Raw genomic sequence first — 54,443 nt, 5'->3', positions numbered from 1 at the left:
CCGACGCGTCCGACGCGGTCGTCGAGTTGACGCTCGGCGACGCAATGGACTTCCTCACCCGCAAGGACTACACCGACAACTGGCTGTCGGAGACCCGGGAGCAGTTCTGCGGCCTGGAGTACGCCGACTGGAAGGCGCTGCTCGCCGACGTCGGCTTCGAGGTCGACCCGGCGAGCGGCCCGACCCGCAACGACTGGATCGTCACCAACCGTCTCGCTCCGGTCGCCGGGCTGTCCACCCCGGAGGGCCGACCACTGGACTGGCCGGTCACCCACGTCTTCCTGGTCGCCCGTCGCCCGGTCAACACCTGACGGGTGGTAGCAGGGGTCCCCTGTTACCGCTTTTTGTCGTGCAGGGATCCCCTGCTACCACCCACCACCCCGGGCGGCCTCCTCACCGTACGGAGCGACGAACACCTTGTCGGCGGTCCCGCCGCTCTGCGCGTCCAGCGCGCGGGTCACCTCGTCCACGCCGTAGAACGCCGGGCGCAGCCGGTCCAGGCCGAGGGTCGGCAGCAGGCCCACCGCGCGGTGGTGGGTGTACGGGTTGATCACCGCCCCGACGATGGTCAACTCCCGGGCGAAGATCTCGTTCGGGCGGATCCGTGCCTCGTCCTGCGGCCGGGCGACCCCGAAGACCAGGATCCGCCCGCCCCGGCTCGCCATCTCCAGCGCCGATTCGAGGATCCGGGCCGAGCCGACCGCGTCGACCACGTACGGGAAGCCGAGGCCGTCGGTGTGGGCGCGGGCCGCCTCGGCGCTGCCCGGCTCGCCCGGGTCAAGGGCCACGTCGGCACCCATCCGCAGCGCCAGGTCCCGCCGGTCCGGGCGGGGGTCCATCACCACGATCGGGGCGAGGCCGCGCGACCGGGCCAGCGCCACCATCATCGCCCCGGCCGGACCGGCCCCGTAGATCAGCACGGGCAGGCCGGAGCGGGGGTCGAGCTGGTCCATGCCGTGCACGCAGCAGGCCAACGGCTCGGTGAGCGCCCCGATCCAGGGCGGGGTGTCCGGCGGCAGCCGGTACGCGATCCGGGCGGGCAGCACCATCCGTCCGGTCATGCCGCCGTCGAGGCGCACCCCGTAGCCCCGTTTGGTGTCGCAGAGGTGCTCCTGGCCGAGGCGGCAGTAGACGCAGGTGGTGCAGTAGTCGTGCGGCTCGACGGTGACCAGGTCACCGGCGGTGAGCCGGTCGACGCCCGGTCCGACCTCCGTGACCCGGCCGCAGACCTCGTGTCCGAGCACCACCGGGTAGGCCGCCGGGAAGCTGCCGCCGACGATGTGGCTGTCGGTGCCGCAGACCCCGACGGCCAGCGGGGCGACGGCCACCTCGCCCGGACCGGGGGGACGGGTCGGCACCCGCTCGGCGCGGACGTCCCCGGGGCCGTGGCAGCGTACGGCGAGGACGGTGTCAGCAGGCGGCACGCAGCAGCTCCGTGAGTCGTCGGATGTGCGCCCGCGCCGCCTCACCGGCGGCGTCCGGGTCACCGGAGCCGAGCGCCTCGAAGATGGCCTGGTGTTCGGCGACGGCCTGGACCATGCCGCCGGTGAGGCTGGTCGACCGCATCGCGATCATGACCCGGCCCTGGACGCCGTCGAGCATCCGGATCAGCACCGGGCTCTGCGCGGCCTGCCGGATCTCCCGGTGGAACGCCGCGTCGAGTTCGATGTGCCGGGCGAAGTCGCCGGCCTCGGCGACCTCCCGGTGCTCGGTGAGCAGGGCGAGCAGGCGGCGGCGCAGCGCCGGGGTGTAGCGTTCGGCGGCCAGCCGGGCGACCGCCCACTCCAGCGCCTCGCGGGCCTCGTAGAGGCTGACCAGTTCCTCGCCCTCGATCCGGGCGACGACCGCGCCCCGGTTCATCTCCTCCCGGGCCAGGTCGTCCTGGACCAGCCGGATCACCGCGTCCCGGACCGGGCTGCGGCTGACCCGGAACTCCTCGGCCAGGGCCGGGACGCTGAGCCGGGCCCCGGGGCGCAGCTCCCCGGAGATGATCCGGTCCCGCAGGGTGCGGTAGATCAGCTCACCCACCCGCTCGCCGGTCTGGAGGTCGGCGTCCGGCGGGAGCACCGGCAGCGTCAGGGCAGACGACCCCGAGGGGACTTGTGGCGTCACTGGCGACCTCACTCGTGTGGCTGGGGCCCGTCGGGCACCGCAGCGAGGAAGGCGGCGGCGAATCGTCGGTAGTTCGCGGCGACCGTCGCCACCGCCCGGGGACGGGCCAGGTCCCCGGCGAGCAGCCCGCGCAGTGCGTCCCACCAGATGCTACGTCCGATAGCGAAGCCGGTGAATCCAGCGCCGGCCGCGTCGGTCAGCCACCCCTCGACCTGCGGAGCGGGGGCGTTCGCACCGAGCAGGATGCACTCACCGCCGGTCTCGGCGGCGATCCGGGCGGCGGTGCGGTAGTGCTCCGGCGCGGCGAGGTGCTCCAGCTTCCAGACGTCCACCGGCATGTCGCCGAGGATCTCGGTCATCGCACGGTGCACCAGGGCGGGACGCAGTTCCCGGTCGAACCGTCCACTGTCGCCGCCGACCGCGTCGAGCTGGGCGGGGGTGGGGGGCACGAGCAGTTCGAACAGGAACCGGCCACCAGCGTCGCGGGTGGCGGCGGCGACCTCGGCCAGTCGTTCCCGCTGCACCCGGTTGCCGTCGGCGTCACCCTCCACGTTGTACCGGACCAGCACCTTCGGCAGGTCGGGGCGGTGGTGCTCCAGGTAGGACCTCAGGTCCGCCGGTTCGGTCTCGTAGATCTCGCAGCCGCCCCTCTCCACCGGCATGCTGACGGTCACCCCGTGCGCGCGGGCCCGCTCGGGGACGCCCGGACCGAGGGTGTCGTCGACGAGGATGCCGGCGTGCGCTGCGAGGCGCGGCTCGTCGGCCAGCGCGGCGAGCAGTCCCTCGGCCACCATGTGCTTGCCGTCGCAGATGGCCGCGCGCTGGGCGGCGGTGGCGGTGCCGGTGTGGCCGTAGAGCGCCTTGGTGAGCCAGGGCCGCTGGTCCACGGCGAGGATGAGCAGGTGCCGCTGGTTCATCGGGCGTCCTCCGAGACGATGCAGGGCTTGAGGTAGTCACCGGCGACGAAGCGGGCGAACGCGTCGGGCAGGTCGGCCAGGGCCAGCGGGACGGTCAGCCGGTCCCGCAGGGCCGCGCCGGAGTCCCGCAGCAGGTCCCAGTTCGCCTCGACCTCGCTGGTGGGGAAGTAGAACGAGCGGATCGTGAACAGGTCGGTCCGCCGCCAGCGGGGCGTCGCCGGCATGGCGTACGGCTGGTCGGACTCGCCGAGCACGACCACCGCGCCGCCCGGGGCCACCACGCGCTGCGCGGTCTCCCGGGCCGCCGTGGCCCCGCTGACCTCGATCACCAGGTCGTACTGGTTCTCGGTCTCCAGGTCCTCGGCGGCCCGCGCGCCGAGCGCGACGGCGGTGGCCGACCGGCCCTCGTGCGGGTCGGCGACGTCGACCGCGCCGACGCCGAACGCGCCGGCCACGGAGATCACCCCGAGCCCCAGCGGACCGGCGCCGACGACCAGCGCCCGGTCCACCCCGTCGGGTTGGACGCGTTGCCACAGCCGCAGCGCGTGCGCGGCGGTGCCGACCGTGTCCAGACCCAGCACCGCCGTGGTCAGCGGGACGTCGTCGGGGACCGGAAGCAGGCACCGGGCGGGTACGTCGACGTGCTCGGCGAAGCCGCCGTCGCGCTGCCAGCCGATGAGCTGGGTCAACCGCAGGCACTGGTTGGTGCGCCCGGCGGCGCAGCGCCGGCAGGTGCCGCAGTACACCGGGATGTAGACGATGGCGCGGGTGCCGGTGGGCACGGTCACGCCGGTGCCGACGTCGACAACCGTGCCGCCGATCTCGTGGCCGGGCACCACCGGCGAGCCCGAGCGGAGCAACCGCTTGTCCGAGCCGCAGAGGGCACAGACGTCGACGCGCAGGCGCACCTCGCCCTCGGCGACCGGGCCGAGGGTGACCGTGTCGAAGTCGATCCGCCCGTCGCCCGGGAACCGGGCACGGACGCTCGTGGACGTCGTCACTTGACGGCACCTCCGGTGATTCCACGCACCAGCCACCGCTGCGCGAAGATCGTCAGCAGCAGGGCGGGCACTGAGATGAGCGTGCTGGCGGCCATCAACCCACCGAAGTCGTTGGAGCCCTGGCCGATGAAGTTGAACGCGATGACGGTCAGCGGCAGGGTCTGGTCGTTGGCCAGCGCCAGCGCGAACAGGAAGTAGTTCCAGGAGAAGACGAAGCTGAGCGTCAGCGCGACCGAGACGCCCGGCATGGCCAGCGGCAGGACGACGCTGCGGAACCGCTGCCAGGTGCTGGCCCCGTCGATGAGCGTCGACTCCTCGATGCTGATCGGGATGTCCTCGAAGAACGGGATCAGCAGCCAGATGCAGAGCGGCAGCGTGATGATCAGGTGCGCCACGATGAGCAGGGCGTAGTTGAGCCCGATGTTCGACGGCGCGTCGATGCGGATGGAGAGGACGAACAGCGGCAGGACGAAGAGCACGCCCGGCGCCATCCGGGCGAGCAGCGTGACGAAGCCCAGCGTGTTGAGCTGCCGCCGGACCACCACGTACGCGGCGGGGGCGCCCAGCACCAGGCCGAGCAGCGTGGACCCGCCGGCGACCACGAGACTGTTGACGATGTAGCGGCCGAACTCGAACCGCTCGAACAGGCTGGTGAAGTTCTCCAGCGTCAGCGGCGAGGTCACGTCGAACAGGGAACCGGTGATGTCGACGTTGCGCCGCAGGGACGACCAGAGCATGAACAGCACCGGACCGAAGAAGATCACGGCGAAGAAGGCGTACGCGGTGTAGACGCCGACCAGCCGCCTGCCGTTGCTCACTTCGCGGTCCTCCTTCGTACCAGGGTGAAGACACCGGCGATGAGTACGACCAGCACCAGCAGGGCGATCTGGAGGGTGGCGGCGAAGCTCGGCTCCTGGTCGACGAACGCCTCGTTGTAGCCGTACACGTTGAGGGTGTTCGTGGCGTCGACCGGACCGCCCTGGGTCATGATGTAGATGGTGTCGAAGAACCGGACGAGGTCGACGGTGCGCAGCAGCATCGCGACGATGAGCACCGGGCGCAGCAGCGGCAGTCCGATGTTCCATGCGGTACGCCAGCCGCTGGCGCCGTCGATCGACGCCGCCTCGAACGGTTCCTCGGGCAGTGACCGGATCCCGGCGGCGATGATCAGCGCCATGAACGGCGTCCACTGCCAGATGTCCACCAGGGCGATCGACCAGGGGGCGATCTCCGGGTCACCGAGCCAGACCACCGGGTCGATCCCGATCACGGCGAGCAGTTCGTTCGCCGCGCCCAGGCTCGGATCCATGATCAGCAGCCAGAGCAGGCCGACCGCCACGGAGGCGGTGATCGCCGGGATGAGCATCATCCCCTGGAAGATCCGCCGACCCGGGACGTCGAGGCTCATCACGTAGCCGAGCGCGAGTCCCAGCAGGGTCTCCACGAACAGGCAGACCACGAAGAGGAAGAGCGTGACCTTCAGCGAGTTGTAGAAGGCCGGGTCGGCGAACATCCGGGCGTAGTTGTCGAAGCCGAGGAAGCCGGCGTTCGTGCCGTCGGACTGCCGGTCGGTCACCGACAGCCAGACCGTGTAGCCGATCGGCAGCAGGACCAGCAGGGCGGTGACCACCGCCGCCGGCACCACGAAGGGCCAGATCCCCCGGGCCGTCGGGTGTACGGAGGTCCGCCTGCGGCGGCCCCCCGCCCCCCGCCCGGCCGGAGCGGGGCGGGGGACGGAAGAGCGTGTCGTCATCGTGTCGGTGCTCATGGGATACCTACCCGGTGTTCTTCGCCAGGAGCGGGGTCAGGCCGGTCTGGATCTCCTTGGCCGCGTCCTCGGCGCTGGCCCGGCCGAGGATCACCTTGCCCACCGCGTCGCCGATGACCTTGCGCATCTCGGCGGCGGCGACGCCGACCGGGCCGACCTCGGTCTCACCGCCGGTCTGCGCCTTGGTCAGCGCGGCGTTCCACTGCTTGAGGGTCTCGGTGTTCAGGGTGGCGGTGTAGGCCGGGTCCTGGCTGACCGAGGTACGCGGCGGGGCGATGCCCGCCTTGGTCAGCTCCAGCTGGGTCTCGGCGCTGGTGGCCCACTGGACGAACTTCCACGCGGCGTCCTTGTTCTTCGAGAACGAGGAGATCGCCAGGCCCCAGGAGAGCACGGTGGTCTTCGAGCCGGCGGCTCCGGCGGGGAAGTCGAGGACCCCGATGTTCTCGGCGACCTTGGAGGTCTTCGGGTCGACGATGCTGCTCAGCTCGTTGCTGGACTCCAGTTCCATGGCCGCGTCACCGGCGGCGAACAGGGCCGAGGACTGGGTGAAGGTGTTGTTGACCACGCCGGGCGGGCCGTACTCGCGGGCCAGGGTGGCGTAGCGGTCGATCGCGGCGACCGCCTTCGGGTCGTCGAAGTTCGGCGTCCCGTCGTCCTTGGTCCACTTCACGCCCTCGGAGTGCAGGAACGGCCCGAAGGTGAACGGCAGCGCGGCGGACTGTCCGCGCAGCGCGATCGGGGTCACGTCGCCGCCGGACTTCTGCTTGATCTGCTGGGCGGCGGTGGTCAGCTCGTCGAGGGTGGTCGGCGGCTTGACGCCGTACTGCTGGAACAGGTCGGTGCGGTAGTAGAGCACCACGCCCTCGACGTTGATCGGCGCCGCGATCATCTTGTCGTCGACGGTCATCCCGGCGCGGACCGCCTCCGGGAAGTCGTCGACCTTGTACTCCGCCGCGCCGCCGGCCCGCTCGTCGAGCGGCTCGTAGTAGTTGGCCTTGGCGAACTGCGGGCCCTCCCGGGACGGCAGCGTCATGAACACGTCCATGGACGAGCTGCGGGACTGGAGGTTGAGCTGCACCTTGTCCCGCATCTGCTGCTCGGCGAAGGTCTGCACCTTCACCGTGACGCCGGACTCCTGCTCGAACTCGTCGATCAACGGCTCGATGGCCCGCTGCCAGGGGTGGTTGGACATGATCAGGTTGATCTCGTTGGCGGAGCCGGCGGAATCCGAACCGCAGCCGGCGGTGAGCCCGCCGATCAGGGCCAGGGCGAGCGCCGTGCTCAGGTACCTGTGCCGCATGGTGTGCCTTTCCGATTCGAGGGATGTCACTCGGTGACGAGGGGGGCGAGCCATCGGTGGAAGTCGTCGAGTCCGGCCGGGTCGGTGGTGCGCCACTGCGGCGGTACGGGTCGGGTCCGGCCGGCGACGTCGGCCAGCGGAACCGGGTCGTACCCGACGGCGTACGGGTCGGTGCCGGCACGGTGCAGACCGACCATGAGGCCGGTGGCCCTCTCGGCGAGCAGCCGCGCCGCGCACCGGCCGGCCTCCGCCGCCTCCCGGCGGTCCACCCCGCTGGCCAGGGCACCGGCCGAACGCTGGACCATGCCGAGGACCTCGCCCCGGGCGACGACCCCCAGTTCGGCGGTGACCAGCTCGGCCAGCCGGCGGGACACGCCGCCGGTCAGGATGCGGGTGTGGTTGACCGCGTCGAAGGGCTCGTCGGTCAGCTCACCGGCGGCTCCCTCGCTGGTCACCACGAACGCCCGGCCGTGCGCGTCCAGGGTGTCGGCGATCCGGTGCAGGAACTCCGCCCGGTCGAACGGCACCTCGGGGAGCAGGACCAGGTGCGGCGCGTGCGCGGGGTCGTCCCGGTGCCAGGTCGCGGCCAGCGCCAGCCAGCCCACCGACCGGCCCAGGGTCTCCACTATGCGCACCGGCTCGATCGACCGCATGGCCGCGTGGTCCCGGGCCAGGTCCGGTACGACCGTGGTCAGGTACCGCGCGGCGGAGCCGAACCCCGGGCAGTGGTCGACGCCGACCAGGTCGTTGTCGACCGTCTTCGGGATGCCGACCGTGCACAGCGGCAACCCGGCCCGCCCGGCCCGTTCGGTGAGCGCCCGCAGCAGGGCCATGGTGCCGTTGCCGCCGATCAGCGCGACCCCGTCGACGCGGTGTGCGGCGAGCGTGGCCACCGCCGCGTCGAGGTCGTCGTCGGTGACCGCCCGGCGGCCGGCGCCGAGCCAGGAGCCGCCGCGGTGGGTCCACTCCGGCGGCACGTCGGCGAGGGTGACCGGGGTGAACCGGCCGTCGACGAGCCCGTCCGGGCCGCCGCGCAGGGCGAGCACGTCGTGCCCGCGAGCGCCGTCGAGGAAGCCGCGCAGGCTGGCGTTGACGACGCTGGTCGGGGCCCCGGTCTGGCCGATGAGCAGGCGCATGGCGGTCAGGCCCCCGCCGGGCGGGACGCGACGCTCAGGAAGGTCTGGAACGCCTCCAGTCCGGGTCGGCCGCCCTCGTAGCCGAGGCCCGAGTCGCCGAGCCCGCCGAACGGGATCCACGGCGTGTTCGGGGTGCCGGTGTTGACGCCGACGATGCCGGCGCGCAGCCGGCCGGCGACCGCGTGCGCCGCGTCCAGGTCGGTGCCGCAGACGTAGCCGGCGAGTCCGTACCCGGTGGCGTGGTGCAGCGCCAGCGCCGCGTCGAGGTCGTCGTAGACGTGCACCGGGGCGACCGGCCCGAAGATCTCGCTGGTCATGGCGAGGCTGTCCACGGGCGCGTCGAGCAGGACGGTCGGGGTGGCGTAGTGCCCGACGGTCGGGGTCGGGGCGTCCGGGGTGACCGCGCGGGCACCCTTGCCGACGGCCTCGTCGACCAGCTCGGCCATCCGGGCCGGGTCGCCGGCCGGAGCCAGCGGCCCGAGGTCGGTGCCGGGGTCCCGGGGGTCACCGACGGTCAGCGCCCGGGTGGCCGCCACGAACGCCTCGGTGAAGTCGGCGGCCACCTCCCGGGCGACCAGGATCTGGTTGGCCGCGATGCAGGACTGGCCGTTGTTGCGGTACTTCGCCACCACCAGGGTCGCTGCGGCGGCCTCCGGGTCGGCGTCCGGCAGGACGACGAACGGCGCGCAGCCGCCCAACTCCAGGACGGTCCGCAGGAAACGCGGTGCCGCCTGGGCGGCCACCAGCCGGCCGACCCGGGTGGACCCGGTGAAGGAGACCGCCTGGACGGCCGGGTCCGACAGCCACGGGTCGACCACGTCGGCGGGGGTGCCGAGCACCGTGCCGAGCACCCCGGCGGGCAGGTGCCGCTCGCAGACGGCGGCGAGCACCAGCGAGGAGACCGGGGTCAGCTCGGATGGCTTGAACAGCACCGGGCAACCGGCGGCGAGCGCCGGGGCGATCTTCCGGGCCGGGATGGAGACCGGGAAGTTCCACGGGGTGAGCACGGCCGCGATCCCGACCGGTCGGGCGGCGATCCGGTGCTCGTGCTGCGGCACCACGGTCAGCCGCTGCTCCTCCTGCCGCTCGACCAGGTCGGCCATGACGCGGAAGTACGTCACGCTCAGCCCCAGCTCGGCGGTGGACTCGGCCAGCCGCTTGCCGGTCTCCCGGGTGATCAGCGCCGCCCACTCCGGCCGGGTGGCGAGCGCCTCGACGTCGTCGGCGATCGCCCGCAGCGCGGCGGCCCGCTGCGGCACCGGGGTCGCCGCCCAGGCCGGCAGCGCGGCGGTGGCGGCGGCGAGCGCCCCGGAGGCCTCGGCGGCACCGCCGGTGACGACCTCGGTGAAGGCCGCCCCGGTGGCGGGGTCGACCACCGGCAGCACCGGACCGGACGCACCGGTGGTCGCGCCGATGCGCACCCCGCTCCGGGCGGCCAGCACCTCGTCGACGATGGAAAAGTCGGTCACAGCTGCTCCTCGTACGGGTCGAGCTGGTCCGGATCGAGGTCGATCCCGAGACCGGGGCGGTTCGGCACGACGACCGTGCCGTGGTCGGTCAGGAAGGCGTCGGCGGCCCGGCGCAGCGGGTTGGAACGGACGTCCCACTCGACGAGGGACGTCGCCGGGCTGCTCGCGGCCACCTGCACGGTCGCGGCGGTGGCGACCGCGCCGTTGTAGAGGTGCGGGTTGACGGTCCTCCCCGCCGCTTCGGCGGCCCGCAGCACGTTCAGGTACTCGCTGATGCCGCCGACCTTGGTGAGGTCCGGTTGGAGGATCGCGACCCCGTCGCCGGCCAGGTACGGGGTGAAGGCCGCCGCGCCGTAGAGGTTCTCGCCGGTGGCCAGCGGCATGCCGGTGCGGGCGGCGAGTTCGTCCAGTTCCGCCGGCCGGTCACCGGCGAGGGGCTCCTCGACCCAGGCGACGCCGAGGTCGGCCAGGGCCGGCACCGTCCGCAGCGCCTCCGGCAGCGACCACGCCTGGTTGGCGTCGGCGAAGATCTGCGTGGCGTCGCCGAGGACCCGCCGGGCGGTGCGGACGTTGGCGAGGTCCCGGTCGCGGCCGAAACCGACCTTGACCTTCACGGCGGTCAGGCCGAGCGCCGCGCAGTGCTCAGCGGTCTCCGCGACGCCCTCGGGGCCGAGGCTCGAACCGTAGACGGGCAGCTCGGTACGGGGGTGGTCGGCGAGCAGCGAGGCCAGGCTCCGCCCGGCGTGCCGGGCGGCCAGGTCCCAGAGCGCGATGTCGACCGCGCTCACCGCCTGGTGGATCGGGCCGGGGGCACCCCACTGGCGGCCCAGCGGGCCGAGCTTCCCCATCAGGGCGTGGTGCGCCTCCTCGGGGCTGCCGGGTCGGGTGCCGACCAGCAGCGGCGCCACGCCCTCGTCGATCGTCCAGACCCGCTCCCGCCAGGCCCAGGACGGGTAGTTGGCCCAGCTCTCGCCGACGCCGACCGAGCCGTCGGCGAGGACCACCTCCACCAGGACCATCACCCGGTGGCTGAGCGGGGCGAAGGACATCGCGATCAGCTCGTCGGGGCGGGCGCGGAACACCCGGCAGCGCACGTCGGCGACGGGGGCGTCGGGCAGGCGCACGGCCGGCCGGGGCAGCGCGCCCCGGTCCTCCGGCCCGGCGACGGCCGTGCCGGTCACGCCCTCGGCCGTCGCCCGGTCCACGAGGTGGTGCAGATCTCCGCTGGAGCCCATGAGTCCCCTCTCACACCTGTGAACAACTGCATGCAGTTCTAGCCGTCGTTCATCGAGCGGTCAAGAGCTGGAAACAAACCCGGTCCACAACCGCCGGCACACGGCGGGAGAAAGCGGGACACCGCACACCAGACCGGAACGCGGTCCGGCCACGTCGGCACCTGCAATCCCGCGACCAGGCACGACGGCGCAACGCCGCAGGCCGGACAGGTGACGGCCCCGGCCACCGGTCGCGGCTACCGGCTACCGGTCGCGGACGAGCCGGAACCGGGAGGGAGGGGGGGTTGGAGCGGCGGGAGGCTAGGCCGAAACGACCCGGATGCCGTTGCGCCGCACCGCCGTGGCGACCGGCTCGGGCAACGGCGCGTCGACGACCAGGGTGTCGATCCGGTCGAGCCCGCAGACCTGCACCGGCGCGGCGGAGGTCAGCTTGCTGGCGTCCACCAGCAGGACGATCTCGTCGGCGATCTCCATCAGGGCGTGCTTGGCGCTGAGTTCGATCTCCGAGCGCACGTAGACCCCGCGCTCGTCGACCGCGCCGGCGCCGAGGAACAGCATCCGGATCCGCAACCGTCGGGTCAGGTCCCGGACCCCGAAGCCGACCAGGGCTTGGTTGTCGTGCAGCAGTTCGCCGCCGATGCCGATCACCCGGGCCCGGGGCCGCGACAGCATGTGCCCGAGCACGGGCACCGAGTGGGTGACCACGCACCCGTCGAACTCCGCCGGCAGGGCGTGCGCGACCTCGGCGGCCGTGGTGCCACTGTCGATGCCGATGGTGTCGCCGGGTCGCACCATGCGGGCGGCGGCGGCACCGATGGCCTGCTTGGCCCCGGCGTGGGTCTGCGCCCGGGAGGCGAACCCGGGGCCGGCGGCGCCACCCGGCGGCAGGCTCACCCCACCGTGGACGAGCGTGACCTCGTTGGCCTCGGCGAGCTGGCGCAGGTCCCGGCGGACGGTCATCTGCGAGACACCGAGCTGGGCGCTGAGTTCGGCCACCGACAGGAAGCCCGCCCGACGCAGCGCGGCCATGATCTGCGTACGACGCCGGGGGGCGCCCTCGTACCGAGCCGTCTCCACGCTCACGCCGGGCCTCCTGCCGATCGCCCACACGGGTTCGTCGGCAGTTTAGAGCACCCCAGCATCTGTTCGTTAGTTACCAACCAATGGTAGGTTCCCAACATCTTCTGGTAATCCTGGGGAGGGCTCCATGACCATCGCCACTGTGCCGCCGACCGTGTTGGCGCGCCCCTCCGGCGGCTACGCCATGCTCGCCGTCGACCAACGGGAGGCCCTGCGGGCGATGTTCGCCGCGACGCAGGACCAGCCGGTGACCGACGGGCAGATCACCGACTTCAAGGTCGCGGCGGCCCGCGCGCTGAGCCCGTACGCCTCGGCGATCCTGGTCGACAAGCAGTTCGCCTGGGACGCCGTCCTCGCCGCCGACGCCGTCGACCCCGGGTGCGCCCTGATCGCCGCCGCCGACCGCTTCACCGGCAGCGCCACCGAGTTCGTCGCCGACGTCGCCATCGACGACGACGTCGACCCTGCCACGGTACGCGCCCAGGGCGCCAAGGCCCTCAAGCTGCTCGTCCTCTGGCGGCCCGACGAGGACCCCGCCGGCCGGATCTCCCTAGTGACCGACTTCGTCCGGCGCTGCCGCGACAACGGGCTGGTCAGCATCATCGAGCCGGTGTCCCGTGGCCCCCGCGACGGCGGCTCCTTCGACCACGACGCCGGCATCTTCGCCGCCGCCCAGGAACTCGGTTCGCTCGGCGCCGACCTCTACAAGGCCGAGGTTCCCACCGCCGGCAAGGGCACCGACGAGGAGATCCACACCGGCTGCGCGAAGCTGACCGAGGCGATCACCGGACCGTGGGTGGTGCTGTCCTCCGGCGTGCCCGCCGAGCGCTTCCCCGACGCGGTACGCCTCGCCTGCCGGGCCGGGGCGTCGGGTTTCCTCGCCGGCCGGGCGGTCTGGGCCTCCGTCGTCGGCAGCCCGACCATGGCCGACGACCTGCGGACCATCTCGGTGGACCGGTTGCGCCGGCTGTGCGACGTGGTCGACGACGCGGTGTCCCGCTGACGCGGTGACCGGCCTCGGCGCTGTCCTCGCGGTGGCGGCGGTCGCCCTCGGGGCGGCCATGCAGCGCGCCACCGGGCTCGGCTTCGCGCTGGTCGCCGCGCCCTTCCTGGTCATCATCCTCGGCCCGTTCTCCGGCGTCGTACTGGCGAACCTGCTCTCCGCCGTGATCAACGTCGCCGTCCTGTGCACCACCCTGCGCGCCCTACGGGGCCGGCTGGCCGCCGAGATGATCGTCGGTGTCCTGGTCGCCGTCCCGCTGGGCGCCTGGGTGGTGACGGCGCTGCCCGGCCCGCTGCTGCTCATCGGCGTCGGCTCGATCACCGCGGCGTCCGTCGCCTGGGTCGCGCACGGCAACCCGGTGCCGATCCTGCGCCGCCGGGGCGGGCCGCTGCTGTCCGGCTTCACCTCCGGCTTCTTCAACACCACCGCGGGCACCGGCGGCCCACCCCTGGCCGTCTACGCGCTGAGCACCAACTGGGAACAGCGCAGCTTCGTCCCGACCGTGCAACTCGTCGGCCTGGTCACCAACGTGCTCTCGCTGGCCGCCAAGGGCCCGCCGCAGCTGTCCTGGCCGCTGCTGCTGGCCTGCGTCGCGGCGATGGCCGTCGGCCTCGCCGGTGGCCAGGTCCTGTCCCGCTGGCTGCCCGAGGACCGGGCCCGGCGGTGGGTCGTCGCCCTGGCACTGATCGGCAGCGTCATCGCCGCCGGGAAGGGAGTGACCGCGCTGTGGTAGTCGACACCGACGACGACCGCACCCCGTCCGGCCCGCCCCGCCGCTGGCCCGGCCGGGTCTTCGACCGGGGCGTCGACCCCGACCCCCGGTTCAGCCTCGCCAACGAACGCACCTTCCTGGCCTGGATCCGCACCTCGTTGGCGCTTTTCGCGGCCGGTGTCGCCCTGGAGGCGCTGACCCTGCCCATCGCGCCCGGACTACGCCGGGCGGCGGCCGTCGTGCTGATCCTGCTCGGCGCCGCCGCACCGGTCCAGGCGTTCCTCGGCTGGCTCCGCACCGAGGCGGCCCTGCGGCTCGGCCGGAGCCTGCCGCCGCCCACGCTGGCGGTGCCGCTCGGACTGGGCCTGGTCGTCGCGGGCGGGCTGATCCTGATCGGTCTCCTGGTGTGACCCGCCCGGAACGCGGCACGCCACGGCAGACCCCGCCGGACCCAGGTGGTGACCCGGGCCTCCAACTCGAACGCACCATGCTCGCCTGGCGGCGCACCGCGGCGGCGTTCCTGGTGGCCGCCGCGGTCAGCGCACGTCTGCTCGTACCGCTGCTCGGTGGCTGGTCCTATCCCGCCGTGCTGGTGCCGGCACTGGGCGCCTTCGCGGTCGGCGTCGCCGGACGCATGGTGCCGCTGCGGCACCCCCCGGCGTCCGCCAACCTGACGACGGTCCGACCCCGGCCCGGCTGGCTGGCCGCCGTCGCCGCCCTCACCTGCCTCCTCGGCCTGGCCGGCGCAGGCGCCACCCTGGCGTCCTGACCCCCCCCCCCCCCCGCCCACCACGGCGCACTGGACCGCCGGGTGAACGTTGCGGTGGTGCAACTACGATCCGGGAGTGGTTCGCGAGGGAGACGTGGGAGACGAGCAGCGGTTACGCCGCATCGAGGCGGTGACCGATGCGACGCTCTCCCGCCTCGACGCCGCCGACCTCTTCGACGAACTGCTGGACCGCGTCCGCGAACTGCTCCGGGTCGACACGGCCGCCATCCTCCTGCTCGACGTACGCGCCCAACAGCTCGTGGCCACCGCGGCCCGGGGCCTGGAGGAGGAGGTGCGGCAGGGCTTCCGGGTCTCGGTCGGCCGGGGGTTCGCCGGCAGGATCGCCCTCACCCGGCAACCGGTGGTGATCGAGGACGTCACTCCCGACCGGGTCGTCAATCCGGTCCTGCTGAACACCGGTGTGCGGTCCCTGCTCGGCGTGCCGATCACCTCCCGGGACGAACTCCTCGGCGTCCTGCACGTCGGCACCCTCACCCCGCGCCACTTCGCCGCCGACGACACCCGCCTGCTGGAACTGGTCGCCGACCGGATCCGGCTCGCCCTCCCCGCCCGCGCCAACAGCCTGGACCAGACCGCCGCGCTGGCGCTGCAACGCAGCCTGATCCCCACCGAACTGCCCAAGGTGCCGGGTCTCGAACTGGCCGGCCGGTACGTGCCGGGCCACGCCTCCGGCGTCGGCGGCGACTGGTACGACGTCTTCACCCTCCCCTCGGGCTGGCTGGGCATGGTCGTGGGTGACGTCTCCGGCCACGGACTGCAGTCCGCGGTGGTGATGGGACGGGTCCGCAGCGCCCTGCGGGCGTACGCCCTGGTCTGCGACGACCCGGCGGAGGCACTGACCCTGCTCGACCGGAAGGTGGTCCACTTCGAGGCCGGCAACCTGACCACGGCGCTGTACGTGATGATCTCCCCCGACGGCTCCACCCTGCACGTCTCCCTGGCCGGACACCCGCGCCCGATCCTGGCCGTACCGAACCAGCCGCACACCATGCTTCCCGTGCGCATCGATCCCCCGCTCGGCACCGGAGGTCAGCAACCGCGCCGGCACACCACCAGATTCGACTTCACACCCGGCTCGGTTCTGGTCTCCTACACCGACGGGCTGGTCGAACGGCGCGGCGAACTGTACGACACCGGCGTCGCCCGGCTGATGTCCGCCATCCCGCTGGCTCCCGTCGAGACCGTGTGTACGACCGTGATGGCGACCCTCGACGCCGAACACCTGGCCGACGACATCGCCCTGCTGGCCCTGCGGAGACTGCCCGACTAGACGCAGTTGTTGCTGGTGCGCCTGACCGTGTACTCGGTGTCGTCGTGCGTGATGCCGGACGGCGCCCCGTCGAAGTAGGCTTCGACCTTCTCCCAGCCCCGGCGCTGCTCGTAGTGCAGGTGCGGCGCACCGGAGTTGCCCGTGCTGCCCACCTTGCCGATCTGCTCGCCCTGCTCGACCCGTTGGCCGACCTCGACCATGGGCGGTTCGAGCAGATGGAGGTACTGCGTCTCCCACCGACCGCCGTGGTCGATCTTCACCCAGTAGCCGCCGCCCCGCCCGCGCGGACCGTCCGGGTCCTCCGGGGTACGGCCCCCCAGCGACCCGTTGACGCCGGCCACGGTGACCGTGCCACCGTAGGAGGCGAGCACCGGCCTCCCCCACGCCTGCCCCTCGATGGGGAACAGGTCGACGTCGTAATCGTCGTGTCCGGGGTAGGTGCCGAGCTGCCAGGTCTCGCCGCAGGCGACGGGAAGCTGGAAGAGCGGACGCGGCCCCGGCGGGCGGACGAGCGGCACGACGACCACGGCGACGGCGACCAGGGCCGAGACCCCGGCGACCGCCAGGACGACAAGGACGGCGCGGCTTCGGCGGGGTCGGTGGCTACGCGGTCGGGGCGGTTGGCCGGTGGTCACCGTTCCGAGCATGGCAGACGCCACCAAGCCACCGACTCGCGGCACCGGCGCATCCAGAGCCGGCACGCCGGGCCGACCACCTCCTTGATCGCATTGGATGACCCCCACCCATAGAGGCGGTCGGTGCGGAAAGACACGGGGCAGGCGGGTCGAGATCTCGTCCCGGAACTGCTCGATACGGGCGGCGACCCGCCACCTCGAACCCGCCACCCGCCCCGGCGATCAGGACGCGCTCCGCCCCGCGCAACGCGGCGAACAACGGTGGTGTGGCGAGCGAATGCCCGTCACCGTTCTGCCGGTCCTGCCCCACCCCGTCTGTCGTCATCTCTGAATGACCTCCGGAGGGAGGTCCGCGGGCCAGCGGCGGCCGTTCACTCAGGCCAGAAGGGCGGCTCTCATCTCCGCGCCCGGGTTGAACCCTCCGACCACCCGGTTGCCGGCCGGGTCGAGGACGTCGACGGTGTTGTTGCGCCGCATCAGTTCCCGCACCGGCGGCGGCAGCGGGGGTGGATCGTCCATGGCCGCGCGGATGTCCCGGGCGGCCATGATCAGCCGGTACGCCAGGGTGGCGGCGTCGGTGTCCACCCGGACCCGGGCATACTCCCAGCCGACGATGGTGAGGTCGAGCACCTCGAACAGATGGGCCAGCAACGGTTTCGGATCAGTCGTCTGCACGAACCGGGGTGCCCCGGCACCGAGAACCGTGACCGCCGCGGCCACCTGCACGTACGGGTGAAGACCGCCTGGCAGCTCGAACAGGGGCCACCGCAGCGCCGGCGCGGCTTCCCTCCACAACGGCCGGTAGTTCCGCCGGTCGACGATCAGTCGGCGGCCGGTGCGACGGTGCAGCTCGTAAGCCTGGGCGAGGAAGTCCGCCTGGGCCTCCTCGGCGACCTCGTGCAGGATCCGGGCCGCCACGGACAGGCCGTCGTCACCGTCCAGCAACCGCGTGACCGCGTCGACCTGGTCGGGAATCCGCATCTGCACCCGAGCGCCAAACCGGTGCCGGACGTCCTGGAGCAGCGCCTCCTGCCGGCCCGGGTCGTGCTGGACCTGCTTCCTACCCAGCACTCGCTGGAGCCACCGCATGTCGCCTCGTCTCAGCAGCCGCCTCGGAACGCAGCAATGCTAGCCGAGCCTTCCCACGCGACCGGCTTCCCTCGGTTCCCCGGGGTGTCCACGCCTGCGGTGTTCGGCGTCGCGCCCGGGCGTTTCTCGTCGCCGTCGCAGCGGCCCCTGGCCCGACAGGTAGGGCGGCAGCCGTCGAGGTCCCTGGCGCGTGCGGCATTGTGGAGGCAGCCTGTCCTCGATGGTAGGTCGACCGCCGTTCCCGTTGCCGAGGATGGCATGCCGGGAAGGAGCACGACGGTGAACGCGGAACGCGACAGGCGTGACCGGAACATCGGCGAGGATATCGACGCCTACGACCGTGCGGTGCGCCGGGCACACATCAGGCGCCACGTCCTGTTCTCGGTGACAGGATCGCTCGTGTTCACGCTCTTGGCCGGTGCCGTGGGACTGGTTCTGGACGGTGTCGACGCGATGGTCAAGCTGGCCAGCTACACCTTCCTGGCCACGACTCTCATCGGTGTCATCGACGTGGGCTACCGGCTCTACGCCTTGCGCGACGAGGACGTCTGACGACGTCCGCCCTGGCGTTCGTCCCTGGCTGAGACCGCAGCGGACCGGACCGCCCTGAGCGGTGGGGTGGACTGTCAGTGTCACGTACACCCTGTTGCCGGACGGTGATGCCCGCCAGACGCCAGAACGCAGGTCACGGGCCGAAACGGCGGCCACCAGTGCTGCTGCCAGGTCCAGCAGGGAGCAGTGATGGGAGGATGGCGACCGATGAAGATCGGCCCCTTGACCGAACCCGACCGGGAAGAGTGGGAAGGGTTGGCGCGCAGTTTCCACGCGCACTTCGCTGGCCGGCCGGGTCGGCCCGAGACCAAGGTCGACGACGACGGCTACGAACAGACATGGCGACGCCTACTCGACGGTGAGCAGATACGTGGCATCTCCGCCAGGCTTGACGACAAAATGGTCGGCATCGCGCATTACCTGTTCCACGCCAGCGTCTGGTCGGCCGGGAGATGCTATCTGGCGGACTTGTTCGTCAATCCGCAGGTACGACGGCGAGGTATCGCGACAGCCATGATCCATTGGGTGGCACGCGATGCCGAGGAACACGGCGCCCCACGCCTCTACTGGAACACGGAGGTGGACGCCGACGCTCGCGCGCTGTACGACAACGTGGCCAACTACAGGGGCTATATCGTCTACAGCTACGCACGATCAGCGACTACCACCGCGACGTGAACCAGACGATTTCACCGGCCGCACACAGCTCGCTAGTCGCAGGGTCGACGCGCACCACGCCGGGTCCGAGGAGGGCATCGCCTCCAACATCCTGTCGGCCCGCCTCGAGCACCTGGTCGAGCTGGGCGATCCCGGTCTCGGACCGGCCGGTGTATGTCTGCTCCCGCTTCGGAGCTCCCCACACGGTCTGCTGAACCGATGTTGAACAGCGGTGCGAGGTGCAGATCCATCTCGATCGGTCGTCGCAGGAAGGCGTGGATCGTCGATGACGAGTTGCGGAAGCTGATCCAGCCGATGTTGCCGCCATGGCCGCGTTCACCCGGCCTGCGGCCGGTTCCGGACCGGCTGTGCCCGCAGGGCATCCTGTTCGTGCTGCATACCAGGGCAGGACTCACGGCGTCAAAGGTCTGGGCGGGCAGTACCGACCGTCTGCGACAGCGGCTCCGGCTTACCAGGAGCCGTTACCGAATTGGCTGCTACAAGCCTCCACCAGCGCTTTTCGGGCCTTCGCGATCGCGAGATCCGCGTCGGCCGCCGCGACGCTGCCTGGCTCAGTGCCCTCCGCCTGGTCGACGGCAGCCACCAGCGCATCACCGGCAGCCCGGGTATCAGCGTTCGTGGAGTTTGCAGCGGCGTCGCCGATTGCAGCGTTTTCCAGCCGCGTCGGCTCGGACGGGTTGAGCAGACTGCTCTCAAGCATCTTCCGGCACGCCCACCGGCCGTTCTCATCGGTGGGCGACGGGGCGGCAGCCGGCTCGGTGCCGCCGCAGGCGGTGAGGAGAACGACGAAAACCAAGGCCAAGGCTCGAGCTCGGATACGGCTCACAACAGCACCGTAGCAACTGCGCCGGTTCCGCGATGTCAGCCGGACGACACCACCGCGGTCGGGGGCCGGGTGTGGCCGTCCGGCGGACGCGTGTCCGGTACGCCGCGGTACCTCCGGTGGATCCGGACCAGTAGCCATATCTACCGCAGCGCCCCCGGTCGCGGGGCTGTCCTCCGTCGACTGATGCGCGACACTCGTCCGCCAACTGATCTGCGATACCTCAGCGCGCTGACCGCGGCGGATGAGCACCGTGGAGTCGGGCCGTCGGCGGTATCGCGAGCCCGACCTACGGGCCGGGATATTCGGCGTGCACCTCGCCGCCGAACAGCGGGCGACGGGGCCGCCGCTGGCCGGTACCGGCACTCCGCACACGGCGGTGACCAGCCAATTCACCAGCCCCATCGCCGCGTACTCGGCATCGTGGCCGACGTGGTACCCGACGAAGTCGCGCTCAGCGTCGGAGAGGTCGAACCGGGGTGATGTAGCCAACCCGAAATCGACGAGGTAGATCCGACCTCCATCGGAGCGCATATTGCCGAAGTGCCCGTCCATGTGCAGCAGCTCGCGGTTACGCAGGAACGCCACGACTTCGGACAGTTGCTGTTCGATCGCCTCTGCTCTGCCGACCGGATCTTCGTTCAGCCAGTCGAGGAGCGGATAGTGGACGTACTCGGAAAACTGCACGAGGCCGGAGGCCGCGCTGGCCAACTCCTCTAAGCGGCTACGCACGGCCGGAGCGCCGCCGAGCCGGGCGACAGCTGCGTCGATGTCGAGGTGCTCGGACGCTACCGGTGGACGGCCGGGCAGCACTCGCCAGTGGTGCAGCAGTGCAAACGAGTCCGTCTCACCGGCCAGGACTCCCTCGGTGACAATCAGGTTCGCTGCCAGCTCACGCCAAACGCCGAAACTTGGCCCGCCAATGCCGTACTGACAGTAGGACGGCAGGTTGAACATGTTCGCCGTGCTGTGCGGATGGGCCAACTCCCGGTCGGTGATCGGGATCCGCTTGACGAGAACTGGCACGCCGTCAATGTCGAGCACGACGCAGCCGCCGCCCACTCCCACAGTCATGGTCGGCACGACGTCGAGAAACGCCGCCAGCTCGGCGTCGCTGCGGGCGGCGAGCGAGGCGGAAACGCGGTCATGGCGGGCACGTCTCGCGGCCAACATCTCGCCCATGATGCCAGCCGGCTGTGACCGCTCCACCGCGACCGGTTCAAGCCTTCGGGAGGGAATCCCTTCGTTCCTAAGCCGGGCTCGGTACCCTCCGCCTGCTTCACGGCGGCCACCAGCTCATCACCGGCATCCCGGGTATCAGCGTTCGTGGACTGCGCAGCGGGCTGCCGATCGCAGCATTGTCGTGCGACGTGTCGGGCGGTTTCATCAGGTCGGCCTTGAGTTTTCGGCACGCCCACCGGTCATCCGCGCTGCTGGACGACGGGGCGGCAGCCGGCTCGGTGTTGTCGCTGCAGACGGTGAGGAAGACGACGAGGACCAAGGCCAGGGCTCGGGCTCGGGTACGGCTCACACCAGCACCGTGTCGACAGCGACGGATCGTCAGCCGGACGACACCAGAGGCTCGGCGGGAGAATGCTCACGGACCTCGCCGTTCACTGCGCGGCGCTACCTGCCGGCGTAGACATCTCCGAGGACCTCACGGATCCGCGGAGCGAGCTGAGCCGGGTGCACATGGTCGGCCGGCAGGCGCCCCACGCCCCTGTTCACCCGCGACTCGATCTCTGGTCCGGTGTATCCCGTTGGCAGCCGCAGGAACCACCGGAAGCCGGCCGGGCGGGCGGGGATACCCGCGTCGCCCAGGTACTCGTTGATGGAGTCGTCGATCATCTGCTGGTCCTCTGCCGAGCGCGCGACGGTCCTCTCCCGCGTTCCGTATCGGTCGATGCACACCTCGGTGTATCTGTGTGGCAAGCGGTCCGGGCATCGGACCATCCGGCCGACACCGCTGAACCATCCGATGATGGCACCCCAACCGTTCTCGGTCAGCTCGTAGTAGCCGTCGCCCGGTGGGTCGTCCAGGACAGGCACGTCGTCCCATCCAGGGGTGGCGGTGGCCTGATGGTCGTCGGACACGTGACTCCTCCCCGGCGAGGTGATGCAGAGGACGCCGGCTCCATCCGCAATCTTTCCAGTTCAGACGGCTCCCACAGGGAGAACTCGCACCTGGTGTGGCTGCCGCGCGACCCCCGAGTCGAGTCGTGGCACCTTCGGTTGACCAGAAACCGGTTGGGACCTTGCCCAATCAGCTTCTGCCCCTGCAGCAGAAATGTGGGCGATACTGCGATCGAACCAGTGGCCTCTTCGGTGTGAACTGTCGGCAGGCCGGTTGGATCGGGTGTCACGCGAGGTCATCCGGCCTGCTGCGGGTCGTCCGAGTCGGGCTCGGTCGGCTCGGTTGCGGTACTCCGTTGCTGTACTTTCTCGGCGGTGCGCAGGACGTTGCGGGCGGCGGTGGCCACCGGGCAGTCTGTCGGTCCGACAGACCGGGCAGCGCCCGCCGGGGCCGGGTCGGTGGTCGCGGAGGATCGCTCGGGCGGTGAGGACCAGCCGGTTGCGGATCTGCGCCAGGGAGAGGAACGGCGCGGTCACCACTCAGCCCCGAGGGTTGCGGCAAGGTAGGTGAGCGTCGTCGGAGCGGCGGGATCACGGGCAACCTGGGCGAGGACGTTTCGGCCGGCTGGCCGGCTGCGGATCTCGGCCGGCGCGATCCGGTCGGCCTCGATCAGGACCCGGCCGGCGTTGACCGGGTCGGCGGCGTGCAGGTACGCGCGGGCGACGTCGATCAGGTACGCGGCCCGGTGCTCGGCGGGCAACCATCGCCACCGGCCCTCAGAAGTCACCTTCTCGTATCGGGCCACAGCCTCCTCCGCGTCGCCCCGTTCCACCGCTACGGCAATCCGGGCAAGGTCCACCGCTGTCGGCCCGAACCCGGTCCGGTAGTGGTCGTGCCCGTCCCCTACCCGCGCCGCCATCTCGGCAGCTTCGTCGACCGACTCGACGGCAGAGCGGTCGTCCCTCTCCCGAGCGACGGCCAGGGCCGCCTGCACCAGCAGCGTTCCACACAGGGACAACTCGGCCGGGTCGCCGAACTCGATCACCGGCGGGGCGATGCGGTACGCGGCGGCCAGCATCACCGACTTCGCCACCCTCGCCCGCCCCGAGGCGCGCAACACCTGACCGAGCTGCACGGCAGCGGCAGCCACCAATGCCCGATCACCGGTGGCGGCAGCCATCGCCCGGTCGGCGGCCAGCCACGCCACTTCGGGTTCGCCGAGTTTCACCAGCAGTGCTGCGGTCACCCGGTACGCCTCCACCAGCGGCATCCGCCCCGCGTCGATGTCGTGGGCGTGGGTGCGCTGCGCGTCGGCCACCAACTGCGGCACCAGGTCGACCACCTGCGGGTAGCGGGTGTGCTGGAAGGTCGTCCACACATGCGCGACCTCCCGCGCCAGCCCCTCGGCCGGCAGCATAGGACGGCGGGCTGCCGGGCGCTCCAACGCGATCTCGTACGTCGACAGCGCCACCCGGATCCGCTCCACACCCTCGACGCGCTCGGCCACCCCGACCGGCTGGACGTCCCGACCGAGCAGCACCGCCGTGTCGATCCGCAGGACGGCGGCGATGTCCTGGAGCGTCGAGACCTTGTCCAGCGAGCGGACACCCCGCTCGACCTTGTCCACCCAACTCTTCGACTTACCCAGCCGATCAGCGAGCACCTGCTGCGACAGCTTCCGCCGACCCCGCCAGTACGCCACCCGCCGACCGACCGGCAACAGGTCAGTGCTGTCCACGACGCCACCGCCGGTCCGGTACGGCCCGAGTAGCTTCCTCGGCTGGTATTCGGTCCGCTTCAGCTTGCGCGAGGAGCCGCTGCCGGGCGGCTTCCCTTTCTGACGCTTGAATCTGCTCGCCTCGGCTCTGCGTCGACTCGTGCTGCACGCCGCCCACCTGCGCCTCCTTCGGGGAGGGCGCGGCGGTGGTGCTCGTGGAAGGACCGACACCGCCGCGCCGAACGAAGGGCGTAGCTCGCGGCCGTACCGGTGCTTCTCCTGCGAGCCAGACCCCGAGATCAACGTTCGGTGATCGAGCGGTGACGGTCGAGATTCAGCGCGTCCGCTCTCTACGTGCGGACAGAGCGCAGACAGCAGCCTCAGCCTGGTCGACGAGGCCGACCGTACGGGTGGCGCGTCCAAGTGTTGCGACGCGCTCGTAGACGTCGAACGCTTCGCCGACCTCGCCGGTGTCCGCGAGCGCCGCCGCGAGACGCAGCAGGTAAGGCCCGGTCCACGCAGCACCGGCCGACTCCTCCGGCAGACCGGTCAGCCCGAGTCGCAGGCATTCGATCGCCTCCGCGTTCCGGCCGATGAGCCGGTAGGCGAGTCCACGCTGCATCGCCAGGTAGGCCGCCGAGTGGAAGTAGATCCACGGCGGTTCCCGGTCGGGTGCCAGGCTGGCTGCCTCGGACAGGTCGACGGCGCGGTCGAGCAGGTCGATGACGGGGTCCGCTTCGCCGACCAGGGCATGGCCCCGAGCCTGCTGCTGGGTCGCGATGGCCCGCACTCCTGGACTCGCCGGCTGTCGAACCGCCGCTACGGAAAGGGCGATCAGCGGACCTGCGCGCCACTCCGACCAGGCCAAATGTCCCCGCATACTGAGGACCGTGGCGATCATGTCGGCGTTACCGGCCTCCGTGCCCCACTCCAGCGCAGTGCCGTACCACCGACCGGCGAGGCGACGTCGATCGCTGGCCGCGTACAGCCAGCCGCCGAACTGAGCCCACTGCGCGGCGAGGTCGACCACCTGTGGCCGCAGCGCGCTTCCCGCCTCGGCAACGAGCGTGGTGACCAGGTCCAACTGGGTACGGATCGTCGGCAGCAGCGACGTGGCACCGAGTGTGTCTTCGAGCCGGCGGTGTGCGGCGAGCAACTGGCTCAGTGTGCGCAGGGTCGCAAGATCCACCCGGCGGGGATGTTCCGCGACGTACGCCAACCGCTCCGGATCATCCGGCAGAGACGGCACGTGCAACATGCCAGAAAGAAGGCCGTTCGTGTCGAGCGCTTCATCGAGCCGAGCGGCCAGTTCGACGGTCGGGTGGCGTCTCCCCGTCTCGCTAGTCGCTCTGTCGCGGCACCGCCAGACCAGCGATGATCACTTGGCGTTGAACTGGTTACGGGTGCCGGGCGAACCGGCCAAAGGACGCCTATCACCTGCTTGAGCTGCACAAATCCTTGGCACCCAACGTTACCGTTGGGCATCATTGGTCGACGTTCAACGACCTGGCGACGGCCTCGACGCTTTGCCCCCAGGCAGCCAACACAGAGCCTTGACCCTGCCGGTTTCTAGACCGTGAGCTGCCGCGACGGTCCCCCAGAGTCCATGCTCGTCCGCCCGTATATGCGCTGGTCGTCACCCAGTTTGTGACCCCACCCGCTCAGGTGTAGACACCGGGCCATGCGGATCCTGCGGCACGCCCGGTTCTCCGTGACCATGGAGATCTACACCCAGGTCACGTCCACCGCGACCCGGGACGCCCTTCAACGACTCGGCGGCTCCCTGACGGTTGACGTACCACCGACCACGAGCCGGCATCGGGCTCAGCTCTCGTCTGTCTCGGCGGCCGGCAGGTCGAGGTAGGCCAGCAACCGCAGTACCCCGGCGAGGTGTTGCAGGTCGTGCCAGAGCCACGGTCCCTCGTCCGCCGGGCGGCGCAGCAATGCGCGCAACTCCGCTACGTCGTCACTGCTCTGCCCGACGTCGATTCCCGACGCCGGGTCCTCCAAGATGCTGAACGCGGAACGTAGGTCGACGTTCCAGTAGTGGTCGACATCGAGAACCGACAGATCGACCTCCGCACCGAACCGCTCCTGCACGGCGTCCAGCAACAGTGCGCACACCTGACGAAGTTCCTCGACCCTGAGCGTCTCCGCCATGCGCACCGCATTCCCGGAGGTAGTGACCGCCGTTACTGTACTCCACTGCTGTACGGGCAGCAGAAAGGCCACTTCCCTCGATGGGAAGTGGCCTTTGACCTGCGTGGGCGATACTGGGATCGAACCAGTGACCTCTTCGGTGTGAACGAATGATCATGGGATCTGGACCAGCCCGCCGGCCCTGCTTCACCTCGTCCGTTAGTCCGCCATCGTTTACTCAAGTCCGCTGGCGTGCGGGCTGGTTGTCACTCAGTTGGACACGCAGCTGCACCCATGTTCATCGAGGTTGTCCCCGCGCGGCGGCCCCACAGACCTGAGCAGCCACTCCAGAGAACGGTGTTTCGACAAAGGTGGATAGACGGTCTGACCTGGGCTTATTGCGGATACCCCTAGACATCAAGAGCCGACTTCGGCATGTATCCGGCGCAGCAGGGTCGGGGCGTCGCCGGAAACGAGAAGAGGTGTCAGCCCGGGGCCAGCTCGCGTAGTAGGCGTTGCTGTCGCACAGGCTGACCAGTGCGCGCACACGGGTAGCAATACGCGGAGAAAATCCCTATTAGGGCATCCGCACTGAATGCCCTAATCTCATGTCACATTACCGACAGTGTGAGAAGCTCTCCGAATCAAACTTCACCCCCATCACTTGGTAACTATATGCTGGCTCGATCTTGCGTCAGCTCTTGGGAGGTTTGATGGCGCAGCGGAGCAGATCCATCAGGGCATACCTCATGCATGGCCACCTGAACAGCGCCCCGCTTGACTATGTCCACTTCTTTGAATGGCTCCGGGCAACGCCGCCGCGCGCAACGCAGGTGAGCATTAGCCAAAAACTCGATATCGCACTCGCGCGAATATCATACCGGGAGCCGTTCCTAGATCTACGGTTCGTTAGTGGGGACCCGAACGGGAAGCCGTTGTTTTATATCGAGGCCACAGGCGAAACGCGAAGGGATTCGCCGCCCCCGGGAACCTGGCCCGCTGAGCCGACCAGAGCAACGATCGTGCCCGAACTGCGCCTTCTACTGCTGGAAGGCCGCCGAAATGGCGTTGGTGTCGGCACTCTGGAGGACTATTTCACCACGCTCGCCCGAATAAATCAGTACGCAAGGAGACTTCGACTCCAGTTTAGCTCGCTGCCATCCGATTCTTTCGAAAGAGAGATCGATCGACTCGTTAGAATTCGGGAAGCTGCTCTAGAAGTCAACCGACCGAACACGGATTGGGACGACGCCAACGACGTACTCTCCACCTTGGCAGACGAGTCGGACGGGCAGCGGGCTCAAGTTGTGGTGTCTGCTGCACGCGGGGACACCTTGAGTAGGACGGGAGGGATGGTAGGGCTCATCAGAACTCATGTTCGCAGGACGCTTACGAATGTCCGGAAGGCACGGGTTGTCGGCCGACGTGAGGGCGAACAGCGAGACACGGTGATAACCACGGAGAAGTTTCAACTTCGTACGCATGCAGTGGTTGATGACCGGGCCTCCGAGTTCGACCAGGATGAGATCATCTTCGAGCAGGCTCATGGTCTCGCCGTCATTGCAGCGTCCAGACTAGGCGGTAGTTCGGTATCAATCGATCTAACGGGAAATATGCCGATGGCGCTGGATTCCGCCCAGGAGCCGCCTGCGATAGCGGGACCTGGACCGGAAGTGTCGTAGGCTGCCTCTAGGCTATCGACATGCAGACGAACCGTGAGGCACGTAGCCCGGTCCTCTTCGGATTCATGCGCAGGTACGTAGTTCCGCGCCTAGGCGACACCTTGCTGCATCGTAATGTAGCAATAAGCCTATTTTTGGCGGGTAGTCTCACGTTCGCCACTTTCCGTCTGCGCTGGTTCCCAGCCTTCGAGCAAGCGGAAGTCAAGGACTTTGTAGCCGGTTCGCTAGCCTTCTCTGCTTTAGGTTTCGGTGCCGCGACGGCAGCTACCGTTTTAGCTCTGTCGATGCCTCGCAGTCGCCTCTACTTGACGATGATTATGAACGGCAAAGACGCTCCACGCGTCAGGGTGATTTCGCGGGACGGCCGTGAACGAGTCGCGGCGACCAACGGCGCTCCGCTTAATGGTGGCCAGTATGGCCCAGCCTTCCGTTCATACTACGGGGATTTGATCTTCATTTTCCTGTGGACCATGGCGGCGCAACTCTTTATGGGCATAGCAAGTCTGATCTACTTTGCTATAGCTGGAGACCTGAATATGGCTGACAGTGAGAGTTGCCGCAGAGCCAGCGCCGGCCTGTTCATTGTCAGTGCTGCAATTTCCTACGCAGTGATGCAGCTTGGATCACTGATCAAGGCTCTTGCAGACTATGCCTCTCGACAAGAGCAGTACGACCGCATCCGTCTGATTGGCCCAGAGGATGCGAGTAAAGATGTGACGCCGTGAAGTAGAAGCGCGCACATTGCGAGCGAGAGATTATCAGCGGACCGGGTGATAGCCCGTGCCGGGACGCGAGGTAGGTCGCCTACCCTAGGTTCGCCACGTATACGAGGGTGGCGTCATCACTCTTCTTGTTGCGCGGCCACCGGGTAGCAACCGGATCGGACTCTTCGAGCTGGCGCACGCGCCGAAGCGCTTCACTTGGCCCCTGATTCTCCAAGAGGTCAAGCATCTCTCTCCAGCTCACGCAATTGAACATGCGCACGAGCCTCGCCGCTCCATCGGTCAGGAGGATTGACCGAGTGACGGTTTCTATGGGCACTGCAGCGATGATCGCGTGTCTGGCAACCGCAGGGTCTGCGGCCGATACCCAGAAACCCCCATCGGTGTTTCGGGCGGCTAGTTCAGCATACTTCATTCGGATCAGAGCTTCGGCTTTCTCGGCTGATCCAATCGGGTGTTCGTCTGCTTCTCGGCGCTCTGCCTGCGCAGTCTTATCGACTCGATCATCAATGATGACGCTTAGGTGCGAGTCGGAAGCAAGGACGATGCCGACGTCTCCGAGAACCAGGTATTCAAGATGACTAGAGGTAAGACGGAGAACAGCCACCGCAGCCGAGGGAGTGCCGGGGCTTGTTAGATCGCAGTCGGGATGCTTCTCGGCGACGGCCTTGATCGCAGATGCCAGTGCTGTTGGCAGCGTTGTTGATACGTCGCTTGCATACGCTGAGACTGCGGCACCGAGCTGCGCCGCATACCATGAGACGCCGTGTACGCAACCGGTGTCGGTACGAGCGGTCGCGCCGTCTAGCACCACGACCAGATTCGGCGACGCCGAGAACCAGTCTTCATTAAGCTTGTCTGCCCTTGACGGCTCTGATGCTGCAAGGATTCGCATGCTTCTCAGCTTTCGTGGCGGTAGATCGGAGTGATGCGCTCGCAGGAAAGAATTTTCCGTGGGTTGGCTGGGTCGTACTCGCAGCGAACCACCATCGAGAATCGGCGGCTCTTAAGCTCCTTGTAAAGCTGGGCAAGGTTGTTGGCGACGAATTGGGCGGCACCTAGCGTTCCCTGGGCATGCGTGCCAGCTAGGTACAAGAACGATCCCTTGCCGTCCGGTCGCGGCAACCGACCAACGTATCCGTAGTCCGCTGATTGGCCGTCGTCGCGGGGCGACCGGTACTCGGTTTCGCCGTCGATGAGATACCAGCCGTGTTCGTCTGAGGCGAAACGCAGATGCGGATCAGCTTCCATCACCTGCCCAACGAAAGGCAGGAGCCGAGGCGAGGTTAGGACAATGAGGTTCGGGCGATTTAGGTGCACGAACCCCGGCGGTGGGACTACCTCGTAACTGGCATCCAGCCCAACGGTTCGGGCTAGGTCCGCTAGCACATTGTAAGCCGCGAAGCTTTCTGCCGAGAGTACGTCGCCCGGGTCGTGTCGGCCGGATTCCTGCTTTCCCCCAATAGCAACCGTCAACCTTCCGGTGCCAAGGAATGCGCGTTCGGGACGGGTGCCGGCGGAAAGCAGTTGCGAAACCCGCGATCGAGACATGTCCAGTAGGTCTGCGATCTGTGCCTGTGTCATGCCGTCGGCAAGAAGTTGCTCAAGGGCTTCCCGGCGAATCCGTGACAGCTCGGCGATCGCGCCCTGGTAGTCCTCGATCAACGCGTGGGCGGCTGTTGCTCGCTCTCGCGTGTCACTCACGGTAGCTACCGCTGCGGGGTCCTTCACCCGGCACTCCCTTCGTCAAGGGGGCTAATCCTACCTGAGCTGCCTTGACCCACCCGAACGGTCTCCAGCCTGTGAGTAGGGGCGAACTCTCTTGTTAAGGGGGGTTGACCGCCCTCAGTGGCGCGTGTTCAACTTGTCGCCACCACCCCCCTGGATCGCAGGGTTTAGGGGGGTGAACAAGCCGGTTGGTTGTCGGCGTCGGCGTTGTGGCTTCGGCTGCGGCGTGCGCGTACGGGCTGCCGCGCACTCGTTCATTGAGAACTTCACAGCAGAAGCGCCGCGTAGATCCGTCTGCGGTATGCCCGCCTTGAGCCACACGGTGGCCGACCCCGGTATGTCCCGGGCGAGCGGGCCGAGTGGACGGGTCCGGCGCGCGGTTCCGCTTCTGCCACTGATCCCGCCAGGTGCGGCGACGCGCTGCCACAGCGCAGTCCCGCCCCCTGGCTATCCACCTGATCTGACCTGTGAGGAGAGGTGATCCCGCCATGACCGTGCTCGCCGCGTGTGTGCGTGTCACGACGAAGCCCAGCGCCGTATGGCGCACCTGCAACGGCTGCGGGTGCCTCGCCCCGCTGGCCCCCGATGAGCGCCACTGCCGGCCCTGCCGACAGCCGGCCCGCTCCCGCCGTACCGGAAGGAACCGAGCGAAGTGATTCACGACTACGACCAGCAGGAGCCGACCGCTGTCGACCTGGCCGCGATCGAGGTTGAGTGGCCGCTGATCGCGGCTGAGTTTGACCTGCTCGACGCTGAGATCAGCCTGATCTACGCCGAGGACCACGGCGGTCCCACCGCCCTGGACTGGCGTCGGGTACGCCGCGCCGAGGCGCGCATTACCCAGACTGCCGCCGACTTGACCGCCCGCCAGCGGGAGCACGTCTGCCGGCTGGTGGAGGTGCGCTTGTCGACGGATTGCGCGTACGGCTGCAAGGTCGTGGCGTGCCAAATCTGCGGCGTTGAGCAGGTGTCGCACCGAGCCGTGTACGGCTGTCCCAACGACGCGTCTCGCGCGGCCTGATGTCGCGCATTCGCGCTGCCTACTGGGATCCGGACGGGGCGCGTTACGGCATTCCTACCTTCTGGTGGCGTGGTGCCCCGTCCGGTTACGCCACCCGCCGTCAACTCCGCGCCGCCGGCCTACGCCCCGGCGGTCAACCCGTCGCCGCTCAGGTGCTCTGGCGCGGTGTGGGCGGCACCCGTACCGCGTACCTGTACCGGGTCGACCTAGCCCGGCCGAAGCGCACCGCCACCCCCGCCCAACTCCGTGCTGTCCGGGCCGCGCTGATTGCCCGGCGCACCTGCCCGACGTGCCGCGATGTGCGGCCCTACTACATCCCGCGCTCGCTCGGTGAGTGCACCGACTGTGCCTACGGAGGTACCTCGTGATCCTGCTGTTGATCCTGCTGGGCGGGCCGCTGGTGATGCTCGCCCCGTTCGCTCTCGCCCACGTTCTGAACAAGCCCACCCCGGCCATGAAGGAGACCCTGCGATGACCGCGCCGACGATCAACGGCACCCGCTACCCGCAGCCGGTGGAAGACCTGTTGCCGGCGGCCCGGAAGCTCACCCACGAGTTGGGCGGGCTGCCGTCGCGGAACCGGCTGATGAAGCGGTTCCGGATCGGGTCGGAGAAGGCGACCGAACTGCTGACCCGGTTGCGTGAGGAGCGGGACCAGCAGGCCCGGTCGGACCGCATGCACGCCGCGTTGGTGGTCCGGGGCAGTCTGGTCGACCGGCCCACGCTGTTCCCGGTCGACCCCGCGCCGGACCCCGACTCCACCGACACCCCCGAGACGGACCCGGACAGTCCGGAGGCGGACCCGGCCACGCCCGACCGACCCGAGCAGCCCGCGCCGGACCCGGACCCCGCGCCGCCGGTGGTGGCCGTCGAGCCGTCCGAGCAGGTCACGCCGGTCGAAAGCCCGGACACGAAGATCGGTCCGCCGTCGTCTCGTCGGGCGGTGGTGTGGCCCGTGATCCTCCTGGCGCTGCCCGCGTTCGTGGCGATCTGGGGTGGCTGGGTTGGGCTGGGCAAGCTGACCGGGTTCGGGAAGGTGAACCTGCTGCCCGGTATCGGGTCCGGGTGGGTCATCGACACCGCCATCACCCTCCCTATCGGCGTCGAGACCTACGGCGCGTTCGCGCTCTATGTGTGGCTGTCCGGGCGGGTACCGGTCCGGGCGGCCCGGTTCGCCAAGTGGTCCGCCCTCGGCTCCCTCGCCATCGGCGCACTCGGCCAGGTCGCCTATCACCTGCTCATCGCCGCCGGGATCACCGTCGCCCCATGGTGGATCACCACCCTCGTGGCCTGCCTGCCGGTGGCCGTGCTCGGCATGGGCGCGGCGCTGGCGCACCTGATGCACGCCGACCAGTAGCTCTGCCCGGCGGCACGGCCCTATGGCCTGGAAACCCGCGCCGTGCCGCCGGCCTTGCACCCAACCCTGCGATGAGAGGAGGGCACCTCTGATGGTGCCAGTACCCGCCCCGGAATGGTTCACCACCCGCACCACCGAAGTACGGGCCGAGCTGGTCCGTGTCGACAGCAAGGCATCCACCCTGATGGCGGTCGCCGGTGCGGCGGTCACGGTCGGCGTGGCGGTTCTGGCCCGCGCTGACCTGCCCGGTGCGGCCATGGCCGCCGGAGTGGTCACGGTCGCGCTGGTCGGCACGGCGGTGGCGCTGCTGGCTTGTGCGGTCCGGCCGTCCCTCGGCGGTGGTCACGGCCTGGTTCGCTACGCCACCGCTGTGCCGGGTGACCTGATGACCGAGGCCACCGCCCCGCCCCTGGTCACCACCGCTGAGCAGGCACGGCATCTGGTGTGGCTGTCCCGCACGGCAGTGCGCAAGTACCGGCGGGTACGCCTCGCCGTCGATCTGCTGGTGGCCGGGCTGGTCGGCACCGCCGTCACCGCCCTGCTCACCCTCGCCCTGCGCTAACCCGCCGGTTTCCCGACCGTGCCCACCCGCCCCCGGTTGCGCGGGTGGGTGCGGGGGCCGACCGGCCCACCCGCCGCTTGCGCCGGGCGCGGCACTCGCCTCGACAACGGATCCGCGCCCGGCCCTCCCCTGAAGGAGAACCATCAGCATGGCAGGCAACCACGACCAGCGGGGCATCTTCACCGGTGCCGACGCCCTCACCGACAACGTCGCCCTCTCCCAGTGGTTCAACGAAACCCGCCGCGTCCTGCACGCCTCCGCCCTCGAACTCGGCGTCACCGCCTCCGAACTGGACGCCCGACTGCGCGCCGTGTCCGGCGGGGTGGTCATCGGCGGACTGACCGCACGGGCACGGGCCCGGCAGGTCGCCAAGCCCATCACCCACGCCTCCGACGCCCTAGTGGTCGCGTCGCAGTACATCGTGACCGCGTCGACCCGCTTCGAGGCCGTCTACCTCCCCGAACTCGAAGCGGTCGGCCACCGGCCCCGAAAGTCTGACTTCCGGTTCACCAACGGCGGGGGTGGGCGATGAAGCGACCCCGCTCGGCACGCATGCCCCGCAACGGCGGACTCTCCCCGATGTCCTACACCGTCGACCTTCGTACGGCTGCCCTGCCGTACCTCGTCTGCCCCGCCGGGTGTCTGCTGGCGTGGCCGGCGGCTGCCGCGTCGCACCACTGGTGGGGTAGCAACCCGTGGGCCGCCGCCGGCATCACCGCCGCCGGAGGCGGACTCACCGCGCTCACGTGGGCCGCCGGTCGTGCCCGTGGCGTGATCCGGCAGCGGGTGGCGACCCTGCTGACCGCGTCGGGGTCGGTGTGGGCGTTGGGCGCCACGATCGGTGCGCCGTGGGATCGGCCGTGGCTGGACCTGTGGGCCGGCGGCACCGTGGTCGCGTCGGTGGCGGTCGGGGTGATGCGGCTGATGGCGAAGGCCAACCCCGACGAGCAGCCCGCACGCACCACCGCCGGTGGCCTGGCTGACGCGGTCGCCGCGTTGAAGGACGCCCGGATCGGCCGGCCGAAGGTCGACGGAGCGAAGGTCAAAGCGTCGATCACCATGCCGCACGGCGAAACCCTGTCCGACGTCGAAGGGTCGCGTGACTCGATCGCGTCCGCTCTCGACGTCGCGCCGTCGGCGGTGCGAGTGCACCGGGACCCCGACTCCGTCCGCACGGGCCGGATTGAGGTGGTGCCGGTCGACCAGCTCCGCGACACCATCCCGTGGGCCGGACCCTCCGCCCCCGGTCGGTCGGTCGGGGACGCGCCGCTGCGGTTCGGCATCGCCGAAGACGGCGAGAAGGTCGCACTGTGGCTCACCGGTCGACCCGGTGTCCGCCCGGCCACCCACGTCCGCGCGACCGGTATGACCGGGTCCGGCAAGACCGAATGGGCGCTGGTGGTGATGACCGACTACCTGACCCGCGCGGATGGTGCGCTGGTGGTGGTCGACACGGTCAAGCGCGACCAGACCGTCAAGCCGGTCAAGGACGGGCTTGCGCTGCTCATCACGGATGACGAGCACGCGGAAGCGTTCTTTGACATCCTCGCGGAGAAGGTCATTCCCGCCCGGACGGAAGCCCTCGGTAAAGAGGACCTGACGGAGTGGATGCCGGGCTGTTCGCTGTCGCACCTGATGGTGTGGGTGGAGGAATCCGCCGCATGGTCCGGCCACCCCGCCCTCGTGCAGGTCGCGGAGCGGGCACGGTCGGCCGGTATCTCCCTGGTGTTGTCGCAGCAGCGGTGGACGCACGACCGGGCACCGACGTCGCTGCGGTCGCAGTTCGCTACGAACGTGTGTTTCGGCATCGACAGCCGCGACGATCCAACCCTGGCTCTGTCCGGCGAAACCGTCGACGCCGGAGCGTCCCCGGAGACGTGGGGCAGCAGCAAGCCGGGATACCTGTACATCGAGTCGCCCGGCATCCCCACCGGCCGGTGGCCGATCCCCTGCCGGTCCGAACTCGCCCAGCGCAGCGACCTGGCCGCCGCCGTGGCCGGGTGGGCGACCGTCCGGCAACCGCTCGACCCCGTTACCGCTCGCGCTCTCGCCCCCGTCATGCCCACCGACACCGTCAAGCCGTCACCCGGCCCCCGCCCCACCGCCGGTGGTGGTGAGGCTGAGCAGGAGGTACCCGCCATGGCCGCACGCCCCGGCGTCAACCCCAACGACCCGCCCGACGACGTCGACCCCTCCAAGGAACTCGACACCACCCCGACCCTGCGCCGGTTCTCCCTCGCCCTGCCCAAGCAGACCAGCCCGGAGCAGGCCCGTGCACTGCTGCGGCAGCACATCACCACCCTCGCCGAGCAGGGACACACGGAAGCGCGGGCAGCTGACTTCGGTGACGTGCTCGCCGCCACCGGCTACGGCGCGGCCTGGCTCACCAAGGCCCTCAAGGAACTCACCGTCGGTGACCACCCGCTGCTGATGCCCGTCAACCGCAACGGCCGGTACCGCATCCTCCGCACCGCCTGACCACCGGCAGCGCCGGCCGTGTAATCGCCGTGAAATTCACGGCGATTACACGGCCCCTGACCTAGACAAACCCGCCGTGAAATTCACGTGTAATACACGGCCGCCCGACCCTGCCCAGCAACGGGAGTCGACCCATGAACCTGACCGCCGTCGCCCTCACCGCGCTCGCCCTCGGCACCATCCTCGGCATCACCTTCGGTATACCCCTCGGCCGTCGCGTCGAGCGCGTCGCGTGGCACGCCGACGCCGCCCTTGCCCGTGCCCGCGTCACCGGATGGCTCATCCGCGACCTCACCGGACTCGCCCTCACCGCCGCCCTCGTCATGGCGGTGGCCGGGTTCGTGATCTGGGCGCTGATCACCCACCGGCGCTAACCCGCAAAGGGCATGACGACGCGCTTCGCGCACTCACCTCCTGGATGGCCGGTGCCCGCGTGCCGCCGGCCTTCCACCGCCACACCGGGAAGGAGCGTCCCGGCCCCATGAACCTGCTCGACACCCGCTGCTGGCACTGGATCGGCGCACAGCAGCGCTACTGCCACAACCCGAACGGTGTCCGCCCCTACCTACAAGGTCCCCGCTGCCCGGCGCACACGCCGTCGGCTCTCGCGGGCCGACCCGAACCCGACCCGACACCCGTCCACCCGTACGGAAGGAGCCTCATGCCCGACCCGTCACCGCTGCTCGCCGCCGCCCTGGACTACGCGGCCCGTGGCTGGCCGGTGTTCATGCTCGCCCGCTCCAAGCGACCCGTCGCCAACTGCGCACCCTGCACCGACGCCGGCCCCGACCATGACCGGAACGCCTGCCCCTGCCTGACCTGCCACGGCTTCTACGCCGCCACCACCGACCCCGACCGCATCGCCGCGATCGTGAACGCCGTCCCCACCGGCCAACTCGCCCTGCGCACCGGTGCCGCATCCGACACCGTCGTCGTCGACGTCGACCCCGCCCACGGTGGCCGGGACACCATGAACGACCTGATCGGCCGGGGCTGGTTGCCGCCGACCGCGTACGTGGCGACCGGGTCCGGTGGCCTGCACCTGTACTACCAGCACCCCGACGACCCGGTGCCTTGCAGCCAGGGCAAGCCCGGACAGGGACTTGGCCCCGGCATCGACGTGAAAGCCGATGGCGGGTACGTGGTGCTCCCGCCGTCAGTGCACCCGCGTACCGGCCGCCCGTACCGGTGGGCACCGGGCAGGAACATGGAGGAGATGCCCCCCGCGCTGGTCACGGCCTGCCGACCGGCACCGCCGGCACCGCTGCCGGTCACGCCGCACGCTCCGATCAGCACGCGCGCGGCGGGGGGCATCTCCTTCCCTGATCGGCTCCTTGCCGCGCACCTGCAAGCGGTCGCCGACGCCCCCGAGGGCAGCCGCCGCACCACCCTCTATGGCGCGGTACGCGGCGTGGCCCGCATGGTCGCCGCCGACGCCATCAGCCGCGACGACGCCATAGCCGCCCTCACCACCGCCGGCCGCGCCGCTGAGCAGACCGACCGGGACATCCGCGCCGCCATCCGTGGTGGCTTCCGCGCCGAAGGACTCGCCGCATGAACCCACCGACCAGCACCACCGACCAGCCCAACGACGGCGCGGCGATCCTCGACCAGCTGCACGCCTGCCTCACCAAGTACGTCATCCTCCCTAGCCCGGAAGCGGTCGACGCGGTGGCGCTGTGGATCGCCGCGACCCACGCGCAAGCCGCGTGGGCACACGCGCCCCGCCTCGTGATCCGGGCACCGGAGAAGCGGTGCGGGAAATCGCGTCTGCTCGACGTGGTGGAGGGCACCTGCCACGACCCGCTGATCACGGTCAACGCCTCACCCGCCGCCGTCTATCGGGCCATCGGGACCGGGCAGCCGCCGACGCTGCTGGTCGATGAGGCCGACACCCTATTCGGTGGGAAGAACGCCGACGCCAACGAAGACCTACGCGGCCTACTCAACGCCGGACACCAACGCAACCGGCCCGCGATCCGGTGGGACGCCTCAAGTCAGCAGTTGGAGAAGATCCCCACGTTCGCCATGGCCGCGCTCGCCGGCATCGGCGCGATGCCCGACACCATCGAAGACCGCGCCGTGGTGATCCGCATGCGCCGCCGCGCGCCCGGCGAGAAGGTCGCCCCGTACCGGCACCGCCGCGACGGCCCCGCCCTGCGCACGGTCGCGCAGCAGTTGGCCGGGTGGCTACGCGCCAACCTGACCGCGCTCGAAGCCGCGGAACCGCCGATGCCGGTAGAGGACCGGGCCGCCGACACCTGGGAACCCCTCGTCGCCGTCGCTGATCTGGCCGGGGGCACCTGGCCGACCCGTGCCCGGCAGGCCGTGACCACGCTGACCGCCGAAGCCGACGAAGCCGGCAACGTCTCCCACCGGGTACGGCTCCTGGCCGACATCCGCACCGCCTTCGTCACCCTCGGGAACCCGGCCGCCGCGTCCACCGCCGACCTGCTCGCCGCACTGAACGGTGACCCCGAAGCGCCATGGGCCGACAGTGGCCCCAACGGGCTCACTGGCAAGAAACTCGGTGACCTGCTCGGAGAGTTCGGCATTAAGTCCGAGACGATCCGCTTCCCGGTCGGGCAGGCAAAGGGCTACCCGCGCACCGCCTTCACCGACGCGTGGCGGCGGTACTGCCCGGCACCCGAAACCCCTTCCGCTGGGGTATCCGTACCATCCGTACCAACGTCGTTTCCGCAGGTCATCCCTGGTACGGATTACCCCGCTGGTACGGATCGATCCGTACCACGACGCACCCTTACCGCTGCCCCTGGTACGCATTAATCCGTACCGCGATCCAATCCGTACCGCCCCTGAGCAGGCAAAACGAGCTTGGTACGGATGGTACGGATACCCCCCGGCCACCGGGACACCCCGAAGCGCCTACCGCCGGCAGCCCTCCATGAGAACGGCCCGCTGAGAAGGTCTCAGCCGCATCGGCCCACACCCTCACACCCGGACGCCCCGGGTCGTGGCCCTGTGGCGCTCTCAGCGGGCCGTTCTATGCCGCCCTGCGGCGATACCCGCCTGATCCTCCATATAGGTGCCCTCTAGTCGAAAGGCCCCTCAGCATGCGAACCAAGGCCCTCTACCGCATCCCTGAGGCAATGGCGCTGCTCAGCCTGAGCCGCACCGTGATCTACGAACAGATTCGATCCGGCCGTCTCCGGTCGGTAACCCAAGGGCGAGCACGGCTCGTGCCCGCTCAAGCGATCACCGATTACGTCGCGCTGTTGGAGCGCGAGACCATGCAGGAGGCTGCCTGATGACCAAGCGTCGTAGTCGTGGCGACGGTGGCTTGCACTGGGACGAGTCCCGGCAACGGTGGATCGCGTCCGTCACGGTCGGCTACACCCCGGCCGGGAAGCGCATCGTCCGCCGGGGCAGTGGGAAGACGAAGACCGAAGCCAAGGCCAAGCTCAAGGAAGTGCTGCGCGACCACGAAGACGGGCTGACCATCGCGCCGCAGGGCTTCACCGTCGCGGACGCTGTGACCGACTGGCTGACCTACGGCTTGACCGGCCTTTCGGAAGGCACCATCGACAAGTGCGGCTACCTCTGCCGAGGGCACATCATCCCCGAGCTGGGCGCGCGGAAACTGCGTGACCTCAGCGCGGAAGATGTCGACCGATGGCTTGCGGCCAAGGCGGAAACCCTGAGTACCCGCACCCTGCGAGAGCTGTACGCGTGCCTGAATCGAGCCGTGAACAGGGCTATGGCGCGCGACAAGGTGAAGCGGAACGTCGTCGCGCTCTGCTCGATACCTAAGGGACAGCAGGGGCGGCCTTCCAAGTCGCTGACGCTCGATCAGGCTAAGGCGGTACTCGCCGCCGCCGAGGACACCCGCCTGTACGCCTACGTGGTGCTGTCCCTGCTCACCGGAGCACGCACCGAGGAACTACGCGCGCTGACGTGGGAACACGTCGACCTCACTGGACGACCCGACGATGATCCGCCCATGCCACCGTCCATCGCGGTCTGGCACTCGGTCCGCGCCGGTGGCGACACCAAGACCAGGAAGTCACGCCGCACGCTCGCGCTACCGCTCCGATGCGTGGTCGCCCTCCACCGCCACCGGGAACTGCAACAGCGCGACCGAGGCAAGGCCGGAAAGGACTGGCAGCCCCGCAACCTCGTGTTCGCCAGCACCACCGGCAGCGCCTTGGACGCCGCCAACGTCCGCCGAGCATTCCGCCGGGTCGCTGCCAAGGCTGGGCTGACCGCTACCGAGTGGACGCCCCGAGAGCTGCGGCACAGCTTCGTCTCGGTCCTGTCGAGCAGCGGCGTGAGTCTGGAGGACATCGCCGACCTGTGCGGGCACTCCGGCACCACTGTCACAGAGAAGGTCTACCGGCACCAACTTCGACCGGTGCTGCTGAGCGGAGCGGTCGCCATGGATCGCATCTTCGCGCTGACCCCGGACCGCTAGTCACTCAGTTAGATACTCAGGAAACGTCAGAGGGCACATCCATCAATGGGATGTGCCCTCTGACCTGCGTGGGCGATACTGGGATCGAACCAGTGACCTCTTCGGTGTGAATGAATGCCGACCCTATGCCCTGACCTGGGGAAACGTGCGCCGACCTGCGTGGACGCCTGAACGAACGTAGGCAGAAGTAGGCGCTTTCAACATGCCGTCTCAAGATCATGACTCACCGGTGACTCACGAGCCAACCGCCCGGGCACGCCGCAGCGCGGCCCTTGCCCGCTCGAACCGCTCCTCCCGCGAGTGCAGGTACCGCTGCGCCGACCGGATGTCCTCGTGGCCCATCAGCGCCATAATGTCGTGCAGCGGGACGCCCTCGTCGGCCAGCCGCGTGCCGAACGTGTGCCGCAGGTCGTGCGGGGTCGGCTGCGGGTCGTCCAGGCCGGCGCCTGCCATCGCCGCCCGGAAAGCGTGGCCCTTCACCTTCGGCCGCTCCGGGAGTCCGTGCAGCGCTGGCGTCCACACCCGCCGGTGCCAATTCGAGTACCGCAGAGGGTCGCCTTTCTCGCTGAAGAACACCAGCCGCCCCGGGTCGTCATTCGGGAACACCCCCGACACTTCCCGTGCCCCGATCTTCGCCTCTTTCAGGCGCGCCGCCAAATGGTCCCCGTATGTCACCGCACGGTTCCCGGCGGCGCTTTTCGCATACGGCCGGGCGGTTCCGTCACGTTCCATTACCCATGCAATCTGAATGCGGCCACGGCGGGTGTCGATCATCTGCGGCGGGATCGCGGCAGCCTCTTCCCACCGCATCCCCGTGTCGGCGATCAACTGAACGAACAGGCCGGCATCGACGCGGCCCCAGAACATCCGGTCGAGCGCGTCGACCAGGCGCTGCTCCTCGTCGGGGTCGAGCACCCGGTCCACGTGCGCGTTGCGCTTCGGGCGCTTCACGCCCCGGGCCGGGTTGTCCCGCAGGAGCTTGGCCTCCACGGCCAGGTCGAGGATGGACCGGAGCACGCCGAGCGATCCTTCGATCGTGGCGGCACCGACCGGCGCCTTACAGCCCGAGCACGACTTCCGGTCGCGGCACCGGACAGTGTGGCCTTCCTCCATCTCGACGACCCACGCGGTGATGTCCGGCTTGAGGATCGACCCGACCGGCACCTTCGCCCATCGAGGGGCGACGTGCACGCGCCAGTGGGACTCGTCGCGCCTGCGGCTGGCCTGCTCCAGCCGGCGGCTCGTCGTGCCCCACTTCTCCCAGCACTCCCCCACCGTCCGCTTGCCGGCGCGGGGGTCGATCCAGTCTCCCTTGCGGATGTCGGCCTCGAGGTCGGCCGCCCACTTGGTGACGGCGCCCTTGAGCTTGTGCGTCTCGGTGACTCGGTCAGGGTCGCTGCCCTTGGGCAGCCTGACGGTAGCTGCCCACAGTCCGGAGGGCAGCTGGCGAATCCAAGCCACGGGCTATGCCCCTCGCGCCTGGTCGACCCACCACCGCACCTCGTCGACCTGCCGCTCAGCCTCGCGGGAGCGCAGGTCCTGGAGGCGCTGAATCATCCGCTGCTGGACGCGGGGAGGGACGCCGGATTCGAGGATGACGCGCAACGCCGGGTCGCTCTGGTCGATGCGGACGGTGTCGACGGGTCCGGACGCCTGGACGGCCGCGTCGAGGTCGGCACCGGTGTAGTAGCCGACGCGGACGAGCAGCTCCAGCGGTGAGACGTGGAGAGCGCGGGCGACCTGACGGACGCTGTCCTCGGACACCTCGCTCTTGGCCTGCGTCCAGCGGAGCACGGTCTTGTAGGTGACGCCGACGAGTTGAGCGAACGCCGACTTGTTGCCCTCCGGCTTGGCGGGCGTGCCCGTTTCCTGGGCGATGAGCGTCGAAATGACCTTCGCCCACGCCTCACGGTCGATGCTGCCCTCCGCCACATCCGCAGCGTACCGGACACGCATGTCCGAGAGCAGTAGCCGGGCGTGGCGGAATACGGGCCGGAACGCGCGGCCGATCGGTCGACGCCGGAAGCGCGGTTTCTGGCGCGTGGCCTGGGAAGAGTTGACCGTTCGCATTGATCGATCTCGGTTGACGCGTCGGCGACGTCGGTTGCGGGAAGCAGACATGCCGCCCACTGTAGCGGACATGCATGTCCTAGACAATGAGCCGGCGTTTTTCCGTGCTCATGGGGGTTGCTAGGTAGTCCATGTCCTAGTAGCTTGTCCTTCGTGAGTACGGACACGAGCACCACACCCCACCAGGACACGGCTGGGATACGCCTCGACGTCGAGCGGTACTTGCTGCTCTTCCGGCTCATCGGCTGCGACACCCTCACGAAGATCGCGGCCGAGACGGGCCTCACCGTTCGGCAGGTGCGCCGCGTGCGCAACGGCGGCGTGATCGGCGAGGTCTTCATGGCCCGCAGCGTCGCCGCCCTTCGCCGCAACGCCGACAAGCTCGCCGAGTACGGGCACGCCGAGCCCACCCTCGACGACCTGTTCACCGTCACCACCACCCAGTCGGCGGTCTGACATGGACCGCCTGCTGAAGGTCAGCGAGGTCGCCGACCTCTGGGGCGTCGACAAGCAGACCGTCTACCGGGCGATCTGGGCCGACGAGATCCGCTACGTCGACCTGGCGGCACCCGGCGCGAAGAAGGCCCGGCTCCGCATCCGGGAGTCGGCCGCAGAGCGGTACATCGCATCCCGCGAGAACCAGCCACGAGGAAGGGCAGCAGCATGACTCACCCCAACGGCGGTAACGGCGGCACCACCGGCCCCGGTCGGACGCAGGCCACCGCGCTGACCGCTGAGCAGCGGGCGGACAACTACCGCCGGCAGAACGGCACCGACCGGCAGACGCCCCGGCAGCGTCGGCGCGCCGAGCACAAGGCCAACCGGGCCAAGGCGCGCCAGACGGCCTGATCAGCCGCATGACCCCGGGCCGGCGCCCGCGAGAACGACTCCGGGCGCCGCCCCGGCAAGCAAGACGCGGACCGCCTCTTGCCAGGCAGTCCGCGCCAGTACCGACCATCCCAACTCCCGAAGGAGCAACTGGTCGATGAACCGGAACAGTACCCGACCCGACATCACCACCCCCGAACTGACCGCTGTCCGCCGGGAGATCAAGGCCCGGTACCTGACGGCCGGCATGGCCGTCATCCGCGACGGGTTCGGCGACCCGCTGACCGTCTCGGTCGTCCACCGGTACGCCGACGACACCATCCTCGTGCAGTTCGACGAGGTGACCGGCGAGCTGCCGTACCACCCGGAGGAGGGCGTCACCGTCGTCGACCTCACCCCGGACGCGCCGGCCGCCGAGGCCGAGACGACCGTGCGGCAGCGCCTCGCCGCCGAGCTGCACCGGCTCGCCGACGACATCGTCCGCCTGGAGCTTCCGGTCGGGGCCCACGCCCGCCTGTCCCTCGGGGTGCTCGACAGCCGGGCCGACCTGGAGCGGCTGCGGGCCCGGGTCGCCGAGCTGGAGTCGCAGCAGGGCGGTGCCCGGTGACCGAGATGCGCACCCCCACCACCAAGCCGGCCGGCGAGCTGCGCTCCGGCGACTACATCACCCTCCCGACCCGAGGCGACGATGTCTTCGACGTTCGCGCCGTGCACACCTGGCGGCCGATGGTGAAGCTCGCCCGCCTCGACGCCGCCATCTCCATCGTGTCCCTGACCACCGGTGCCGCCGACATGCTGCACGGCGGTGCCGACCAGGTCGTGACGCTCGCGACCGACGAGCAGGTCACGGCCGCCCGCGAGGAGTACGTGCGGCAGCGCACGGCCGCCGAGCTGCGGGAACTGGCCGAGCTCATCGTGCGGCACCGGCTGCGGATCTCCGACTTCTTCGAGGCACCGCGCATCTCTATCCGTCTGGCGGACGGGGAGATCGAACGGGTTGCCGAGGCAGTCGGCGTCGGGACGAGCAGCTACGGGCCGACGTCGCGGCTGGCGGTGTGGCCGGGGCCGGACTGGGGCCAGGTGGTGACCGCCGACTTCGTGGGCGAGCCCGCCCCGGAGCCGGCCGCCGTGCCGGAGACGGTGCCGGCCGAGCCGGGCAGCGACGCTGACCAGGTCGTGACCGAGGCGCTCGCCGATCAGGCCGGGGAGTGAGCGGCCATGCGATTCCAGCTCACCCCCGCCGACCGTGACGGCCTGTACGACCTGTGGCGGCGGATGCGCGCCGCCAGCGCCAAGGCCAACGACGCGTCCGCGACGTGGAACCGGGTCAACGACGAGCTGAACGACCTGGCCGAGCGGTCCGGGTGGGACGACCTGAAGACCGCCAAGGTCAAGGCCGCGAACATGCGCCTGACCGACGCGTTCGGCGCGTGGTCCTTCTGGGAGCGGGAGGTGTCCCGGCTCGCCCTGACCTTGCAGGCGGAGTACGCCGCGCGCACCATGTTCGGCCTGGTCGACGCCGACGAGCCCGACGAGACGGGCCTGTTCTACCAGCGCGACGACGAGGGCGACGAGCCGGTCCGCCGGCCGACGAAGCCGCACGTCGGGTTCTCCGTGATCAGCCCCGGGCGCGCCGAGCAGGCCGCGCGGCGGCGCAGTAACTCCCCGGCCGGTCCGTCCGTCGGCGGACGTCCCCGTCAGTCACCGGGCCGGCCGGGGCCCCAGCCGTCGGGCGCGCGTGCGGGGGCTCGCGCGTCCGGCCCGGGCGGGACGGGTGCCACGGGGCCCGTCCCGCCCGCCCTCCGGGGCGGGGGTGCGTGGTGACCGCCGTCGACCTGATCACCGCCGACCCGGCCTGGTACGCCGACTTGGTCGACCGCATGGCCCCGGCCACCCGGTACGGCCACGACGGCGACCGCCTGGTGGTGACCCGATGATCCTCGCCTTCGGCCTGGTCCTCATCCTCACCGGCGCGCTCGCCTTGCTGCTGCTGGCGTGCCTGCGCGCCCTCGCCCGCCGCGCCGAGACGATCGCCGAGCAGGGCGTGAAGCTCGCCGAGCAGGCCATCCTCATCCGCCACCAGAGCGAGCGCATCGCCGCGTACCGCGCCGAGCTGGGCCGCGACCTGCCCGCCGCTTCCACGGTCGCGACCGCGATGGCCGCGCTCACTCCCGACGCCGCCGACCTCCTGCCGTACGAGGTCGCCGGCTTCCTCGCCTCACTGTCCAACCCCGCCAAGGAGTCCTGATGATCTACCTGATCGCCGCCGCGCTGGCGCTGATCCTGGCGGCCATCGTCGCCTGGTTCATCCGACTGTTCCTCCGCCCCGACGAGCCGGAGCCCGTCGACGACCGCCCGCTGCTCGCGCCGGCGTCGGAGTTCGACGCCCGTCCGCCGGCCGGTCCGACCCCGGCGCGTTCGTCTGTCGAAGCGGACACCGAGGTGTTCTGGCCGTCGCGCCACCACGAGGACACCGTCGAGTTCGTGGCCGCCGACTACCGGCCGCCGCTGTACTCGCCGGCGTTCGCAGCGGCAATGGGCTACGACCAGCCGGGGCGGGAGTCGGGCCGGTGAGCCGCCGCACCACGCATCCGATGGCTGGCCAGACGGTCAGGATCCGCGCCGACGTCGCCGAGCTGGGCGGCCTGGAGTACCGCGTCGAGGACTGGTGGATCAACGTCGCCGGCATCTCGTGGATGGTCGCCGAGGGCAACCCGGCCGCGCTCACGTACGCGATCCGGTCGGCGTGCGCCGGCCTGCCCACCGACGACGAGGTGCTCTACGGGAAGGTCGGCCACCTCGGTCACCTGGTCCACGTCTCGGAGATCGAGGGGGCGGACCGGTGACCGCCCTCGACCTCCTGCGCCGCCAGATCAGCGAGTACACCGGCGCGATCGGCGCCGACCAGGCCTTGCTGGCCCACCAGATCGCCGCCAGCGCCGCACTCGCCACCCGCCCCACCCCGGGAGGAACCACCATGCCCGCCACCGCCCTGACCGACCGGCAGCTGCTCGTCGACGTCCGCCGCTGGGCGCGGACCAACGGCTGGTCCCTCTCGTGGATCGGCTGGATCAACGCGACCTACGACAGTGACGCCACCCTCGCGGTCGGGTGGGACGAGAGCGGTCTGCGCGTCTGGCGCAAGGGTGCGACGGGGTGGCCGATCCGGTCCACGGACTACGCGGTCGCCTCGGTCCGCCAGGCGGTGGACGTCCTGGCCGCGCTCGGCATCCTGCCGCCGCACCTGTCCAGCGCGTACCGGGCCGCCCTGGCGGTGGCCCGATGAGCGCCCCGGTGTGGCTGCTGGACGTCGACGGCGTGGTCAACGCCAGCCGGCCGGGCTGGGGTGCTGACCCTCGCAGGGCCTCCGCCTTCGCCGCCGGCATCGGCTACCCGATGTGCTGGGCGCCCGCCTTGGTCGACCGGATCCGCGACCTGCACGCAACCGGCCTGGTCGAGGTCCGCTGGTGCACCACCTGGTGCGCGTGGGCCGACCAGCTGGAGCGGCTGTGGGACCTCCCGGCGTTCGGCCGGGCCTTCCACGAGGACGTCAACGGCTACGAGGCGTCGCTGGCGAAGCTGGACGCCGCCCGGCAGGTGCTCGCCGACGACCGTCGGCTGATCTGGACGGACGACTGGGAGGTGCCCGAGCCGGGCGACCCCGTCCACGACGAGCTGACCGCCGACGGTCGGGCGCTGCTGATCCGCCCGTCCGGCCACACCGGGTTGCAGCCGGAGCACCTCGACCAGATCGAGGCGTGGGCGAAGGCGGCGACCCGGTGACCAGCTCCACTCCGACGGCCGCACGGCGGGTCACCCCGACCGCCGTGCGGCTCCTACCCGCCGATGCCGACCGCGACACCTGGCTCGCCGCCCGCCGCCAGGGCATCGGCTCCTCCGACGTCGCCGCGATCCTCGGCGTCGCCGACCGCTCCACCGCCGTGCACGTCTACCGGGACAAGCGCGGGGAACTGGTCGACGACGCCGGCGAGGCCGCCCTCTGGGGCCGAGTGCTCGAAGAGCCGGTGGCCCGGGAGTGGGCACGCCGGCAGCGGTCGGTCATCCAGCGCGTCGGCCTGGTCGCGCATGTCGACGAGCCATGGCAGATGGCCACCCTGGACCGCCGGGTCGCCGAGTGCCCCCTGAACCGTGAGGTCCGCACGGCGTGCGCCCTCGAGGTGAAGCTCCGCAGCGCCTTCAAGGCGCATCGCTGGCGGTCCGACGTGCCGGACGACGTTCTCGCCCAGACGGCCTGGCAGATGCGGGTTACCGGGTACGGCCACATCCACGTTGCCGTGCTGCTGGGTGGCAACGAGATGAAGATGGCCGTCGTCGAGCGCGACGAGCGGATGGAGTCGTACGTCGTCCGCGAGGTAACCCGGTTCCGCGAGCAGCACCTACTCGCCGGCGTCGAGCCGGAGTGGGACCTCGACAAGGCCGCCGCGCTGATCGAGATGGACGCGCTCATGCACCCCGAGCGGGTGGGCGAGATCAGCCTCGACGAGGTCGGCGAGGTCATGGAGTACGCCGAGCTGTCCGCCCGCAAGGGTGCGGCCGACCGCCGACTGAAGCAGGCCCGCGCGACTCTCGCCCGGCTCGCCCGGGGCGCGCAGACCGTCACGTTCGGCGGCGAGCTGGCCTACGAGTTCGCGCCGGTCACGAAGCGGACGCCCGATCTGGACCGGCTGCGTGAGCGCTGGCCGGAGGCGTACGCGGACGTGGTCACCGAGAAGACGCACTACTCCGTCCGGGTCGCTCCGGAGTTCCGACGTACAGGAGAGTTCGAGTGAGCCTGCGAGACAGGGTCGCGGCCGACGCCGCCGACCAGCCGAATACCTGGGCTGACCCCGCGCCGGCCGGCCAGGTCGACGAGCCCGACGAACTGCCCGACATCGAGTACACCGCGCCAATCGTCGACGTCGACCCGGTGGCGGTGCACGTCGCCTGGGCCCGAGTGATGCGCGACGTCAAGTCGATCGCGAAGAGCGCACGTGCCGAGATCAAGACCGAGAAGAGCAGCTACCGGTTCAATTTCCGAGGCATCGACATGGTCCTCAACGCGGTCGGCCCGGCGCTGCGCCGCCACGGCGTCATGGTCATCCCCGTCAAGACCGAGGCCACGTACGGCACGTCTGGGCGGATGCGCGACGTGCAGGTCCGGGTCACCTACGAGATCCGCGGCCCGCTCGGCGACGTCATCATCGCCCAATCCGTCGGGGAGGGCCTCGACACGGGCGAGCGGGGCACGACGAAGGCGCTCACGACGGCGTACCGGAACTTCCTGACCACCGCGCTGACCATCCCCACCGAGGACCCGAAGGTCGACCCGGACCGGGTGAACCTCGAGCGCGAGGAGACCCGCTTCAACCCGCTGACCTACCGCGACGAGGCGCTGAACACCCGCACGACGGTGTCCCGACTGTCGCAGATGATCCAGGAGCTGCGGGCGCTGGGCCGGGGCGGCGAGCTCGTGCAGAACGAGCACGGCGACGAGGAGAAGATTGGCAACCTGCTGCTGCGGGTTCGCAAGGAGCGGACTGCTCCGCCGCCGGCTGCCGACGACGACTGGCCAGAGCCGGCCACGCCGGGCGGTGAGGGCCAGTGACCGCGCTGCGCATGATCGGCCTCGATCTCAGCCTCGGCGCCGCGGCGATCGCCTGGACCCACGACCACCACAGCGCGGCGAACCTCGGCGTCCGCACGGTGCACACCGCCCGCGTCAACAAGGACACCGTCGACCACAACCGCATCCACCGCGTGCTGGAGTGGGTCGCCGCTGCGGCGAAGGCCCGACCACACCTGGCCGTCATCGAGGGCACCTTCACCCGGGGCGGTGGCAGCGACATCCCGCTGATCGGGCTCCGCACAGTGGTGTGCCACTGGCTGTGGACGAAGAAGATCCCGTACGTCGACGTCGCTCCGGCCACCGTGAAGGTCTGGGCGACCGGATCCGGTGCGACCCGGGGCGAGAACAAGGTGACCAAGGACAAGGTCATCGCCGAGATCCTGGCGACGTACGGCGGGCTGCTGAACATCGACCCGCGCGACGACAACCAGTGCGACGCGGTCGCGCTGCTCACCCTCGGCCGGGCCGCGTACGGGCAGCCGCTCGTACGGATCACCCGAGCGCAGCAGACGCGGGCGCTGACGGCGGTGTCGTGGCCGACGCTGGCCACCGAGACCGGGCCGGTGGTGCCGGCATGAGCCTGCCGACCGTATCCCCGGCCGTGCTGGCCCAGTTCGACGCGCACCGCGCCGAGCTGGTTCACCTGGTGGCCACCGCCCGCGAACACGTCGACGCCGAGGCCTGCGACTACCCGCGCACCTGCTCGGGTCCGGCGGTCACCGCGGTGCTCGAAGAGATCCCCGTCGACGAACTGGCCGCGCTGCTGGCCCTGGCGGTGGCCGAACTGTCCGCGCTCGGCTACGGCCGCGACCTCGACCACCCCGCCCGCGCGCTGCTGGCCGAGCTGGAGCCGCCGAGGGGAGATAACGATGACCGCGGCTGAGGCGGCCACGCTGATCGACGCAGGCACGTGCCGCTGGTGCCCGCACGGGCAGTGGTCCCACAAGCGGGGCAAGGGCGGCTGCCGGGAGCTGGACTGCGTCTGCGACAAGTACGAGGCCCCGAAGGGCACGGCGCCGGCGCCCGCTGACGACTGGCCGCTGCCGGTTGCCGAGGTGGAGAGCGCGGAGGCGGCCGGGCTGGTCGTCCGGGCGGAGTCGCCGGCGAACGAGGCCGGCGTGCCGGTGTCGGCCGTCGAGCGGGCCGAGCCGGAGCGCACCCGGGCCGAGTTGGTCGCGGACCTCACCGCGCAGAGCATCGAGCTGGGCACGTACGACCTGGCGGTGCCGGCCGGCGTCCGGACCCCCTCGACGTGCGCGTACCCGAACGGCGAGGACGAGGGCGAGCATGACCACGCCCTGTGCGAGGACGTGGTGGCCGAGCGGGCCGAACCTGCGGCGGCCGCCGCGCCGACCTCAACCGGGACCGACCGGACGGGCCAGGTGATCCGCGACGTCGGCCGGGCCGTCGCCGCCGACATCGCCGCCCAGCAGGACGAGATTCGGCGGCTGCGCATTCAGCTCCGGGCGGCAGACGGAACGATCGCCGACCAGAAGCGGAAGCTGGCTCGGGTCGAGCGGGAGCGGGACAAGGTCCGCGCCGAGCTCACTGAGGTCGCCGGCGAGCGCGACGAGGCTGTCGTGCAGCGCGACCAGGCGTACGAGCGCGTCGAAGAGCAGGACATCGAGCTGGGCCGGGTGCGGGCCGCGCTCATCGTCGCCGTCGACGAGGACCCGGTCGAGGCGATCGAGCGGCTTCGCGCGCGCCTGACCGGAGCCCGGGAGCGCGTCGGCGAGCTGGAGAGGTGCGTCGCCCGGCTGCTCGCCCCCGCCGACGTCGCGGACCCGGAGCGGGTGCTGTGGGCGTACGACGCCCGCCAGTGCCAGACGTGCGGCAGCCGGTACACCGCCGACGTCGACCACGAGCACCCGCTGACCCCGGTGACCGTGCTGATCGTCCGCCGGGGCGTGGCCGCGTGATCACCCTCGACGCCCTCGACCGGGACATCCTCGCCGGCTACGCCGCCGGCACGCCGATGGCCGACCTCGTGCGCCAGTGGAACCGCCGACAGCGGGTGGTCCGGGTCTGCTTCGCGGCCGGCCTCGACCCGCGCCGGGCGTCCCGGCTGGTCCGTCTCTACGACTCGCTCGCCGCCGCACCGGTGGTGGAGCTGTCGCCGATCCGCCGGCCCGGGCGGGCCGTACCGGAGCGGCTCATCCAGGGCCGGGCGACCGCCTGGCCCGTCCTCAACCGCAAGGAGATTCCGACCCGATGACGGTCAAGATCAGCGCCCAGCTCACCCGCGAGCGCAAGGAGTTCAACGGGCTCGACCGCATGCACGACGAGCTGGTCGACCAGCCGCGCGGCGTCCGGTACGCCGTGGTGGCGTACGAGGTGCTGCGGGTGGCGGAGGAGATCCCGGAGGGGGTCAACATCCCGACGATCCGGCTGTCGCACATCGAGCCGGTCGACGGCAGCGACGCGGACCGGGTGCGGGAGATCCTCGCCGACCGGTACCACGACCGGACCGGAAAGTCGCTGGAGGGCGATCCGAAGCTCTTCGACGTCGTGCCGGGTGACGGCCAGGGCGACGGCGGGGTGCCGGAGCCGTCCGGCGACGAGCTGATGGCCCGCCGGGCGGAGCGGAAGGCCGCCGGGCAGCCGGCGTTCTCGGACGGGGGCGACCCCCTGTGAAGACGATCGAGCCGGACCACGCCGCCGAGCTGCACGAGGACGGAGAGCCGGGCGCGACCGCCGGCCCGTGGACCCTGGCCGGTACGCAGCACATTCGCCAGTCCCGCTGGCACGACATCTACTGGCTGGTCGTCCGCGACGAGGCGGGCGAGCACTGGGGCCTGGAGTACCGCGAGGGGCTGACCGAGAGCCAGGAAAGCGAGCGGCCCTGGGACGACGCCGAGGAGCCGCTGGCACTGACGCGGCTCTACCCGCACGAGGTGACCCGGGTCGAGTACCGGACCACACCGCCGGACGGTACGCCGTGACCGCGCCGGTCCTCACCGATGAGCTGCGGTCCCGGGTGGAGTCCGGGGCCGCATGGCTCGACCTGCACCACCCCGGCTGGCACGACCTCATCGACGTCGACGTGCTCGACTTGGACGACTGCTACTCCTGCGTCCTCGGCCAGGTCATCGGCGACTTCTGGAAGGCCTCGATCACCTGGGGCGAGGCCTTGGCCATGGGCTTCCAGGCGCGCAACGGTGTCCATCTCGTCGCCGAAGGGGAGGCCCTCACCCGGGCCTGGACCGAGCTGATCGAGCGGCGGCAGACGTGACTGCCCGCGCCGTGCTGGCCGAGGTACTCGCCGCCGAGCGCACCCGGCCGCCGGTCGGCGAGGTGCACCCGCTCCACGTCTCCCTGCGGCGCGCCACCGCCGACGACCTGCTCTGGCCGGACGACATCCCGCGCACCCCGCTGGCGCCCCGCCCGGATCCGGACGTGCTGCGGATGGCCGGGTACGGCTGGTCGGCCCGCCAGATCGCCGCCCTGCTGCGGCTCGACATCACCACGGTGCTCCGGATCCTCGCCCACCACGGGCGGGGTCCGGCCCCCGCCCCGGACCCCGACATCGAGGAGGAGAAGCGCCATGGCAAGCGCCCTCGCGACCGCGCCCGTTCGCGTCCCGCCGCCGGCCACCGTCCGGCCGCAGCCCGCCGCCCAGTCGGTGCCGACCCGGCTGGGCCACCTGGCGGGCACTGACGTCGTGCACCCGTTCACCCCGCTGCGCTGGCTGTCCGGCGCGCCGCAGTGCGGGGAGTGCTGGGGCTGGCGCGACGACCCCCGGCACGGGCGGGTGCGGCATGGCTGACTACCCGACCGAGACCTGCCGCAGCTGCCCGGCGCAGATCATCTGGGCGGTCACCGAGCGGGGCAAGCCGATGCCGGTCGACGCCGAGCCGACTCCGGACGGCAACGTGCTGCTCGAGCAGCTGCCCACCGGCTTGCGCGCCCGGGTGCTGCCGGCGCACCGGGCGTTCGGCCGCAAGAGCCACTTCGCGTCGTGTAAGGACGCGGCGAAGTGGAGGCGGCGGTGAACGAGTTCCCCGCAGAGCAGCAGCACGTCATCCTCGCCTGCGCCGACCTGGTCGGCCGGGCCGGCGGCCGCAGCTTCCAGATCGGCTATCTACACGACGACGTGCCCGTCGACCAGGCCGGCTGGTACGCGCACGCCCAGTACCGGGGTGCCCGGATCCAGGTAGAGGACCAGCGCGGTCCGGCCGAGGCCGCCGACGCGCTGGCCCGCCGCATCCTGACCGGCGCTCGGTGTCGGTGCGGGCGGCTGGTGTCGCTGTCGCCCGACGGGGCGGTGGCGTACGAGGACACGCCGATGGCCGACGGGTCGCGGTGGACGGTGGCGCAGGCCCGCGAGGCCGGCCAGTGCCTGTGGCGGCGCCTGGGTGCGCGGTGGGAACCGTCGTGCCCGGAGCCGCCGGGCCGGTCCCGGCCGACGCGGCGTGAACGGAGGCGACGGTGAGCGCCTCGCACGGGCCGTCCGGGCTGGCCGGCCACATCACCATGACCTGCCTGGTCGGGCTGGGCGGCTGCGTCGACATCGACTGCGTGTGCCGCTGCCACGACTTCGCCGGCCCAGGCGAGCCGGTCTGCGGGGCGACCAACCAGACGCACGGCCTGACCTGCAACCGACGGCCGCACCCGCCGGGCACGGCGCACTACCAGCTCGACGACAACGGCGTCCGTGCCTGGCTCGCCGACTCCGACTTGGTGCCCGTCGGCACCCAAAATCCCACGAGAATCACGAAAGGGGAGCTCCCTTTCTTCAGGGGCTATGAACAGGCGTTTTGGCAATGACGCCCAATTGTTTACTCGGCACCAATTCCTTTTTTGCGTGCAGTCGGGGCACGCCGCCTCGACCTTTTGACCCGCAGCATTCCGACGTGACCGACCCGATCGTGCGAGCGGCGGTGATCCGGCACCTGGTGCCCCGGCTCATCCGCCGCCGCCGTACCCGCACCTACGTCCGAACCCGCTGGTGGAGATGACATGACCATGACCGACCAGACCTCCGACCCCGACACCCAGTGCGGCGCGACCGACAACCCCGCCGGCATCTGGCGCTGCACGAAGCCGGCTGGCCACACCGGCGACCGGCACACCGCCGAGATCCGCGGTGTGGGCTCCATGACGTGGGGCTACGTGCCCACCCCGGACGAGGGCGCCGCCGACTCGGCTACCGTGTCCGCCGGCATCCCGCACGGCTCCACCCCGTACACCGATGCCGGCGTCGAGCTGGTCTCCAACGCAATGTGGGCAGCGACGATGCCCGGCTCGGTCGTCCCACCGCCCCCGATCAGCCGGGACACCGCCCGCGCTGCCCTCGACTACCTCGCCCGCGCCGGTCGGCTGACCACCCAGGGCCGGTGCGGCGAGACCGCCCCGGACATCCTGGGCCACCAGCTGCCGTCCTGCTCGCTCACCGCCGGGCACGCCGGTTGGCACCGGGGCGACGACGGCAGCGAGTGGACGACCCGAAAGCCCAACCCGGCCACCGAGGCACACATCCGCGCCGGCGCTGACGCCCTCGTCCGGCTCCGCACCCAGGCCCCGTCGCTGTCCGAGCTGGACGCCGACGACCAGGACCACTGGCTCGCCGACGCCCGCGCGGTGCTCATGGCCGCCGGCGGCGTGACCCCGGTCGGTTCGTGCCCGTGCACCTGCCACCAGCCCGGCCAGTGCCCCTGCAAGCCCGGCGCGCCGAAGCACCACCACGGCGCCGGCGGCTACTGCACGGTCGCCTCGCCCGGCTACCACGTCCTGGCCGTCGCCGACGACCGCACCTGGACGATCGAGCACCCCGCCGACTGCACGATCACCCCCAAGAACGGCGGCCCGTCCGGTCCCGTCTGCCTGATTGAGGACCTTGCCCGCGAGCAGCTCCACGACGACAAGGTCCCGCCACCGGGCCGGTACGAGGTCGAGGCCAACGACATCGGCGACCGGCTGTGCATCTTCGACCGGCTCGACGGCCCCCAGCCGCCAGCCGACCGCGGCTGCCAGTGCAGCACCGACGAGCCCGCCGCGCATCCGGCGGAGACCTGCTACTGCGAGGACCTCAACGGCCGGCTGTACGGGCACCCGAAGGGCACCGGCCGGCATTGCAGCCCCGAGTGCCTGGACCCGTGGCACAGCAGCCCGACCGAGCCCGGCGAGCCCTGCCCGACGTGCGGCGACCCGAACCCTGGCCAGCCGGCCAGCAGCCCGGCCCACGACCACACCACCGGCCACCCGCTCTTTGCCCCGTCCGCCGTGCTCGAGGTGCGGACCCCCGCGCCCGAGACGTGGACCGGTGTCGAGTGGAACGCGCACGTCACCGCCGCGACCAGGAACCGCAGCGGCGTGGCGGAGCGGCTGGTGAGGTGCCCGACGCCCATCTGCACCACCACCTGCCCGGCCGCCGCCGCGACCACCGGGGACGTCCGCTGCCTCGACCAGACCGGGGGCTGAGACATGGCCGAGATCGTC

At 70.5% G+C, this 54,443-nt stretch carries 69 protein-coding genes (2 of these 69 running past the window's edge); 46 read left to right on the top strand and 23 right to left on the bottom strand.

Features of this window, described 5'->3' with window-relative positions:
* Nucleotides 1-311: the 3' portion of a class I SAM-dependent methyltransferase gene (locus tag ACIBJE_RS02535; protein WP_396741951.1), read on the top strand. It extends 1,234 nt beyond the left edge of the window; the window shows 311 of its 1,545 coding nt (coding positions 1,235-1,545); the start codon falls outside the window, past its left edge; its stop codon occupies nt 309-311.
* Nucleotides 312-365: 54 nt separating this feature from the next.
* Here ACIBJE_RS02535 and ACIBJE_RS02530 read toward each other — a convergent pair whose 3' ends face one another.
* From ACIBJE_RS02530 to ACIBJE_RS02480, 11 genes are all read right to left on the bottom strand, one after another.
* Complete coding sequence (locus tag ACIBJE_RS02530; RefSeq protein WP_396741949.1) at nt 366-1,424, bottom strand: alcohol dehydrogenase catalytic domain-containing protein; 1,059 nt, start codon at nt 1,422-1,424, stop codon at nt 366-368.
* Nucleotides 1,411-2,067, bottom strand: coding sequence for a GntR family transcriptional regulator (locus ACIBJE_RS02525; protein ID WP_396741947.1), 657 nt, complete (start codon nt 2,065-2,067; stop codon nt 1,411-1,413). The genes ACIBJE_RS02530 and ACIBJE_RS02525 overlap by 14 nt, the downstream gene beginning before the upstream one ends.
* 53 nt (nt 2,068-2,120) lie before the next feature.
* On the bottom strand, nt 2,121-3,029 hold the full coding sequence (locus ACIBJE_RS02520) for a 2-deoxy-5-keto-D-gluconate 6-phosphate aldolase domain-containing protein (protein ID WP_396741945.1): 909 nt from the start codon (nt 3,027-3,029) through the stop codon (nt 2,121-2,123).
* Nucleotides 3,026-4,030: an alcohol dehydrogenase catalytic domain-containing protein gene (locus ACIBJE_RS02515; protein ID WP_396741944.1), complete on the bottom strand. Its 1,005-nt coding sequence runs from the start codon at nt 4,028-4,030 to the stop codon at nt 3,026-3,028. The genes ACIBJE_RS02520 and ACIBJE_RS02515 overlap by 4 nt, the downstream gene beginning before the upstream one ends.
* A complete protein-coding gene (locus tag ACIBJE_RS02510; protein ID WP_396741942.1) occupies nt 4,027-4,848 on the bottom strand; it encodes a carbohydrate ABC transporter permease in 822 nt (273 codons plus the stop codon). The genes ACIBJE_RS02515 and ACIBJE_RS02510 overlap by 4 nt, the downstream gene beginning before the upstream one ends.
* Nucleotides 4,845-5,675, bottom strand: coding sequence for a carbohydrate ABC transporter permease (locus ACIBJE_RS02505; protein WP_396741940.1), 831 nt, complete (start codon nt 5,673-5,675; stop codon nt 4,845-4,847). The genes ACIBJE_RS02510 and ACIBJE_RS02505 overlap by 4 nt, the downstream gene beginning before the upstream one ends.
* Nucleotides 5,676-5,805: 130 nt before the next feature.
* Entirely contained in the window at nt 5,806-7,098 is a 1,293-nt protein-coding gene (locus ACIBJE_RS02500) for an ABC transporter substrate-binding protein (protein ID WP_396741938.1), read from the bottom strand.
* 26 nt (nt 7,099-7,124) lie between these two features.
* Nucleotides 7,125-8,234: a diphosphate--fructose-6-phosphate 1-phosphotransferase gene (locus ACIBJE_RS02495; protein ID WP_396741936.1), complete on the bottom strand. Its 1,110-nt coding sequence runs from the start codon at nt 8,232-8,234 to the stop codon at nt 7,125-7,127.
* A 5-nt stretch (nt 8,235-8,239) separates the two neighbouring features.
* Nucleotides 8,240-9,703 carry an aldehyde dehydrogenase family protein gene (locus ACIBJE_RS02490; RefSeq protein WP_396741934.1) on the bottom strand — a complete coding sequence of 488 codons (1,464 nt, stop codon included), beginning with the start codon at nt 9,701-9,703 and terminating at the stop codon, nt 8,240-8,242.
* The gene (locus tag ACIBJE_RS02485; RefSeq protein ID WP_396741932.1) at nt 9,700-10,938 is read right to left on the bottom strand and encodes a mandelate racemase/muconate lactonizing enzyme family protein; all 1,239 of its coding nucleotides are present in this window, start codon (nt 10,936-10,938) and stop codon (nt 9,700-9,702) included. The genes ACIBJE_RS02490 and ACIBJE_RS02485 overlap by 4 nt, the downstream gene beginning before the upstream one ends.
* 300 nt (nt 10,939-11,238) lie before the next feature.
* Nucleotides 11,239-12,021: a DeoR/GlpR family DNA-binding transcription regulator gene (locus ACIBJE_RS02480; protein WP_396741930.1), complete on the bottom strand. Its 783-nt coding sequence runs from the start codon at nt 12,019-12,021 to the stop codon at nt 11,239-11,241.
* A 124-nt stretch (nt 12,022-12,145) separates the two neighbouring features.
* Between ACIBJE_RS02480 and ACIBJE_RS02475 the strand changes: the two genes are divergently transcribed.
* The 5 genes from ACIBJE_RS02475 (at nt 12,146) to ACIBJE_RS02455 (ending at nt 15,793) form a co-directional block, all read left to right on the top strand.
* Entirely contained in the window at nt 12,146-13,021 is an 876-nt protein-coding gene (locus ACIBJE_RS02475) for a hypothetical protein (protein WP_396741928.1), read from the top strand.
* Nucleotides 13,022-13,025: 4 nt separating this feature from the next.
* Nucleotides 13,026-13,754, top strand: coding sequence for a TSUP family transporter (locus ACIBJE_RS02470; RefSeq protein WP_396741926.1), 729 nt, complete (start codon nt 13,026-13,028; stop codon nt 13,752-13,754).
* Complete coding sequence (locus ACIBJE_RS02465; protein WP_396741924.1) at nt 13,748-14,143, top strand: YidH family protein; 396 nt, start codon at nt 13,748-13,750, stop codon at nt 14,141-14,143. Before ACIBJE_RS02470 ends, ACIBJE_RS02465 begins: the two co-directional genes overlap by 7 nt.
* Nucleotides 14,140-14,502 (top strand): DUF202 domain-containing protein, encoded by a 363-nt coding sequence (locus ACIBJE_RS02460; RefSeq protein ID WP_396741922.1) that lies wholly within the window; start codon nt 14,140-14,142, stop codon nt 14,500-14,502. Before ACIBJE_RS02465 ends, ACIBJE_RS02460 begins: the two co-directional genes overlap by 4 nt.
* Nucleotides 14,503-14,578: 76 nt before the next feature.
* Nucleotides 14,579-15,793: a PP2C family protein-serine/threonine phosphatase gene (locus ACIBJE_RS02455; RefSeq protein WP_396741920.1), complete on the top strand. Its 1,215-nt coding sequence runs from the start codon at nt 14,579-14,581 to the stop codon at nt 15,791-15,793.
* On the opposite strand, the gene ACIBJE_RS02450 is transcribed toward ACIBJE_RS02455, so the two are convergent.
* Entirely contained in the window at nt 15,790-16,440 is a 651-nt protein-coding gene (locus tag ACIBJE_RS02450) for a M23 family metallopeptidase (protein WP_396742231.1), read from the bottom strand. The two genes, ACIBJE_RS02455 and ACIBJE_RS02450, sit on opposite strands and share 4 nt — an antisense overlap.
* 363 nt (nt 16,441-16,803) lie before the next feature.
* A complete protein-coding gene (locus ACIBJE_RS02445) occupies nt 16,804-17,517 on the bottom strand; it encodes a hypothetical protein (protein ID WP_396741918.1) in 714 nt (237 codons plus the stop codon).
* A gap of 279 nt (nt 17,518-17,796) precedes the next feature.
* Between ACIBJE_RS02445 and ACIBJE_RS02440 the strand changes: the two genes are divergently transcribed.
* Both ACIBJE_RS02440 and ACIBJE_RS02435 read left to right on the top strand, forming a co-directional pair.
* Nucleotides 17,797-18,069 (top strand): hypothetical protein, encoded by a 273-nt coding sequence (locus ACIBJE_RS02440; RefSeq protein WP_396741916.1) that lies wholly within the window; start codon nt 17,797-17,799, stop codon nt 18,067-18,069.
* 207 nt (nt 18,070-18,276) lie between these two features.
* Nucleotides 18,277-18,747 (top strand): GNAT family N-acetyltransferase, encoded by a 471-nt coding sequence (locus ACIBJE_RS02435; protein ID WP_396741914.1) that lies wholly within the window; start codon nt 18,277-18,279, stop codon nt 18,745-18,747.
* A gap of 448 nt (nt 18,748-19,195) precedes the next feature.
* On the opposite strand, the gene ACIBJE_RS02430 is transcribed toward ACIBJE_RS02435, so the two are convergent.
* The 6 genes from ACIBJE_RS02430 to ACIBJE_RS02405 form a co-directional block, all read right to left on the bottom strand.
* Nucleotides 19,196-20,752, bottom strand: coding sequence for a hypothetical protein (locus tag ACIBJE_RS02430; protein WP_396741912.1), 1,557 nt, complete (start codon nt 20,750-20,752; stop codon nt 19,196-19,198).
* A gap of 97 nt (nt 20,753-20,849) precedes the next feature.
* Nucleotides 20,850-21,101: a hypothetical protein gene (locus tag ACIBJE_RS02425; protein ID WP_396741910.1), complete on the bottom strand. Its 252-nt coding sequence runs from the start codon at nt 21,099-21,101 to the stop codon at nt 20,850-20,852.
* 95 nt (nt 21,102-21,196) lie between these two features.
* Nucleotides 21,197-21,664 (bottom strand): DUF5956 family protein, encoded by a 468-nt coding sequence (locus tag ACIBJE_RS02420; protein WP_396741908.1) that lies wholly within the window; start codon nt 21,662-21,664, stop codon nt 21,197-21,199.
* 512 nt (nt 21,665-22,176) lie between these two features.
* Complete coding sequence (locus ACIBJE_RS02415) at nt 22,177-23,382, bottom strand: helix-turn-helix domain-containing protein (RefSeq protein WP_396741906.1); 1,206 nt, start codon at nt 23,380-23,382, stop codon at nt 22,177-22,179.
* A 313-nt stretch (nt 23,383-23,695) separates the two neighbouring features.
* Nucleotides 23,696-24,550, bottom strand: a complete 855-nt coding sequence (locus tag ACIBJE_RS02410; protein WP_396741904.1) for a hypothetical protein — start codon at nt 24,548-24,550, stop codon at nt 23,696-23,698.
* A gap of 635 nt (nt 24,551-25,185) precedes the next feature.
* Nucleotides 25,186-25,593, bottom strand: a complete 408-nt coding sequence (locus ACIBJE_RS02405) for a hypothetical protein (protein ID WP_396741902.1) — start codon at nt 25,591-25,593, stop codon at nt 25,186-25,188.
* 1,609 nt (nt 25,594-27,202) lie between these two features.
* On the opposite strand from ACIBJE_RS02405, the gene ACIBJE_RS02400 reads away from it, so the two are divergent.
* A complete protein-coding gene (locus ACIBJE_RS02400; protein ID WP_396741900.1) occupies nt 27,203-27,907 on the top strand; it encodes a hypothetical protein in 705 nt (234 codons plus the stop codon).
* 79 nt (nt 27,908-27,986) lie between these two features.
* Here the strand turns inward: ACIBJE_RS02400 and ACIBJE_RS02395 are convergent, their stop codons facing one another.
* Both ACIBJE_RS02395 and ACIBJE_RS02390 read right to left on the bottom strand, forming a co-directional pair.
* On the bottom strand, nt 27,987-28,799 hold the full coding sequence (locus ACIBJE_RS02395; protein ID WP_396741898.1) for a protein phosphatase 2C domain-containing protein: 813 nt from the start codon (nt 28,797-28,799) through the stop codon (nt 27,987-27,989).
* Nucleotides 28,800-28,804: 5 nt separating this feature from the next.
* Entirely contained in the window at nt 28,805-29,635 is an 831-nt protein-coding gene (locus tag ACIBJE_RS02390) for a sigma factor-like helix-turn-helix DNA-binding protein (RefSeq protein ID WP_396741896.1), read from the bottom strand.
* A gap of 649 nt (nt 29,636-30,284) precedes the next feature.
* Here ACIBJE_RS02390 and ACIBJE_RS02385 point away from each other — a divergent pair.
* The 11 genes from ACIBJE_RS02385 (at nt 30,285) to xerC (ending at nt 39,481) form a co-directional block, all read left to right on the top strand.
* Complete coding sequence (locus ACIBJE_RS02385) at nt 30,285-30,653, top strand: DUF6284 family protein (protein ID WP_396741894.1); 369 nt, start codon at nt 30,285-30,287, stop codon at nt 30,651-30,653.
* Complete coding sequence (locus ACIBJE_RS02380) at nt 30,653-31,021, top strand: RRQRL motif-containing zinc-binding protein (RefSeq protein WP_396741893.1); 369 nt, start codon at nt 30,653-30,655, stop codon at nt 31,019-31,021. Before ACIBJE_RS02385 ends, ACIBJE_RS02380 begins: the two co-directional genes overlap by 1 nt.
* 103 nt (nt 31,022-31,124) lie before the next feature.
* Nucleotides 31,125-32,009, top strand: a complete 885-nt coding sequence (locus tag ACIBJE_RS02375; protein WP_396741891.1) for an ABC transporter permease — start codon at nt 31,125-31,127, stop codon at nt 32,007-32,009.
* A gap of 91 nt (nt 32,010-32,100) precedes the next feature.
* Complete coding sequence (locus ACIBJE_RS02370; protein WP_396741889.1) at nt 32,101-32,571, top strand: Pycsar system effector family protein; 471 nt, start codon at nt 32,101-32,103, stop codon at nt 32,569-32,571.
* A gap of 148 nt (nt 32,572-32,719) precedes the next feature.
* Entirely contained in the window at nt 32,720-33,103 is a 384-nt protein-coding gene (locus ACIBJE_RS02365; protein WP_396741887.1) for a hypothetical protein, read from the top strand.
* On the top strand, nt 33,100-35,049 hold the full coding sequence (locus ACIBJE_RS02360; RefSeq protein ID WP_396741885.1) for a conjugal transfer protein TraB: 1,950 nt from the start codon (nt 33,100-33,102) through the stop codon (nt 35,047-35,049). The genes ACIBJE_RS02365 and ACIBJE_RS02360 overlap by 4 nt, the downstream gene beginning before the upstream one ends.
* A 134-nt stretch (nt 35,050-35,183) precedes the next feature.
* Complete coding sequence (locus ACIBJE_RS02355; protein WP_396741883.1) at nt 35,184-35,423, top strand: hypothetical protein; 240 nt, start codon at nt 35,184-35,186, stop codon at nt 35,421-35,423.
* Between the two features lie 287 nt (nt 35,424-35,710).
* Complete coding sequence (locus ACIBJE_RS02350) at nt 35,711-36,607, top strand: bifunctional DNA primase/polymerase (RefSeq protein ID WP_396742229.1); 897 nt, start codon at nt 35,711-35,713, stop codon at nt 36,605-36,607.
* Complete coding sequence (locus ACIBJE_RS02345; RefSeq protein ID WP_396741881.1) at nt 36,604-37,836, top strand: DUF3631 domain-containing protein; 1,233 nt, start codon at nt 36,604-36,606, stop codon at nt 37,834-37,836. The genes ACIBJE_RS02350 and ACIBJE_RS02345 overlap by 4 nt, the downstream gene beginning before the upstream one ends.
* A 287-nt stretch (nt 37,837-38,123) precedes the next feature.
* Nucleotides 38,124-38,318 (top strand): helix-turn-helix domain-containing protein, encoded by a 195-nt coding sequence (locus ACIBJE_RS02340; protein ID WP_018825092.1) that lies wholly within the window; start codon nt 38,124-38,126, stop codon nt 38,316-38,318.
* Nucleotides 38,318-39,481, top strand: coding sequence for a tyrosine recombinase XerC (gene xerC / locus ACIBJE_RS02335; protein ID WP_396741879.1), 1,164 nt, complete (start codon nt 38,318-38,320; stop codon nt 39,479-39,481). Before ACIBJE_RS02340 ends, xerC begins: the two co-directional genes overlap by 1 nt.
* A gap of 234 nt (nt 39,482-39,715) precedes the next feature.
* Here the strand turns inward: xerC and ACIBJE_RS02330 are convergent, their stop codons facing one another.
* Both ACIBJE_RS02330 and ACIBJE_RS02325 read right to left on the bottom strand, forming a co-directional pair.
* A complete protein-coding gene (locus ACIBJE_RS02330) occupies nt 39,716-40,942 on the bottom strand; it encodes a tyrosine-type recombinase/integrase (RefSeq protein ID WP_396741877.1) in 1,227 nt (408 codons plus the stop codon).
* Between the two features lie 3 nt (nt 40,943-40,945).
* Nucleotides 40,946-41,413 carry a helix-turn-helix domain-containing protein gene (locus ACIBJE_RS02325; protein ID WP_396741875.1) on the bottom strand — a complete coding sequence of 156 codons (468 nt, stop codon included), beginning with the start codon at nt 41,411-41,413 and terminating at the stop codon, nt 40,946-40,948.
* A 291-nt stretch (nt 41,414-41,704) separates the two neighbouring features.
* On the opposite strand from ACIBJE_RS02325, the gene ACIBJE_RS02320 reads away from it, so the two are divergent.
* The 26 genes from ACIBJE_RS02320 to ACIBJE_RS02195 form a co-directional block, all read left to right on the top strand.
* Nucleotides 41,705-42,007, top strand: a complete 303-nt coding sequence (locus ACIBJE_RS02320; RefSeq protein ID WP_396741873.1) for a hypothetical protein — start codon at nt 41,705-41,707, stop codon at nt 42,005-42,007.
* 1 nt (nt 42,008) lies between these two features.
* Complete coding sequence (locus tag ACIBJE_RS02315) at nt 42,009-42,218, top strand: helix-turn-helix domain-containing protein (RefSeq protein ID WP_396741871.1); 210 nt, start codon at nt 42,009-42,011, stop codon at nt 42,216-42,218.
* Complete coding sequence (locus tag ACIBJE_RS02310; protein WP_396741869.1) at nt 42,215-42,400, top strand: hypothetical protein; 186 nt, start codon at nt 42,215-42,217, stop codon at nt 42,398-42,400. The genes ACIBJE_RS02315 and ACIBJE_RS02310 overlap by 4 nt, the downstream gene beginning before the upstream one ends.
* 136 nt (nt 42,401-42,536) lie before the next feature.
* Entirely contained in the window at nt 42,537-42,986 is a 450-nt protein-coding gene (locus tag ACIBJE_RS02305; protein ID WP_396741867.1) for a hypothetical protein, read from the top strand.
* Nucleotides 42,983-43,591, top strand: a complete 609-nt coding sequence (locus ACIBJE_RS02300; protein WP_396741865.1) for a hypothetical protein — start codon at nt 42,983-42,985, stop codon at nt 43,589-43,591. The genes ACIBJE_RS02305 and ACIBJE_RS02300 overlap by 4 nt, the downstream gene beginning before the upstream one ends.
* A 6-nt stretch (nt 43,592-43,597) precedes the next feature.
* Nucleotides 43,598-44,203 carry a hypothetical protein gene (locus tag ACIBJE_RS02295; RefSeq protein WP_396741863.1) on the top strand — a complete coding sequence of 202 codons (606 nt, stop codon included), beginning with the start codon at nt 43,598-43,600 and terminating at the stop codon, nt 44,201-44,203.
* Nucleotides 44,204-44,312: 109 nt separating this feature from the next.
* A complete protein-coding gene (locus ACIBJE_RS02290; RefSeq protein ID WP_396741861.1) occupies nt 44,313-44,627 on the top strand; it encodes a hypothetical protein in 315 nt (104 codons plus the stop codon).
* Nucleotides 44,627-44,953, top strand: a complete 327-nt coding sequence (locus ACIBJE_RS02285; RefSeq protein WP_396741859.1) for a hypothetical protein — start codon at nt 44,627-44,629, stop codon at nt 44,951-44,953. Before ACIBJE_RS02290 ends, ACIBJE_RS02285 begins: the two co-directional genes overlap by 1 nt.
* Nucleotides 44,954-44,973: 20 nt before the next feature.
* Nucleotides 44,974-45,225 (top strand): hypothetical protein, encoded by a 252-nt coding sequence (locus ACIBJE_RS02280; protein WP_396741857.1) that lies wholly within the window; start codon nt 44,974-44,976, stop codon nt 45,223-45,225.
* Nucleotides 45,222-45,665 (top strand): hypothetical protein, encoded by a 444-nt coding sequence (locus tag ACIBJE_RS02275; RefSeq protein ID WP_396741855.1) that lies wholly within the window; start codon nt 45,222-45,224, stop codon nt 45,663-45,665. The genes ACIBJE_RS02280 and ACIBJE_RS02275 overlap by 4 nt, the downstream gene beginning before the upstream one ends.
* A complete protein-coding gene (locus ACIBJE_RS02270; RefSeq protein WP_396741853.1) occupies nt 45,662-46,162 on the top strand; it encodes a hypothetical protein in 501 nt (166 codons plus the stop codon). Before ACIBJE_RS02275 ends, ACIBJE_RS02270 begins: the two co-directional genes overlap by 4 nt.
* Nucleotides 46,159-47,169, top strand: a complete 1,011-nt coding sequence (locus tag ACIBJE_RS02265) for a YqaJ viral recombinase family protein (RefSeq protein WP_396741851.1) — start codon at nt 46,159-46,161, stop codon at nt 47,167-47,169. The genes ACIBJE_RS02270 and ACIBJE_RS02265 overlap by 4 nt, the downstream gene beginning before the upstream one ends.
* Nucleotides 47,166-47,984, top strand: a complete 819-nt coding sequence (locus ACIBJE_RS02260) for an ERF family protein (RefSeq protein ID WP_396741849.1) — start codon at nt 47,166-47,168, stop codon at nt 47,982-47,984. Before ACIBJE_RS02265 ends, ACIBJE_RS02260 begins: the two co-directional genes overlap by 4 nt.
* Nucleotides 47,981-48,583 (top strand): hypothetical protein, encoded by a 603-nt coding sequence (locus ACIBJE_RS02255; protein WP_396741847.1) that lies wholly within the window; start codon nt 47,981-47,983, stop codon nt 48,581-48,583. The genes ACIBJE_RS02260 and ACIBJE_RS02255 overlap by 4 nt, the downstream gene beginning before the upstream one ends.
* Complete coding sequence (locus ACIBJE_RS02250) at nt 48,580-48,888, top strand: hypothetical protein (protein ID WP_396741845.1); 309 nt, start codon at nt 48,580-48,582, stop codon at nt 48,886-48,888. Before ACIBJE_RS02255 ends, ACIBJE_RS02250 begins: the two co-directional genes overlap by 4 nt.
* On the top strand, nt 48,875-49,924 hold the full coding sequence (locus ACIBJE_RS02245; protein WP_396741843.1) for a hypothetical protein: 1,050 nt from the start codon (nt 48,875-48,877) through the stop codon (nt 49,922-49,924). Before ACIBJE_RS02250 ends, ACIBJE_RS02245 begins: the two co-directional genes overlap by 14 nt.
* A complete protein-coding gene (locus tag ACIBJE_RS02240; protein WP_396741841.1) occupies nt 49,921-50,220 on the top strand; it encodes a hypothetical protein in 300 nt (99 codons plus the stop codon). Before ACIBJE_RS02245 ends, ACIBJE_RS02240 begins: the two co-directional genes overlap by 4 nt.
* Nucleotides 50,217-50,639 carry a hypothetical protein gene (locus ACIBJE_RS02235; RefSeq protein WP_396741840.1) on the top strand — a complete coding sequence of 141 codons (423 nt, stop codon included), beginning with the start codon at nt 50,217-50,219 and terminating at the stop codon, nt 50,637-50,639. Before ACIBJE_RS02240 ends, ACIBJE_RS02235 begins: the two co-directional genes overlap by 4 nt.
* A complete protein-coding gene (locus ACIBJE_RS02230) occupies nt 50,636-50,947 on the top strand; it encodes a hypothetical protein (RefSeq protein WP_396741838.1) in 312 nt (103 codons plus the stop codon). The genes ACIBJE_RS02235 and ACIBJE_RS02230 overlap by 4 nt, the downstream gene beginning before the upstream one ends.
* Nucleotides 50,944-51,237, top strand: coding sequence for a hypothetical protein (locus ACIBJE_RS02225; protein ID WP_396741836.1), 294 nt, complete (start codon nt 50,944-50,946; stop codon nt 51,235-51,237). The genes ACIBJE_RS02230 and ACIBJE_RS02225 overlap by 4 nt, the downstream gene beginning before the upstream one ends.
* A complete protein-coding gene (locus ACIBJE_RS02220; RefSeq protein WP_396741834.1) occupies nt 51,234-51,662 on the top strand; it encodes a hypothetical protein in 429 nt (142 codons plus the stop codon). The genes ACIBJE_RS02225 and ACIBJE_RS02220 overlap by 4 nt, the downstream gene beginning before the upstream one ends.
* A 101-nt stretch (nt 51,663-51,763) precedes the next feature.
* A complete protein-coding gene (locus ACIBJE_RS02215; RefSeq protein ID WP_396741832.1) occupies nt 51,764-51,997 on the top strand; it encodes a hypothetical protein in 234 nt (77 codons plus the stop codon).
* A complete protein-coding gene (locus ACIBJE_RS02210; protein ID WP_396741830.1) occupies nt 51,994-52,437 on the top strand; it encodes a hypothetical protein in 444 nt (147 codons plus the stop codon). The genes ACIBJE_RS02215 and ACIBJE_RS02210 overlap by 4 nt, the downstream gene beginning before the upstream one ends.
* A complete protein-coding gene (locus ACIBJE_RS02205; protein WP_396741828.1) occupies nt 52,434-52,772 on the top strand; it encodes a hypothetical protein in 339 nt (112 codons plus the stop codon). Before ACIBJE_RS02210 ends, ACIBJE_RS02205 begins: the two co-directional genes overlap by 4 nt.
* 192 nt (nt 52,773-52,964) lie before the next feature.
* Nucleotides 52,965-54,425: a hypothetical protein gene (locus tag ACIBJE_RS02200; protein WP_396741826.1), complete on the top strand. Its 1,461-nt coding sequence runs from the start codon at nt 52,965-52,967 to the stop codon at nt 54,423-54,425.
* Nucleotides 54,426-54,428: 3 nt separating this feature from the next.
* Nucleotides 54,429-54,443: the 5' end (the start) of a hypothetical protein gene (locus ACIBJE_RS02195; protein WP_396741825.1), read on the top strand. It continues 237 nt past the right edge of the window; 15 of the gene's 252 nt are visible here — the first part of the coding sequence; its start codon is at nt 54,429-54,431; the stop codon falls past the right edge of the window.

This window comes from Micromonospora sp. NPDC050187 (assembly GCF_044459745.1).
GTDB lineage: Bacteria > Actinomycetota > Actinomycetes > Mycobacteriales > Micromonosporaceae > Micromonospora.
This window is presented reverse-complemented; position numbering and strand designations above follow the sequence as displayed.

Coding starts and splice junctions, on each gene's coding strand:
- ACIBJE_RS02520 (WP_396741945.1), bottom strand. CDS start 3,029: ATGAACCAGCGGCACCTGCTCATCCTCGCCGTGGACCAGCGGCCCTGG.
- ACIBJE_RS02500 (WP_396741938.1), bottom strand. CDS start 7,098: ATGCGGCACAGGTACCTGAGCACGGCGCTCGCCCTGGCCCTGATCGGC.
- ACIBJE_RS02495 (WP_396741936.1), bottom strand. CDS start 8,234: ATGCGCCTGCTCATCGGCCAGACCGGGGCCCCGACCAGCGTCGTCAAC.
- ACIBJE_RS02485 (WP_396741932.1), bottom strand. CDS start 10,938: ATGGGCTCCAGCGGAGATCTGCACCACCTCGTGGACCGGGCGACGGCC.
- ACIBJE_RS02475 (WP_396741928.1), top strand. CDS start 12,146: ATGACCATCGCCACTGTGCCGCCGACCGTGTTGGCGCGCCCCTCCGGC.
- ACIBJE_RS02450 (WP_396742231.1), bottom strand. CDS start 16,440: ATGCTCGGAACGGTGACCACCGGCCAACCGCCCCGACCGCGTAGCCAC.
- ACIBJE_RS02445 (WP_396741918.1), bottom strand. CDS start 17,517: ATGCGGTGGCTCCAGCGAGTGCTGGGTAGGAAGCAGGTCCAGCACGAC.
- ACIBJE_RS02435 (WP_396741914.1), top strand. CDS start 18,277: ATGAAGATCGGCCCCTTGACCGAACCCGACCGGGAAGAGTGGGAAGGG.
- ACIBJE_RS02430 (WP_396741912.1), bottom strand. CDS start 20,752: ATGGGCGAGATGTTGGCCGCGAGACGTGCCCGCCATGACCGCGTTTCC.
- ACIBJE_RS02400 (WP_396741900.1), top strand. CDS start 27,203: ATGCAGACGAACCGTGAGGCACGTAGCCCGGTCCTCTTCGGATTCATG.
- ACIBJE_RS02395 (WP_396741898.1), bottom strand. CDS start 28,799: ATGCGAATCCTTGCAGCATCAGAGCCGTCAAGGGCAGACAAGCTTAAT.
- ACIBJE_RS02380 (WP_396741893.1), top strand. CDS start 30,653: ATGTCGCGCATTCGCGCTGCCTACTGGGATCCGGACGGGGCGCGTTAC.
- ACIBJE_RS02375 (WP_396741891.1), top strand. CDS start 31,125: ATGACCGCGCCGACGATCAACGGCACCCGCTACCCGCAGCCGGTGGAA.
- ACIBJE_RS02370 (WP_396741889.1), top strand. CDS start 32,101: ATGGTGCCAGTACCCGCCCCGGAATGGTTCACCACCCGCACCACCGAA.
- ACIBJE_RS02365 (WP_396741887.1), top strand. CDS start 32,720: ATGGCAGGCAACCACGACCAGCGGGGCATCTTCACCGGTGCCGACGCC.
- ACIBJE_RS02360 (WP_396741885.1), top strand. CDS start 33,100: ATGAAGCGACCCCGCTCGGCACGCATGCCCCGCAACGGCGGACTCTCC.
- ACIBJE_RS02355 (WP_396741883.1), top strand. CDS start 35,184: ATGAACCTGACCGCCGTCGCCCTCACCGCGCTCGCCCTCGGCACCATC.
- ACIBJE_RS02350 (WP_396742229.1), top strand. CDS start 35,711: ATGCCCGACCCGTCACCGCTGCTCGCCGCCGCCCTGGACTACGCGGCC.
- ACIBJE_RS02345 (WP_396741881.1), top strand. CDS start 36,604: ATGAACCCACCGACCAGCACCACCGACCAGCCCAACGACGGCGCGGCG.
- ACIBJE_RS02340 (WP_018825092.1), top strand. CDS start 38,124: ATGCGAACCAAGGCCCTCTACCGCATCCCTGAGGCAATGGCGCTGCTC.
- xerC (WP_396741879.1), top strand. CDS start 38,318: ATGACCAAGCGTCGTAGTCGTGGCGACGGTGGCTTGCACTGGGACGAG.
- ACIBJE_RS02315 (WP_396741871.1), top strand. CDS start 42,009: ATGGACCGCCTGCTGAAGGTCAGCGAGGTCGCCGACCTCTGGGGCGTC.
- ACIBJE_RS02310 (WP_396741869.1), top strand. CDS start 42,215: ATGACTCACCCCAACGGCGGTAACGGCGGCACCACCGGCCCCGGTCGG.
- ACIBJE_RS02305 (WP_396741867.1), top strand. CDS start 42,537: ATGAACCGGAACAGTACCCGACCCGACATCACCACCCCCGAACTGACC.
- ACIBJE_RS02295 (WP_396741863.1), top strand. CDS start 43,598: ATGCGATTCCAGCTCACCCCCGCCGACCGTGACGGCCTGTACGACCTG.
- ACIBJE_RS02290 (WP_396741861.1), top strand. CDS start 44,313: ATGATCCTCGCCTTCGGCCTGGTCCTCATCCTCACCGGCGCGCTCGCC.
- ACIBJE_RS02285 (WP_396741859.1), top strand. CDS start 44,627: ATGATCTACCTGATCGCCGCCGCGCTGGCGCTGATCCTGGCGGCCATC.
- ACIBJE_RS02280 (WP_396741857.1), top strand. CDS start 44,974: ATGGCTGGCCAGACGGTCAGGATCCGCGCCGACGTCGCCGAGCTGGGC.
- ACIBJE_RS02270 (WP_396741853.1), top strand. CDS start 45,662: ATGAGCGCCCCGGTGTGGCTGCTGGACGTCGACGGCGTGGTCAACGCC.
- ACIBJE_RS02250 (WP_396741845.1), top strand. CDS start 48,580: ATGAGCCTGCCGACCGTATCCCCGGCCGTGCTGGCCCAGTTCGACGCG.
- ACIBJE_RS02245 (WP_396741843.1), top strand. CDS start 48,875: ATGACCGCGGCTGAGGCGGCCACGCTGATCGACGCAGGCACGTGCCGC.
- ACIBJE_RS02235 (WP_396741840.1), top strand. CDS start 50,217: ATGACGGTCAAGATCAGCGCCCAGCTCACCCGCGAGCGCAAGGAGTTC.
- ACIBJE_RS02215 (WP_396741832.1), top strand. CDS start 51,764: ATGGCTGACTACCCGACCGAGACCTGCCGCAGCTGCCCGGCGCAGATC.
- ACIBJE_RS02200 (WP_396741826.1), top strand. CDS start 52,965: ATGACCATGACCGACCAGACCTCCGACCCCGACACCCAGTGCGGCGCG.